The sequence below is a fragment of the Coprococcus sp. AF38-1 genome (assembly GCF_003603945.1).
GTDB classification, from domain to species: Bacteria; Bacillota; Clostridia; order Lachnospirales; family Lachnospiraceae; genus Coprococcus; species Coprococcus aceti.
This window is the reverse complement of the sequence record NZ_QVGO01000005.1, coordinates 1-57,671: the sequence shown is the minus strand read 5'-3', so window position 1 is coordinate 57,671 and position 57,671 is coordinate 1. Positions and strand designations below refer to the sequence as shown.

General features: G+C 43.0%; 52 protein-coding genes and 2 tRNA genes (1 of these 54 running past the window's edge). 11 read left to right on the top strand and 43 right to left on the bottom strand.

Features of this window, described 5'->3' with window-relative positions:
- Positions 1–795: the 5' portion of a thymidylate synthase gene (gene thyA, locus DW025_RS08365; RefSeq protein ID WP_118016565.1), read on the bottom strand. 36 nt of this gene lie to the left of the window's left edge; the window shows 795 of its 831 coding nt (coding positions 1–795); the start codon lies at positions 793–795; its stop codon lies beyond the left edge, outside the window.
- A 156-nt stretch (positions 796–951) separates the two neighbouring features.
- On the opposite strand from thyA, the gene DW025_RS08360 reads away from it, so the two are divergent.
- Together DW025_RS08360 and DW025_RS08355 are read left to right on the top strand one after the other, a co-directional pair.
- Positions 952–1,353, top strand: a complete 402-nt coding sequence (locus DW025_RS08360) for a helix-turn-helix domain-containing protein (RefSeq protein ID WP_117548897.1) — start codon at positions 952–954, stop codon at positions 1,351–1,353.
- Between the two features lie 60 nt (positions 1,354–1,413).
- Positions 1,414–1,857, top strand: coding sequence for a helix-turn-helix domain-containing protein (locus DW025_RS08355; protein ID WP_117548896.1), 444 nt, complete (start codon positions 1,414–1,416; stop codon positions 1,855–1,857).
- Between the two features lie 5 nt (positions 1,858–1,862).
- On the opposite strand, the gene DW025_RS08350 is transcribed toward DW025_RS08355, so the two are convergent.
- The 5 genes from DW025_RS08350 to DW025_RS08330 all read right to left on the bottom strand — a co-directional run bounded on the left by DW025_RS08350 (position 1,863) and on the right by DW025_RS08330 (position 9,717).
- Positions 1,863–2,741, bottom strand: coding sequence for a TIGR01212 family radical SAM protein (locus tag DW025_RS08350; protein ID WP_118016566.1), 879 nt, complete (start codon positions 2,739–2,741; stop codon positions 1,863–1,865).
- Positions 2,742–2,768: 27 nt separating this feature from the next.
- On the bottom strand, positions 2,769–4,415 hold the full coding sequence (locus DW025_RS08345; protein WP_118016567.1) for a putative manganese-dependent inorganic diphosphatase: 1,647 nt from the start codon (positions 4,413–4,415) through the stop codon (positions 2,769–2,771).
- 170 nt (positions 4,416–4,585) lie between these two features.
- Entirely contained in the window at positions 4,586–7,792 is a 3,207-nt protein-coding gene (gene carB, locus DW025_RS08340; RefSeq protein WP_117548893.1) for a carbamoyl-phosphate synthase large subunit, read from the bottom strand.
- Positions 7,792–8,865, bottom strand: a complete 1,074-nt coding sequence (locus DW025_RS08335) for a carbamoyl phosphate synthase small subunit (RefSeq protein ID WP_117548892.1) — start codon at positions 8,863–8,865, stop codon at positions 7,792–7,794. The genes carB (DW025_RS08340) and DW025_RS08335 overlap by 1 nt, the downstream gene beginning before the upstream one ends.
- A gap of 192 nt (positions 8,866–9,057) precedes the next feature.
- The gene (locus DW025_RS08330) at positions 9,058–9,717 is read right to left on the bottom strand and encodes an epoxyqueuosine reductase QueH (RefSeq protein WP_082418038.1); all 660 of its coding nucleotides are present in this window, start codon (positions 9,715–9,717) and stop codon (positions 9,058–9,060) included.
- Positions 9,718–9,880: 163 nt separating this feature from the next.
- Between DW025_RS08330 and DW025_RS08325 the strand changes: the two genes are divergently transcribed.
- A complete protein-coding gene (locus tag DW025_RS08325; protein WP_022216385.1) occupies positions 9,881–10,111 on the top strand; it encodes a hypothetical protein in 231 nt (76 codons plus the stop codon).
- Positions 10,112–10,209: 98 nt separating this feature from the next.
- On the opposite strand, the gene DW025_RS08320 is transcribed toward DW025_RS08325, so the two are convergent.
- The 7 genes from DW025_RS08320 to DW025_RS08290 form a co-directional block, all read right to left on the bottom strand.
- Positions 10,210–10,626, bottom strand: coding sequence for a putative ABC transporter permease (locus DW025_RS08320; RefSeq protein ID WP_022216384.1), 417 nt, complete (start codon positions 10,624–10,626; stop codon positions 10,210–10,212).
- 55 nt (positions 10,627–10,681) lie between these two features.
- Positions 10,682–11,203: a DUF6106 family protein gene (locus DW025_RS08315; RefSeq protein ID WP_022216383.1), complete on the bottom strand. Its 522-nt coding sequence runs from the start codon at positions 11,201–11,203 to the stop codon at positions 10,682–10,684.
- A 67-nt stretch (positions 11,204–11,270) separates the two neighbouring features.
- The gene (gene ispF / locus DW025_RS08310) at positions 11,271–11,825 is read right to left on the bottom strand and encodes a 2-C-methyl-D-erythritol 2,4-cyclodiphosphate synthase (protein WP_022216382.1); all 555 of its coding nucleotides are present in this window, start codon (positions 11,823–11,825) and stop codon (positions 11,271–11,273) included.
- A 59-nt stretch (positions 11,826–11,884) separates the two neighbouring features.
- Positions 11,885–11,958: transfer RNA gene (locus DW025_RS08305), tRNA-Met, on the bottom strand.
- 12 nt (positions 11,959–11,970) lie between these two features.
- Positions 11,971–12,043 (bottom strand) — tRNA-Val (locus DW025_RS08300).
- Positions 12,044–12,134: 91 nt separating this feature from the next.
- A complete protein-coding gene (locus DW025_RS08295; RefSeq protein ID WP_118016568.1) occupies positions 12,135–12,668 on the bottom strand; it encodes a DUF1700 domain-containing protein in 534 nt (177 codons plus the stop codon).
- Positions 12,669–12,705: 37 nt separating this feature from the next.
- Positions 12,706–13,773: a transglutaminase domain-containing protein gene (locus DW025_RS08290; protein WP_242859624.1), complete on the bottom strand. Its 1,068-nt coding sequence runs from the start codon at positions 13,771–13,773 to the stop codon at positions 12,706–12,708.
- Between the two features lie 233 nt (positions 13,774–14,006).
- Between DW025_RS08290 and argH the strand changes: the two genes are divergently transcribed.
- Positions 14,007–15,416 (top strand): argininosuccinate lyase, encoded by a 1,410-nt coding sequence (gene argH, locus DW025_RS08285; protein WP_118016569.1) that lies wholly within the window; start codon positions 14,007–14,009, stop codon positions 15,414–15,416.
- A 5-nt stretch (positions 15,417–15,421) separates the two neighbouring features.
- Positions 15,422–15,619: a hypothetical protein gene (locus tag DW025_RS08280; RefSeq protein WP_022216378.1), complete on the top strand. Its 198-nt coding sequence runs from the start codon at positions 15,422–15,424 to the stop codon at positions 15,617–15,619.
- Between the two features lie 91 nt (positions 15,620–15,710).
- Here DW025_RS08280 and sigG read toward each other — a convergent pair whose 3' ends face one another.
- The 18 genes from sigG to DW025_RS08190 form a co-directional block, all read right to left on the bottom strand.
- Complete coding sequence (sigG, locus tag DW025_RS08275; protein ID WP_022216377.1) at positions 15,711–16,493, bottom strand: RNA polymerase sporulation sigma factor SigG; 783 nt, start codon at positions 16,491–16,493, stop codon at positions 15,711–15,713.
- Positions 16,494–16,661: 168 nt separating this feature from the next.
- Complete coding sequence (locus DW025_RS08270) at positions 16,662–18,257, bottom strand: peptide chain release factor 3 (RefSeq protein ID WP_055222719.1); 1,596 nt, start codon at positions 18,255–18,257, stop codon at positions 16,662–16,664.
- A gap of 21 nt (positions 18,258–18,278) precedes the next feature.
- Positions 18,279–18,779: a helix-turn-helix transcriptional regulator gene (locus DW025_RS08265; protein WP_015535018.1), complete on the bottom strand. Its 501-nt coding sequence runs from the start codon at positions 18,777–18,779 to the stop codon at positions 18,279–18,281.
- A gap of 37 nt (positions 18,780–18,816) precedes the next feature.
- Positions 18,817–19,563 carry a 4'-phosphopantetheinyl transferase family protein gene (locus DW025_RS08260; protein WP_158564562.1) on the bottom strand — a complete coding sequence of 249 codons (747 nt, stop codon included), beginning with the start codon at positions 19,561–19,563 and terminating at the stop codon, positions 18,817–18,819.
- A gap of 93 nt (positions 19,564–19,656) precedes the next feature.
- Entirely contained in the window at positions 19,657–22,227 is a 2,571-nt protein-coding gene (locus DW025_RS08255; protein ID WP_118016571.1) for a tubulin-like doman-containing protein, read from the bottom strand.
- Positions 22,228–22,398: 171 nt separating this feature from the next.
- Positions 22,399–23,361, bottom strand: a complete 963-nt coding sequence (locus DW025_RS08250; protein WP_022216373.1) for an NYN domain-containing protein — start codon at positions 23,359–23,361, stop codon at positions 22,399–22,401.
- Between the two features lie 20 nt (positions 23,362–23,381).
- Positions 23,382–24,812 carry an alanine/glycine:cation symporter family protein gene (locus DW025_RS08245; RefSeq protein ID WP_117548885.1) on the bottom strand — a complete coding sequence of 477 codons (1,431 nt, stop codon included), beginning with the start codon at positions 24,810–24,812 and terminating at the stop codon, positions 23,382–23,384.
- Positions 24,813–25,047: 235 nt separating this feature from the next.
- A complete protein-coding gene (locus DW025_RS08240; RefSeq protein WP_119999549.1) occupies positions 25,048–27,771 on the bottom strand; it encodes an FtsX-like permease family protein in 2,724 nt (907 codons plus the stop codon).
- A gap of 1 nt (position 27,772) precedes the next feature.
- Positions 27,773–28,474, bottom strand: a complete 702-nt coding sequence (locus DW025_RS08235) for an ABC transporter ATP-binding protein (RefSeq protein WP_118016573.1) — start codon at positions 28,472–28,474, stop codon at positions 27,773–27,775.
- Positions 28,475–28,719: 245 nt separating this feature from the next.
- Positions 28,720–29,361 (bottom strand): TetR/AcrR family transcriptional regulator, encoded by a 642-nt coding sequence (locus DW025_RS08230; RefSeq protein WP_158564563.1) that lies wholly within the window; start codon positions 29,359–29,361, stop codon positions 28,720–28,722.
- A gap of 97 nt (positions 29,362–29,458) precedes the next feature.
- Positions 29,459–29,941 (bottom strand): 6-carboxytetrahydropterin synthase, encoded by a 483-nt coding sequence (locus tag DW025_RS08225; protein ID WP_118016575.1) that lies wholly within the window; start codon positions 29,939–29,941, stop codon positions 29,459–29,461.
- Positions 29,938–31,008, bottom strand: coding sequence for a hypothetical protein (locus DW025_RS08220; protein WP_118016576.1), 1,071 nt, complete (start codon positions 31,006–31,008; stop codon positions 29,938–29,940). The genes DW025_RS08225 and DW025_RS08220 overlap by 4 nt, the downstream gene beginning before the upstream one ends.
- On the bottom strand, positions 30,992–32,377 hold the full coding sequence (locus DW025_RS08215; protein WP_119999547.1) for a TIGR03111 family XrtG-associated glycosyltransferase: 1,386 nt from the start codon (positions 32,375–32,377) through the stop codon (positions 30,992–30,994). The genes DW025_RS08220 and DW025_RS08215 overlap by 17 nt, the downstream gene beginning before the upstream one ends.
- Positions 32,349–32,957, bottom strand: coding sequence for an exosortase family protein XrtG (xrtG, locus tag DW025_RS08210; protein ID WP_117548870.1), 609 nt, complete (start codon positions 32,955–32,957; stop codon positions 32,349–32,351). The genes DW025_RS08215 and xrtG overlap by 29 nt, the downstream gene beginning before the upstream one ends.
- Positions 32,958–33,010: 53 nt before the next feature.
- A complete protein-coding gene (locus tag DW025_RS08205; protein WP_118016577.1) occupies positions 33,011–34,342 on the bottom strand; it encodes a Firmicu-CTERM sorting domain-containing protein in 1,332 nt (443 codons plus the stop codon).
- Positions 34,343–34,370: 28 nt separating this feature from the next.
- The gene (locus DW025_RS08200) at positions 34,371–34,832 is read right to left on the bottom strand and encodes a 6-carboxytetrahydropterin synthase (RefSeq protein WP_117548868.1); all 462 of its coding nucleotides are present in this window, start codon (positions 34,830–34,832) and stop codon (positions 34,371–34,373) included.
- A gap of 371 nt (positions 34,833–35,203) precedes the next feature.
- Positions 35,204–36,487, bottom strand: a complete 1,284-nt coding sequence (locus DW025_RS08195; protein ID WP_117548867.1) for an aminotransferase class I/II-fold pyridoxal phosphate-dependent enzyme — start codon at positions 36,485–36,487, stop codon at positions 35,204–35,206.
- 312 nt (positions 36,488–36,799) lie between these two features.
- The gene (locus DW025_RS08190) at positions 36,800–37,477 is read right to left on the bottom strand and encodes a TIGR00266 family protein (RefSeq protein WP_117548866.1); all 678 of its coding nucleotides are present in this window, start codon (positions 37,475–37,477) and stop codon (positions 36,800–36,802) included.
- Between the two features lie 247 nt (positions 37,478–37,724).
- On the opposite strand from DW025_RS08190, the gene DW025_RS08185 reads away from it, so the two are divergent.
- From DW025_RS08185 to carB (DW025_RS08170), 4 genes are all read left to right on the top strand, one after another.
- Positions 37,725–38,615 carry a transporter substrate-binding domain-containing protein gene (locus tag DW025_RS08185; protein ID WP_117548865.1) on the top strand — a complete coding sequence of 297 codons (891 nt, stop codon included), beginning with the start codon at positions 37,725–37,727 and terminating at the stop codon, positions 38,613–38,615.
- A gap of 60 nt (positions 38,616–38,675) precedes the next feature.
- Entirely contained in the window at positions 38,676–39,386 is a 711-nt protein-coding gene (locus DW025_RS08180) for an amino acid ABC transporter permease (protein WP_004853031.1), read from the top strand.
- Positions 39,370–40,194, top strand: a complete 825-nt coding sequence (locus DW025_RS08175) for an amino acid ABC transporter ATP-binding protein (RefSeq protein ID WP_004853032.1) — start codon at positions 39,370–39,372, stop codon at positions 40,192–40,194. The genes DW025_RS08180 and DW025_RS08175 overlap by 17 nt, the downstream gene beginning before the upstream one ends.
- Before the next feature lie 375 nt (positions 40,195–40,569).
- The gene (gene carB / locus DW025_RS08170; protein ID WP_117548864.1) at positions 40,570–43,797 is read left to right on the top strand and encodes a carbamoyl-phosphate synthase large subunit; all 3,228 of its coding nucleotides are present in this window, start codon (positions 40,570–40,572) and stop codon (positions 43,795–43,797) included.
- 294 nt (positions 43,798–44,091) lie between these two features.
- On the opposite strand, the gene DW025_RS08160 is transcribed toward carB (DW025_RS08170), so the two are convergent.
- The 9 genes from DW025_RS08160 to DW025_RS08130 all read right to left on the bottom strand — a co-directional run bounded on the left by DW025_RS08160 (position 44,092) and on the right by DW025_RS08130 (position 52,164).
- The gene (locus tag DW025_RS08160; protein ID WP_118016581.1) at positions 44,092–44,964 is read right to left on the bottom strand and encodes an acyl-CoA thioester hydrolase/BAAT C-terminal domain-containing protein; all 873 of its coding nucleotides are present in this window, start codon (positions 44,962–44,964) and stop codon (positions 44,092–44,094) included.
- 120 nt (positions 44,965–45,084) lie between these two features.
- The gene (locus DW025_RS15360; protein WP_330522027.1) at positions 45,085–45,414 is read right to left on the bottom strand and encodes an acyl-CoA thioester hydrolase/BAAT C-terminal domain-containing protein; all 330 of its coding nucleotides are present in this window, start codon (positions 45,412–45,414) and stop codon (positions 45,085–45,087) included.
- Positions 45,415–46,014 (bottom strand): hypothetical protein, encoded by a 600-nt coding sequence (locus tag DW025_RS15355; protein WP_330522025.1) that lies wholly within the window; start codon positions 46,012–46,014, stop codon positions 45,415–45,417.
- Positions 46,011–46,160: a hypothetical protein gene (locus tag DW025_RS14845; RefSeq protein WP_165854769.1), complete on the bottom strand. Its 150-nt coding sequence runs from the start codon at positions 46,158–46,160 to the stop codon at positions 46,011–46,013. The genes DW025_RS15355 and DW025_RS14845 overlap by 4 nt, the downstream gene beginning before the upstream one ends.
- 448 nt (positions 46,161–46,608) lie before the next feature.
- Entirely contained in the window at positions 46,609–46,878 is a 270-nt protein-coding gene (locus DW025_RS08150) for a hypothetical protein (RefSeq protein ID WP_117548860.1), read from the bottom strand.
- A gap of 188 nt (positions 46,879–47,066) precedes the next feature.
- Positions 47,067–48,482 (bottom strand): alanine/glycine:cation symporter family protein, encoded by a 1,416-nt coding sequence (locus DW025_RS08145; RefSeq protein ID WP_117548859.1) that lies wholly within the window; start codon positions 48,480–48,482, stop codon positions 47,067–47,069.
- A gap of 166 nt (positions 48,483–48,648) precedes the next feature.
- Positions 48,649–49,977, bottom strand: coding sequence for a Na+/H+ antiporter NhaC family protein (locus DW025_RS08140; RefSeq protein WP_118016583.1), 1,329 nt, complete (start codon positions 49,975–49,977; stop codon positions 48,649–48,651).
- Positions 49,978–50,001: 24 nt separating this feature from the next.
- The gene (locus DW025_RS08135; RefSeq protein WP_119999543.1) at positions 50,002–51,591 is read right to left on the bottom strand and encodes a family 43 glycosylhydrolase; all 1,590 of its coding nucleotides are present in this window, start codon (positions 51,589–51,591) and stop codon (positions 50,002–50,004) included.
- A gap of 138 nt (positions 51,592–51,729) precedes the next feature.
- Entirely contained in the window at positions 51,730–52,164 is a 435-nt protein-coding gene (locus DW025_RS08130) for a hypothetical protein (protein ID WP_117548856.1), read from the bottom strand.
- Between the two features lie 221 nt (positions 52,165–52,385).
- Here DW025_RS08130 and DW025_RS08125 point away from each other — a divergent pair, with 221 nt between their 5' ends.
- Both DW025_RS08125 and DW025_RS08120 read left to right on the top strand, forming a co-directional pair.
- Complete coding sequence (locus tag DW025_RS08125) at positions 52,386–52,769, top strand: BlaI/MecI/CopY family transcriptional regulator (protein WP_119999541.1); 384 nt, start codon at positions 52,386–52,388, stop codon at positions 52,767–52,769.
- 3 nt (positions 52,770–52,772) lie between these two features.
- On the top strand, positions 52,773–54,611 hold the full coding sequence (locus tag DW025_RS08120; RefSeq protein WP_119999539.1) for a BlaR1 family beta-lactam sensor/signal transducer: 1,839 nt from the start codon (positions 52,773–52,775) through the stop codon (positions 54,609–54,611).
- Here DW025_RS08120 and DW025_RS08115 read toward each other — a convergent pair.
- The 3 genes from DW025_RS08115 to DW025_RS08105 all read right to left on the bottom strand — a co-directional run bounded on the left by DW025_RS08115 (position 54,599) and on the right by DW025_RS08105 (position 57,558).
- Positions 54,599–56,788: a DUF6070 family protein gene (locus DW025_RS08115; RefSeq protein ID WP_133302883.1), complete on the bottom strand. Its 2,190-nt coding sequence runs from the start codon at positions 56,786–56,788 to the stop codon at positions 54,599–54,601. The two genes, DW025_RS08120 and DW025_RS08115, sit on opposite strands and share 13 nt — an antisense overlap.
- 145 nt (positions 56,789–56,933) lie before the next feature.
- Positions 56,934–57,254 carry a C-GCAxxG-C-C family protein gene (locus DW025_RS08110; RefSeq protein ID WP_243104947.1) on the bottom strand — a complete coding sequence of 107 codons (321 nt, stop codon included), beginning with the start codon at positions 57,252–57,254 and terminating at the stop codon, positions 56,934–56,936.
- A 1-nt stretch (position 57,255) separates the two neighbouring features.
- Positions 57,256–57,558: a type II toxin-antitoxin system RelB/DinJ family antitoxin gene (locus DW025_RS08105; protein WP_004851281.1), complete on the bottom strand. Its 303-nt coding sequence runs from the start codon at positions 57,556–57,558 to the stop codon at positions 57,256–57,258.
- Positions 57,559–57,671 lie beyond the last annotated feature (113 nt).

Sequence of the window (57,671 nt, the reverse complement as noted above, 5' to 3'; positions counted from 1 at the left end):
CGTCTCATAGTCTTCTATTCTGAAATCATCCAGAGTAAAGTCATAGAAATCCTTAACATCAGGATTCATGTAGAACTTTGGAGCAGGATATGTAGGTCTTGTTATCAGCTCCTTGACTATCGGTATATGTCTGTCATATATGTGAGCATCCGCGATCACATGTACCAGTTCTCCCGGCTTAAATCCCGTGACCTGGGCAAGCATATGTACCAGAACCGCATACTGGACAACATTCCAGTTGTTGGCCGCAAGAACATCCTGGGATCTCTGATTCAATATAGCGTTGAGTCTGTCCCCAGTTACATTGAATGTCATGCTGTACGCACACGGATACAGGTTCATCTCACTCAAGTCCTGGTGAACATATATGTTAGTGAGCATTCTTCTGCTATATGGGTTATTCTTAAGGTCATATATCAGTCTGTCCACCTGATCCATCATACCCTCTTTGTATTTATGCTTTACACCAAGCTGATATCCATATGCTTTTCCTATGGAACCGTCGTCATCCGCCCAACTGTCCCATATATGGCTCTTGAGATCATGAACATTATTTGACTTTTTCTGCCAGATCCAGAGCAGCTCATCAATAGCCGACTTCACATACGTCTTTCTAAGTGTTATCGCAGGGAATTCCTTTGACAGATCATACCTGTTGACAACACCAAAGCGCTTTATGGTGTAGGCATATGTTCCATCTTCCCACTTTGGTCTGACCTTCTCCCCCTCCGTACTATATCCATTATCGATTATATCTTTACACATGTTTATAAAGAGATCATCTGCAAGACTCATTTGGGTAACCTCCGATTGTTTTTTCAGATAATTATATCATACTCTCCATCCCACATGTGATTAATTATTACATCAAATAACACTTTTTATTACATTTTGATTTACAACGGACTATTTTTGTGTACAATGCAAAAAAACATTCAAAGGAGGTGAAACATGAAACCACATTCATCCAATCCACTACCTGCCCTTCTCAGATACTTCAGACAGAAGGCAGGACTCACACAGCAGGATGTCGCAGCCGCGCTCTCTATTTCCAGATCCGGATATGCCAACTACGAGGAAGGGAGAAACATACCAAATATAGAACAGGCCATAAAACTGTCAGAGCTTCTCGACCACGATTTTCTATACGCATACACCCTGTCATCAAGATACATGCAGGGGCATCCAAAGCCATTGCAGATCGTCATGGAGGACAATTCATACATGACCGCCATAGAATCCAACCAGAGCACAGCAGACATGCTGGGCAATTACAGATCTCTAAACGACAGCGACCGCCAACTGATAGACACATTTGTGGCAAATCTAGCATCTAAAAATTCCAGACTGTAGATTCAGTATTATACCCACCAATTACAGTAAATATTATTTTCAAGGAGAAAACAGGAAAATATGAAAAAAAGAAAAGAACGCAACATTGATCCGTCGGTGTACGAAGACGATTCATCCGATCAGGATTTTAACTGTGCAGTGATAGGCGGCGCACTGAAGTCTCTAAGGCGCAGCCACGGAAAAAGGCAGCAGGAAATAGCCGCCATCTTGAAGGTGTCCGTCTCCGCCTACTCGCACTATGAATGCGGAGAGCGAATCCCGGATCTCATAAATCTTATCAGGATATCCAATTTATACAGTATTAATATGAGTCATCTGGTGCTGCTCACCTGCATCGATATAGCAAAGAAAAATAAAATGGACATCAGCGAAGTGTTCCTCGCCTACAGTCACGGCAGGACTCTTCCACCGGAAGCGACAGGAATACTGTCCGACTGTGATCAGCTTGACGACAATGGCAGGGAAAATCTCAGGCTGTTTTTAAAGTCTGCACTGAGCTGCTAGCAGACTCACAATTTCGAAATAATACGGTTCAAATCGTTTATAACTCTCTTCTTATCAGCACTCCACAGAGGCGCAACAAGAATATTCTTAGGCCCATCCCCGGTGAACCTGTGAACAACCATATCAGGAGGAAGCTCTTTAAGACAATCACACAAAATATCTGCGTATTCAGCAAATGTCAGTGCACGGAACACTCCTTCCTCATACATTTTTTCAAGAACAGTTCCCCTGAGGACATGAAGCAGTTGGAGCTTTATACCATTTGCGCCGCTTCGCACTATGTACCTTACCGTATCAATCATATCCTCCTTCGTCTCACCGGGCAGGCCTATTATCATATGAACTATAATGTGAACTCCCAGTTCTCTGAGTCTGTTCATCGTCTCATCATACACACTTATGTCATAACACCTGTTGATGAGCTGTGCTGTCCTGTCATTTGCTGTCTGGAGGCCAAGTTCTATCCACACAGGTTTAACAGCTATTATATCTTTTATCATATCTATGACCTCCGGGCCAAAGCAGTCCGGTCTGGAGGCTATCGATACAGCCGCAATGTCATCCCTTCTTGCAGCCGCCAGAAACTTTTCGCACAAAGCATCGACATCACCGTATGTATTTGTATATGACTGGAAATAAGCTATATATCTGTCGCATTTGCATTTGCCTGATATTCTCTTTTTTGCCAGTTCTATCTGTTCATCTATGCTCATGACTGCATCCTCAGAGAAATCTCCCGAGCCGCTGGCACTGCAAAAAATACAGCCACCTGTCCCGGCTTTACCATCACGGTTGGGACAGGTGGTTCCTGCATTCAATGATATCTTATATAATTTCTCTCCAAATGTATCTCTTATATACGCATTTGTTGTATATATATCCATACTGTTACCTTCTATATACGATCCTGTCTATATCTGATGTGTCGCCTTTACAAGAGCAGGAACTATCTGTTTCTTTCTTGATACAACACCGGAAAGATATGCATAGCTATCCTCAAGCTGCACATCAAATGCTTTGCTGCACAGTTCCTGTGCATTCTCTCCCACACATATGATACCTGAGCCCTCCTGAAGAATATTGGTCATTGCAAACAGGACCACATCACAGCCAGGCTCCATATATCCACCGAGGAATTCACGCATACCGTTTCTTATTCTGTCAATCTCTTTCTCATTGACGGAATTGATCTGTCCAACAGCAACAACCATATCTCCAATGTCGAATTTCTTGAAATCCTGATGAAGTATCTCATCCATGGTCTTGTCCTTGAGGTTGCTTCCCGCGTCGAACATCTCCATGGCAAATTCATATATGTCTATCTCTGCAAGCCTTGCAAGCTCCTTTGCAGCAGCCTCGTCTATGAATGTACACGTCGGAGACTTAAATGCCAGTGTATCGGAAAGTATCGCTGCGCAGAGCAGTCCGGCTATCGGCTTATCTATCTTGACATTCTGCTCTTTGTACATCTGATAGATGATCGTAGCAGTACATCCAAGTGGCTGATTTCTGAAATACACAGGATTCATGGTCTCTATATTCGCGATCCTGTGGTGGTCGATTATCTCGAGTATCTCGGCATTCTCCACGCCGTCAACAGACTGGGTTCTCTCATTGTGATCAACAAGTATGAGCTGTTTCTTTCTCGCATTGATGTAGTTACGCCTTGATACAAGTCCCTTGTAGTTGCCATAGCCGTCCGTAACCGGAAAGTATCTCACTCTGGTCTTTGCCATGGTCGTCTTAAGTGTATCTATATCGTCATCCTCATAGAATGTCATTATACGGTCTCTTATCATGAAGAATCCGATAGGCATGCTCTGTCCGATAAGTCTGGCAACAGCATAGGTGTCAGTCGGTGTTACGACAACCGCACATCCCTTGTTCTTAGCAAATTCCAGGACAACATCAGATATGCTGTTCACAAGACAGACTATGAGCATGCTCGCACCGCAGTTTATGGCCGCAAGCTGAGCCTCAACCCTGTCACTCACTATGACTATGTCATTTTCCTTGACATGTCTCTCAAGGATGTCAACCTGGGCAGCTCCCACGATCACTCTTCCATCCTTAACATATCCGTCGGCGTCACCGTATACAAGCTCGCCATTTATAGTATCTATTATGTGTGAGAACTTTGTACCAGCTATGAACAGGGAATTATCATCCTTCTCAAGCATATATGCCTCGGCTATATCTCCAACAGTTATGATTCCTTTTATCTTGCCGTTATTGACGACCGGAAGTGTCGTGGCGTCGTTATCCTGCATTATCTCAAATGCTCTCTTCATGGTGATGTCTCCCGACACACCATCAACTATTCTGTATGCTATATCCTTCACCTGTACATTTACATTGCTCACAAGTTCCGGCTCCTGCACACCAAAATAATCAAGGACAAACTGTGTCTCTTTATTTATATTTCCAGCTCTCTTTGGAATGTATTTGTTCTCATGCTGATTTTTCAGATGGGCGTACGCAATCGCTGAACATATAGAATCCGTATCCGGATTCTTATGTCCTATGACAAACACCTCATCTGTAGGAACATTATGCATATTTCACCTCTTATTTCTATCAATTATAATGTATTCATTTCTATGCCACGCAGGGAAGATGCCTTGTGACATCCCACATGCTAACAAGCATAAATTGAATGAGGCAAAATGACAACCCCTTTTAACGTTGTTTATCATTTTGCCCCATTTTTTATCTGTTTAATCAGAACTTATATCTCGCTTATATCCACGAGTGAAAGCTTTGTGGTATCAGCGGTCTCAAGGCTTGTGAGCAGCGCATCGGCTGTATCAAGGCTTGTAAGACATGTAACACCTGTCTCTACTGCGTGACGTCTGATGATAAATCCATCCTTGCTTCTCTCAACACCCTGTGATGGAGTGTCGATGATCAGATCGATCTCATGGCTCAGTATCAGGTCAAGCAGATTTGGTGATGGCTCCTCAACCTTGTTGATGAGCTTTGCAGGAACACCATTCTCATTGAGAACTCTGCATGTGCTTCTTGTTGAATATATCTCATATCCAAGAGCAGCAAATCTCTTACCAATATTTATAGCATCCATCTTATCTGAGTCCTTGACTGTGAGGATCATCTTCTTGGTCTTTGGAAGATTGATTCCGGCTCCAAGGAATGCCTTGTACAGAGCCTCATTGTAGTTCTTGGATATACCAAGGCACTCTCCTGTTGACTTCATCTCAGGTCCAAGGCTTATCTCAGCGCCTCTGATCTTCTCAAATGAGAATACAGGCTTCTTGATCGCGAAATACTCTGACTCCGGCTGAAGACCAGGTGTGTAACCCATATCCTTGATCTTCTCACCTGTGATAACACGTGTTGCAAGATCTACGATAGGTATTCCTGTTACCTTGCTTATATATGGAACTGTACGGCTTGAACGAGGATTTACCTCTATTACATATACCTCATCATTGTATGCAATAAACTGTATATTTATAAGTCCGATTACGTGCAGGCTGTTTGCAAGCTTCTTGGTGTAATCAGCGATGACTCTCTTTGTCTTTGGTGAGAGTGTCTGTGCAGGATATACTGAGATACTGTCTCCTGAATGTATTCCGGCCCTCTCAACATGCTCCATGATACCAGGGATAAGTATGTCATCTCCGTCACATACAGCATCGACTTCGACCTCTTTACCCATGATGTACTTATCTACAAGTATTGGGTGCTCCTGGGTATGTCTGTTGATGATATCCATGAACTCTATGATATCCTTATCAGAGATCGCGATCTGCATTCCCTGTCCACCGAGAACGTATGAAGGTCTTACAAGTACCGGATAACCCAACTCATTTGCAGCCTCAAGCGCCTGCTCTCTTGTAAATACCGTCTTACCAGCAGGTCTTGGTATACAGCACTTCTCAAGGATCTCATCGAAGAGCTCTCTGTCCTCTGCTGCATCTACATTCTCTGCACTTGTTCCAAGGATTGGTACCCCCATCTCCATGAGTGCCTCTGTGAGCTTGATAGCGGTCTGTCCACCGAACTGTACAACAGCTCCATCCGGATGCTCCAGATTTACTATAGCCTCAACATCCTCCGCTGTAAGAGGCTCAAAGTAAAGCTTGTTTGCTATATCAAAGTCTGTACTGACTGTCTCAGGGTTGTTGTTGACGATGATTGTCTCGTAACCCTTTCTCTCAAATGCCCATGTGCTGTGAACTGAACAGTAATCGAACTCGATACCCTGTCCGATTCTGATCGGGCCTGAACCAAGTACCATTACTTTCTTCTTTGAATTGTCCTCAGCGACCTCGTTCTCCAGAGAATCAAAGCATGAATAGTAATATGGAGTCATGGCATCAAACTCTGCTGCACATGTATCAACCATCTTGAAGTGTGCTGTTACACCGTAGTCGTAACGCATCTGTCTGATCTCTTTCTCTGTCTTGCCTGTGAGTCTCGCGATAACCTTGTCAGGGAACTCAACTCTCTTGATCTCCTTCATTAGCTCCTTGGAGATATCTCCCTTGGACTCGATTATCTTTCTCTCAGCCTTAACAAGGTTGTGGATCTTGTCTATGAACCATCTGTCAATCTTGGTGATGTCATAGATCTGATCGTATGATATTCCACGTCTGATAGCCTCAGCTATGACATAGATACGTCTGTCATCAACATGTCCGAGAAGCTTTATAACCTCTTCGTCTGTCATATCCTTGTATCTGCTTGACCAGAGACTGTCTACATGCTGCTCCAGTGAACGGAGAGCCTTCATAAGTGCACCCTCAAAGTTTGTACAGATACTCATAACCTCACCGGTTGCCTTCATCTGTGTTGTCAGATCATGGTCAGCGGCGATGAATTTATCAAATGGAAGTCTAGGGATCTTGACAACCACGTAATCAAGTGCCGGCTCAAAGCTGGCATATGTCTTCTTTGTAATAGCGTTCTTGATCTCATCCAGGTTGTATCCAAGGGCTATCTTGGCAGATACCTTTGCAATAGGATATCCGGTTGCCTTTGATGCAAGTGCCGATGATCTTGAAACTCTTGGGTTTACCTCGATAACACAATACTCAAATGAATTAGGATTCAGAGCAAACTGAACGTTACATCCACCCTTGATGTTGAGCTCTGAGATAATGTTCAGTGCTGAACTTCTGAGCATCTGGTATTCCTTGTCTCCAAGTGTCTGCGACGGAGCTACAACTATAGAATCTCCTGTGTGAACTCCGACAGGATCAAGGTTCTCCATGTTACATACAGTTATACATGTACCATTTGCATCACGCATAACCTCGTACTCGATCTCCTTCCACCCTGCTATACATCTCTCAACGAGGACCTGCCCAACACGTGAAAGTCTGAGACCGTTCATGAGGATCTCCTTGAACTCTTCCTCATTGTTGGCTATACCACCACCTGAACCTCCAAGTGTATATGCAGGACGAAGAACGACAGGGTATCCTATCTTCTTGACAAAGTTAAGACCGCCCTGAACAGTTGTAACGACCTCTGAAGGTGCTACAGGCTCATGGATCTTCTCCATAGTCTTCTTGAACTCAAGTCTGTCCTCGGCCTTCTTGATGGTCGTTGATGATGTTCCTATGAGAAGCACGTCATGCTCTCTGAGGAAACCTGACTCATCAAGCTCCATGGCGATGTTGAGGGCTGCCTGACCGCCGAGTGTCGGCAGAAGGCTGTCCGGCTTCTCCTTCTCAATGATAGCCTTTACAACATCAACCGTAAGAGGCTCAATATATACCTTATCTGCTATATCCTTGTCCGTCATGATGGTTGCAGGGTTTGAGTTGATGAGGACAACGCACAGTCCCTCTTCCTTAAGAGAACGGCACGCCTGTGTTCCGGCGTAATCAAACTCAGCAGCCTGACCGATGACTATAGGACCTGATCCGATAACTACAACCTTTTTTATATTAGGATTCTTTGGCATTACTTTGACACCTCCATCATATTCATAAATGTATCAAACAGCGAATCTGTATCCAGCGGACCTGCACATGCCTCCGGATGGAACTGAACTGTCTGTGCATTCTTTCCAAGATAGTGAACTCCCTCTACTGTTCCGTCATTTACATTGACGAAGCTGACCTCTGCGATCTTTCTGTCGAGGCTGTCTTCCTTGACCATATATCCGTGATTCTGTGTTGAAATATATACCTTGCCGGTCTTCATATCTCTTACAGGATGGTTTGCACCTCTGTGTCCGTACTTCATCTTCTCTGTATCACCGCCGTTGGCAAGCGCCATGAGCTGATGTCCAAGACATATAGCAAAAATTGGAATATCTGTATCGAAAAGCTTCTTTACCTGAGCTATTGTGACCTTACACTCCTTTGGATCTCCAGGACCATTTGTAAGCATGATTCCGTCCGGAGCGTCTGCGATGATCTCCTCAGCAGGTGTCTCTGCAGGATATACAGTAACCTGACAACCTCTTGCAAGGAGGGACTTGACGATGTTCTTTTTAACACCGAGATCGATGACTGCAACCTTATATCCATCGCCAGGATAGAACATTTTCTCCTTACATGTAACATCGAGAACAACATGTCCCATCTTCCATGCCTTAATACGCTTCATGCACTCATCAAAATCATAATTCTCATCAGTTGTGATCATACCTCTCATGGTACCATCTTTCCTGAGGATCTTGGTAAGTGTTCTGGTATCTATTCCTTCTATACCAGTTATATTATTCTCAACAAGAAATTCGTTTATGGTCATCTCGCTTCTGAAATTACTAGGAGTCTTGCAGAGCTCTCTAACAATGAATCCTGACTGCCAAGGTCTGCCAGCCTCCATATCCTCTCTGCATACACCGTAGTTGCCTATAAGCGGATATGTCATACATACTGACTGCCCTGCATATGATGGATCTGTAAGAATTTCCAGATAGCCGGTCATCGAAGTATTGAATACTATCTCACTGATTATCTCGTCAGTAGAGCCAATACTTTTACCTTCAAACACGTGTCCGTCTTCAAGTATCAAAAAAGCTTTCATAATCGTATTCCTTTCGTTTTTTCTATTTTTGCTCAAAAAAAAAGAGTGAAAACGGGGAAACGCTTGAGATAACCCACATTTATTGGCCTCTTTTTTTCTTAATTTAATAAATACTACCACATTTGACAAGGCGGTACAATATTTTTTTCGATATATTTTTTATTTTTGTGTTCACGACAAAAATATTGTTTTTTATTCAATATTTTTATTAATTTTTTCATCTCTGAGCTCAGCAGCCCGTCTGCTGAATTCACATCCACAGAAATTCTGTCTGTATAATCCATATTCCTTTGACAGCTCTATCGAGTGCTTATATCCATTTTTCTTCTTGAAATCACTGAACAGATAATCTATGTCGTATTTCCTGCTCATCTCTGCACCTATCTCGTTCAGCCAGTCCGCATTCTTGTGGGGGCTTATCGACAATGTGGTCGTAAATACGTCATATTCATTTTTCTTCGCATGGATCGCGCTCTTCTCAAGTCTCAGCTTATAGCAGTCATAGCACCTGAGTCCTCTCTCAGGAAGATCCTCCCTGCCCTTAGCCATATCCAGAAACACCTGCGGCTCATGCTCCGCCAGTTCGACATCCACTCCTTCCACATATACTTCATGTACAAATCTGTCAAGCTCACGGAATCTTTTTATGTACTCATCGTAATCCGTTATATTTGGATTGTAAAAATAAGCTGTTATGTCAAAATGCTCCGCAAGGACCGACAGACAATGGCTGGAACATGGCGCACAACAGCAGTGCAGCAACAGTTTTTTTCTGCCGCATTGTGTATTTTCACTATCAAATTCAGCTATCTGTCTCTCCATCATTTGATAATAATTTGCATTTTGCATCATTGTTTTCTCCTTTTTTGTTGATATTTCACACCACATTTTACAACATTCGATGACCTTTTGCACATTTGTGCATGTTTACTAGTTGACTTTGTTATATCTTTACAATATACTGTAGATAGTTACTAAAGCACGTTATGATCATTTATCAATGGAGGTGTAGATTATGACAGTTCAGCAGGCAATTAAAAAGTACAAGTTAGAGCCGCTCAGCGTCAGCGTTGCCAAGGTCAAAGCCAAGGAGCTCAACGTTGATGAAGTTCTTTACATGAATGTGCAGAAGAACAAATATGCGTATATCGTACGCGATTCACGTGGTATAATGTTGTACTCTGATGAGCGCAATCTTTATACTAAGCTTTATAAGGGTTTAAAGATTACTCCCCTTGAATCATAATATTTTCACACGGAATTTATTAAATATGCACACACATGGAATATGGGAAAAAGCTGTTACTCCACTCCCCTATGGAATCAAGAGCTTTTTCCCATATTTTATATTAATCTGTACTCAGGCCTTTCTTCATTATACATATGACACCGTATCTCATCATCCACATATATTATGATCAGCGACAGGAACATCCACAGGATAGAATAAGGCACACATATCTGCCCCGCAAGATTTAACGGCATATCAGAGTAATCCCACACGTTAAGTCCTAGTCTTATATTCACAACATACCCGGTCAGGAACTCCAGCTCAGATATTATCACAGAGGAAACCAGCATCTGCGCAAGTATCCCCATCTTCGGAAACATCTGGTTCAGTCCGCCGCACAAAAGCGTAGCAAGACCTCCACAAATTATCATGGAATAATGGGAATAATGCCTGGCTGATATCTCCAGGAAATAATATATCATCCCACCCGTCATAAATATAGTAAAGCACTTACACACAAAGACCCTCACAGCGACACCTCCTGTATATATACAGTTTAGTATCAACCGTGAGGGTCAATATTATTTATTCTTTATACTTTCCTCTGAAAAAGTTATTTACATGATCAATAGTTCTGTCTGAGAGCTCAAGCTTCACGAATTCAGCCTTGCCGTTTTTGTTGAGGACGAACACATACACACCATCCTGATTCTGCTTATTGCCGGATGTGAAATCCCTGGTCTTTATTGAGCTGTCCTGCTGAAGCTCATTGTCGAGGTAAATGCATCCCTCTTTCGCAATGAACTTTACATCGGCGTTGCTGAAGCTCATGATCTTTTTTCTGCTCTTCTTTGCAATGATCCTTGCGATGTCTATATCCTCATTCACCATTATATATTCATACTCCGTCTCTCTTCTGGAAACAAAAATACCAAATACAACAGCACCTGCAATCGCAACTAAGAATCCAATACTGCCAAAGCCCTGAACGAACATCGCTGCGCCAAGTCCGGCGATCATCAGCACGATTCCGGCAGCCATACCGCAGGTAACACTCGCAGGTGTCTTCGCCTTAACTATATGTTCTGCATAACCATCATTTAACATACCTTTTTTCTCCTTAAGTTCTTTAAAATTCTAAGCCCTTATATTCTAGCATACATGGGCTGTTTTGTCATCTTATTCCCGCTGGACATCCACCGCATCCGCCACAGCCTGCCGTTCTGACAGCTCCGGCATCATCTCCGGCGTAATTAAATGCCGACTCTATGAGGCACACCGCCTGGGAGCTTATTCCAAGTCCCCCTCCGGTAAACCCAAGCTTCTCCTCCGTTGTCGCCTTGATATTGACCTGATCCTTGTCTATACACAGGCAATTACAGATATTCTCCCTCATCTGATCAATGTACGGCGCCATCTTAGGGCTCTGGGCAATTACGGTCGCATCTATGTTCTCGATGATGTAGAGCTTCTCCTCGAGAAGTCTCTTCACTTCTGACAGGAGCTTCATGCTGTCCGCTCCCTTATACCTCTCATCAGTATCAGGGAAATGCTTTCCAATATCCCCCAACGCCGCAGCACCTAGAAGCGCATCCATTATCGCATGAAGAAGTACATCCGCATCGCTGTGTCCAAGGAGTCCTTTCTCATATGGAATCTCAACTCCTCCGATTATAAGTTTTCGTCCCTCAACTAGTCTGTGGACATCGTATCCCATTCCAACTCTCATGTGATATCCTCCTTATATGAATAAAAAAAAGACGGAATGTCTTCCGTCTCATTAAATAGTAGCGAGAGGGGGATTCGAACCCTCGACACTGCGGGTATGAACCGCATGCTCTAGCCAACTGAGCTATCTCGCCATGTCTTGTAAATGGGACCTATAGGGCTCGAACCTATGACCCTCTGCTTGTAAGGCAGATGCTCTCCCAGCTGAGCTAAGATCCCATATTACTTCGTGTCATCGCTGACACCTTTGTTAGTATACTCAAGTGACCATGTTTTGTCAACAACTTTTTTCACTTTTTTATTTTATTTTTTATCGGTCTCCACCAAACAAGTAAATAATGAGATTCACTATGAACAGAATGATGACAACAGGTATCACGATATACCACACTATCTTAAATCCCAGCCAGATAACTCCAAGCACTATACCTATAACAAGTGCAGCCACAAGAATGAGTATTATCGCTGTCAGCACCTTGCCTATCGGTGAACTGAAATCAAGCTTGCCATAAGCAAAGCTTGTATTGCCCTCGTCGTCCACATTTACATGCCAGCCCTTCTGACTGCCTCCGCTGGCTTTGCGGGTGTTGTAGCTGTCATCATACGAAGATGATTCTGTATCATAATATCTTCCGCTTGCGCCCTGTCCCTCTGTGTCAATGATCGTCTTGGCGATCAGTCTTGCAGATCCCAGAGATGAACATATCTCCTCCTCTGACTTGCCTGCTTCTTTCTGCTTCTTAAAATAATCCTCATAATAATTTATCGTGTCATAATATGTCTGCGTTGAGACATTTCCATCAAGAGCTTTCTTCAGCTCATCCATAAACTCTCTTTTTCGCATATCGCACCTCCGCGCCATTATGTCAATTCTATTTTTATCACTTCATATTCAGATATACGACGACAACTTTGTAGCCGCCCATATCTTCCACCACATAATTTATAGACCTTATATTGCCATAATTGTACAGAAATGACAAGTCAAATGTTTCGTCATCTGTATATATAGCAGCTTCCAGCACATTACTGCCGCCCATCTGTATCCTTATGCCTTTTTTATACTCATCGAACGAATCATAGGTATAAAACCTCTTTTTATAGAAATTATACGCTGTGTCGGCACACTCTCTATAGAATTGCTTTTCCCATGAGTGAGTCAGTTCCAGTGTGCTGTCATCGACATTCACATAGGTGTGCTTCAGATAGCTGCCCATATCCGGCAGCGAATCATCCCATGTCAGATCCACATTATACCATTCTCCGCCGAGCTCTATCTGATTCCATGCATGAAGTCCTTCCTCCGTGCTTCCGACTACTATGTCACATTTGACGCCCAGACAGGACATGATTATGAAGAACGCCTCAGCGTAGCCGTCGCACACGCTCTGGTGAAGCACCAGCGCTCCATATGCCGTATATGCATCATCATTATTGTCGGGATATCCATAGACACAGTTTTCCACTATATAATCGTGCACGGCGATCTCCTTGTCAAGGTCGCTCATGCCATCTGAAATGTTGTCATTTATAAAGCTGTCGATCACCTCATATATCTGCTTCGCCCTTATGTTGTCCTCCGGGATATCCGTTCCTTCTATATATTTTCTGACAGCATAATAATTATCCGACAGTTCATAGTTGAGCTGTATTGCCAGATATCTTCCCGTCTCGATTATTATCCTGTACGTATCCACTGAGCCGTATGCCGAATCTATATATTTGTTGATGTTGTGCACATCACTTTTCGCCACATTACTTACATAATACATGCCCGACTCGTCTCCGTCCTCCATATCCTGGACAACGGCCGCCCGGAACTCCACCAGGCCATCAAGCATCTGGCTGCTCTTGATCACATTGAAGAACAACCACCGCACTCCCACCATCATCAGCGAGAGAACAACTACAATACTTATAACTCCAAGAATCTTCTTTTTTGTACCCAAACTTCCTGTCAATCCTCCATCCCTGCTTTGCTGCGGTGATCCGCCTGTATATTTTATCATCTGTACTTTTGCGCCGCAAGCACCAACCACGCATTTCCTGTGGTTATAAATAAACCTTATTTGTGTTGATATGCGCACTTTTATGTTGTAAAATGTACTTTGTTTGAAAACTACCTTATAATTTACTCATTTTTCAACCTAAAACAAAAAAATAACAGAAAAGAGGATTTAATATGGCTCAGCTCTGGGGCGGACGCTTCACAAAAGAAACAGACAAATTAGTATATAACTTTAACGCATCTATTTCATTTGATCAGAAATTCTACAGACAGGATATCCGCGGAAGTATCGCGCATGTAACCATGCTCGCTTCATCCGGTATTCTCACTGACGAGGAAAGAGATCAGATCATAGCGGGACTTAAGGGCATACTGAACGATGTGGAGAACGGTTCTCTGCAGATCACTTCAGAATACGAAGATATACACAGCTTTGTCGAGGCAAATCTCATAGACAGGATCGGCGATGTGGGCAAAAAGCTCCACACCGGACGAAGCAGGAACGACCAGGTTGCATTGGACATGAAGCTCTATGTAAGAGACGAGATCATCGAGCTCAAGGAGCTTATTTACAAGTTTCTGACTACTCTTCACAGACTTATGAATGAGCACATCGACACATACATGCCTGGATTTACTCACCTCCAGAAGGCACAGCCAATAACTCTGGCACATCACTTTGGAGCATACATGGAGATGTTCAAGCGTGACTACGACAGAATGAACGATATATATGACAGAATGAACTACTGTCCTCTCGGATCAGGTGCCCTCGCAGGAACCACATATCCGCTCGACAGAGAGCTCACCGCTTCTCTGCTGGACTTCTACGGTCCGACTCTCAACAGCATGGATTCAGTTGCCGACAGGGATTACTGCATAGAGCTTTTATCCGCCATGTCTACCATCATGATGCATCTCTCACGTTTCTCCGAGGAGATCATCATCTGGAACTCAAATGAATATCAGTTTGTTGAGCTCGATGATTCATACAGCACAGGAAGCTCTATCATGCCACAGAAGAAGAACCCGGATATAGCCGAGCTCGTAAGAGGTAAGACAGGCAGGGTTTACGGTGCTCTCACCTCCCTTCTCACAACCATGAAGGGAATCCCTCTCGCATACAACAAGGACATGCAGGAGGATAAGGAGCTCACATTTGACGCGATAGACACTGTAAAGGGATGTCTCGCACTGTTCACAGGCATGATAGCCACCATGACAGTCAACAAGCCTAGAATGGAAGCATCAGCCAAGAACGGATTCACCAACGCAACAGATGCCGCAGATTACCTTGTAAATCACGGTGTACCTTTCCGTGATGCACACGGCATCGTCGGCCAGCTCGTTCTGAAGTGCATAGAGGAGAACATCTCCCTCGACCAGCTTAGTCTCGACGAGTACAAGGCCATCTGTCCTGTATTTGAAGATGACATATATACAGCCATCAGCATGGAAGAATGTGTTCAGAAGCGTAACACAATCGGTGCTCCGGGACACGCTGCAATGCAGAAGGTGATCGATGCAAACGACAAGTTCTTAGCATGGGCTGAGCAGGATTTAACCAAGCACACCAAGGAGTGATTTTTATGAACAATACAACAAAAGCCAAATACGATATGGCAGAAAAGATGCTCAAGGTCGATATCTCTCTTGAGGAGGTTGCTCTTATGACCGAACTTCCAATGGAAACACTGAAAAAGATACAGCACGACATAGAAAAAGATGGCCTTGTAACCAGACACGATGTAAAGGATGTTGATCTCGGTACAAGTTATCTCATCTGATCATCTTCTATCACTATATGCATGTATTGCACAATAAATATCCCCGCTGTTTTTACAATAACAGCGGGGATATTTATATTGTGTATCACTATTACTTGTCCTCAAGATACCTTCTAAGACTTTTTATCGCATTCTTCTCGAGGCGGCTGACCTGCGCCTGGGATATGCATATCTCCTCCGCCACCTCCGTCTGGGTCTTTCCCTCAAAAAATCTCAGCCTCACTATATTCTTCTCCCTATCGCACAGCCTGTCCATAGCCTCTCTGAGATCAAGGTTTTCAACCCACATCTCCTCCTTATTCTTTCTGTCTCTTATCTGATCCATAATGTACAAGGTGTCTCCACCCTCCTGATACACCGGCTCATACAGGGACAGCGGTGCCGATATGGCATCAAGCGACATGACTATATCTTCCTTCGGTATACTTATCTCCTCCGCTATCTCCTCTATCGTCGGCTCCTTATCCTTTGTCTTCTGGAGATTTTCCTTGGCATATATCGCCTTGTAGGCTATATCACGCAATGACCTTGATACTCTTATAGCATTGTTATCTCTGAGATACCTTCTGCACTCACCTATGATCATAGGCACAGCGTACGTACTGAATTTGACATTGAGACTTCTGTCAAAATTATCCAACGCCTTGATAAGCCCTATACAGCCAACCTGGAACAGATCATCCGGATTCTCATTTGAACTGCCAAATCTCTGGATCACGCTGAGCACAAGGCGGAGATTCCCCTCTATAAACTCCTCCCGGGCAGAGCTGTCTCCCTGCTCCATCCTGTCAAACAGCATGTTCTTCTCATCCTCTGTAAGATATGGTAATTTCGATGTATTTACACCACATATAACCACTCTGTTCAGCGCCATATCATGTCCCTCCACGTGTTATCTGTCTAACACTAGGATTGTCAGATACATGCCAATTTATTCATATTTGCACCACTTTTACTGATATATATGCACGCAAAAAGACCATGAAAACCAATTTGTGCCCTAAGTCACTCATCATCTTCATGGTCTCTTATCTTCGTATATCTAGTTCTTTCTGAACTCCTCAAGTTCAAGTCCCTCATTGTGCTGGAGAACCTGATCGATGACCCACTCATTTGCAAACAGGAGAAGCGGATTACCCTTCATGTCCTTAACCTTCTTGACATCGCTCACACGCTTGAGCTTTGTCACGTCTATGGTAGGATCCTTCACCCATCTGATATAGTTATATGGTATCGGCTCAAGTCTTATCTCACAGCCGTACTCGTTCTCAAGTCTGTACTTAAGTACATCAAACTGAAGCACACCTACAACTCCGACTATGATCTCCGAAAGTCCCGCAGTGTACTCCTGGAATATCTGTATAGCACCCTCCTGGGCAATCTGAGTTACACCCTTGACAAACTGCTTACGCTTCATGCTGTTGAGCTGAACGACCCTGCAGAAGTGCTCCGGTGCAAATGTAGGGATACCCTCATACTCAAACTTCTTTCCGCCTGTTGTGAGTGTATCTCCAATTGAGAACAGATCAGGATCAAATACACCTATAACGTCACCGGCATACGCCTCGTCGACGATCTTCCTGTCCTGAGCCATAAGCTGCTGTGGCTGGGAAAGCTTGATCTTTCTCTTGCTGGCAGCATGATATACCTCCATGCCTGCCTCAAACTTACCAGAGCAGATTCTCATAAATGCGATTCTGTCTCTGTGAGCCTTGTTCATATTTGCCTGGATCTTGAACACAAAAGCTGAGAACGGCTCTGTTACAGGATCTATGATTCCCTCTGATGAATTACGTCCGATAGGAGGTGTCGTCATCTTAAGGAAATAGTTCAGGAACTGCTCGATACCAAATGTATTCAGCGCAGAACCGAAAAATACAGGGGAGAGCTCTCCGGCTCTGACCTTCTCTATATCCATCTCCTCTGTGGCACCATCTATAAGCTCTATCTCCTCATTGAACTGGTCAAAGAGGTATGGGCCGACAAGCTCCTTGAGAGCCTCATCGTCTATATGATAATCTGTTTCCTCCGCCTTCTTGGCTCCACCTGTCGATATAGCCTGGAACGTGGACACTATCTTGGTCTTTCTGTCATATACACCCTTGAACTCTTTTCCTGAACCTATAGGCCAGTTGACAGGGCATGTCTTGATACCGAGAACAGTCTCTATATCATCGAGAAGCTCAAATGTATCCCTTGCATCTCTGTCCATCTTATTTATAAATGTGAATATAGGTATATGTCTCATGACACATACCTTGAAGAGCTTTATAGTCTGAGCCTCAACACCCTTGGATGCATCGATCACCATGACCGCAGAATCCGCAGCCATAAGTGTACGGTAGGTATCCTCCGAGAAATCCTGATGTCCAGGTGTGTCAAGTATGTTTATGCAATATCCGTCATAATTGAACTGCAGAACAGACGAGGTTACCGAGATACCTCTCTCCTTCTCTATATCCATCCAGTCCGACACTGCATATTTGGAATTTGCCTTTCCCTTTACAGATCCCGCTGTGTTTATTGCGCCGCCAAAGAGCAGAAACTTCTCTGTGAGTGTAGTCTTACCTGCATCAGGATGTGAAATTATGGCAAATGTCCTTCTTCTGTTGATCTCTTCTCTTAACTTGTCATCCATTATCTTTTCCTCATATACAATTTATTGATTCTTATTCTTCAAAATGTCCCTGTTCTTCTGAGCCCAGAGCATAAGCGACTGTATATTCACAGACATCTTCTCCAGCTCCTCAAGGACAGCGTCAAAAGCTGCAACCTCGGTCTCGTCGACTATTCCATCAGCGGTGATCTCTATAAGCTGCTCAGATATATCCTCCATCTTCTTGGAGGATCCGAGGAACTGAAGTATGAGCCTGTCAAGGCTGTCCGCATTTATCGGCTTCACCGTCTCTTTTCCTATAGGGCAGTCGCCTGAACAATAGCTGTTACAGAGCTCGGGTATGTCATACGCCTTTGACATGGAAAGTACCTCCTCAGGGTACGGAACTACTGTGCCAAGCTCTATTCTTGAAAGCCTTGTCCTGTCTATATTGAGCACCTCTGCACTCTTCTCCCTGCTTGTAAGGTTATCGTTCACCTTAGACGCATTATATCTTGCGACATAATATTTATTGTTAAGCGCCTTTGTAGCTTTTTTACTCATTTTTTTCTCCTTATGTAGTTCTTCCTAATACACCTAATTAAACATAATAACACACAATATCAGCCGAATCAATCATCTTAATATCCGGTGAAAAAGTTCCATCAGAAGCTGCGCAAAATGCAGCTATAAAGTCTATATTCATATCTCCCTCTGCATGCGCAGGATCCGCTATTTCATCCATATGCATACGGCCGTCACACTCAGCCCTGCATACGGCATAATTGCCCAGCCAGATATTCTTCTTCTCCATATGTGCATTGTCCATGACCATTTGCTGTTCCTCATCCTTCATAAGTATGCCTGTTCCGGTCATCTTGCTGTACGCCTCGCGCCTTGTCCACACACATGTGCTGTATATTTCCGGGTGTGCACACGACATCACACATTTTTTATCCTCATCCGAATACAGGCGGTTAACTATGCTGTCCGGTATCCTTCTGACTCTCTCAACGTCTATACCACAAGGCTCACTGCCTATCGCAGCCGCCACACAACCCTCGGTATGGCTTATCGAAAACTGAATGTCCTTTATAAACGGCTTTCCCGCCTTATTCTTCTCATACGTGACCAGCCGTTCATCAATTCCGGCACATTCCCTGAGAGCATGTGCAAGCAGGATTCCCGCTGCAAGACTGGCATTCCTGTCATCCCGCCTCCTGAGACGTTTCACCTTACACCTTCTGTATTCCGATACTGCATCCAGACATCTGCCATATATCCCATCGTCAGCAAATGCCCCCGTATCCATTATATATGCTCTGTATCCGTTAAAAGATTTATTCAAATCCAATTCCATCTCTTTCTACAAAATACGCCATGGTCATAACAACAATACAGCCCCTTAATACTCGCATATTAAAGGGCTGTATAAACTAACCTATATTGTGACAAAATCAGGGAAGCTCTTCATATCCTTGTTCACCTCATCAATATGAAGTCCCTTGTAATCATATACTGCATTGTAAGCCATCTGCATCTCCATCGCACACTGCATCATGGATACCGGAACACCGACAAATATATCATCGATCGAGATCTCTATCTCACCCGGATTGAGCGTTATTGAATCCTCCTTCTCATTGTAAGGTGGAGCCATCAGTATAGCTTTGACTGCCTTGCTGAAATACGGCATCACATTTGGAACCGATATATATTTCTTTGCAAGAAGCTTCTCCTTATATCCGTCAGCAAGAACACACAGAGGCTGTTCCTCTGATATATCATCCACAAACGCCCTGGCAGCCTCCTCCATGATGGATGTTCTCCTGTCGTTGATCGGAGATCCATACATAACGTTGAGATCCTGCTCCGTTAGCTTCTTATCAGCAAATGCCACTGTGAACATCTTCTCAGGACCATATGCTCCCACACCGGAAAACAGCTCTCTGTATATCTTCTCCATCTCATCCTTGACAGGAACAACTCTTCCACTGTCTATATTGGACTCGTTGTCCAGCATGAGCTTGATGATCCCTGTCTCCATCTCTTTTATCCTTCTGGATGTGACATAATCAGTCGGAAGGAATTCATGTCTCTTGGCTTTCTTGAGTATATTGCCAACAGCCTTATCACCGTTATTCGCAAGATCCTCGATGGAATTCTTCAGATCCTCTCCAAACTGTGAATATATCTCGTCAAGTCTCTCTGCCCTCTGCTGAAGCCATCTAAGTGTATCTCCAAACAGATCCTGTGCATCGAGTTCATCTATAAGCTTTGTTCTCTCCGCAGCAAGTGCTTCCTTGATGCATGCATCGAAATAACCATTCTCAGTCTCCCTCTTCGCTGAAGGGAAAGTGAAGAATCTCTTCGCAACAATTGTCTTGATGGAATCAATGATTCTGGTATATTCACCCGACGGTGTATAATCCTTCATCATCTTCTCAAGCTTTCTGACTTCAGCCATCATACCCTTTGTGGAATCTGTTACACCGGCACTCGGTGCACCTATGACATCTATTGCGCCATATGGGCCAAACTCATTCATATATTTGGATATCACATCATCAAGTGAACTCCAAAGCTTGTTCTTCATCGACTTTATGATAACCGGAAGTTCCTTCTCAAAGTTCTCCATCTTCCTGGCAAAGCCCTCTCGAAGACCGTCCGTATTCTTCTTTATCATCTTATATGTAGGCTTGGTGATCTGGCCGTACTGTATGAGACCGTTCACGGCAAGTTTGATATCCTCACCCTGCTCCTCCTGCAAGAATACAGTGAGCTCTGCGAGTACATTCTTGATATCCTCCTCGGCATTGCCCTCCTTGAACGGAGATCTGAACAATCCCTTATATGCCTGGGAAAACAGATCATTCTCACACATATTCTCTATCTCTTTGATAGGAATATGGTAGTCAGCCTCGCTTACTACCTTGTAATAGCAGTTTGACTTCTTGATATTCTCATCACTGTGCTCCATCTTCCAGTTCGTGATGGAATATCCCTCATTCTCAAAAAATACATCCCTGAGAAGCTTCCTGTCGTTCTCCACGTCATTGTTGCCAATGAACTTGTTGCTGGCTAGCCTGTAGAGGAAGCTTGCTGTATCCCTTGTGATGTATCCCTCAGGTATGTAGCCCTGTTCGTCCTTTCTACCTGATACAAGCATGCAGGCATCAAAGAGATTCTCCCTGATGACCATCTTGTTTTTCTTACTGATAAATGTATAGTTGTCATCCTTCTCGGAGAGCTTCATATAATAATCAACTTCCTTGAGGGTCGCACATCCATTTGCATTGAGTCTCGCCACAAGCTCTGTATCTTCATATACAGCCTTATGGCCGAACAGTACATCCGGTGTGAGCAGGCAACCGCCAATCCTCAGATTGTTCCACTTCTTCGCCTTGCCATACGCACGTATGTTATATGCGACATCTGAAAGGATTCCACTTCCGGTTCCTCCGGCGATTCCGGATACGATCAGAACATCGACTGTTCCCTCCGTCGTCTTGTCGTATACATCCTGAAGCTTGTCAAAAAGGAGCATTCTGACATCCGTATATGCATTCGAGAACATCAGACGTCCAATCTGTCTGTTCCCCTTTGCTCCGTCTCTTCCTATCGTGATAGCCGGGAATTCAGGATCCATCCAGTTTGCAAGATTCTCATGGATCGGATTCTTCTGGATTCCATTCTCCAGAACATTCTCAATATCCGGTCTGTATATACTGATAACCTCAAGGGCATTGAAACCGACACCCTCCTTGCTATCATCTATGGTAGCCTCCATCTCTGCTATATCTGAATCTATCATGAGGAAATTAATGTTATCCTCGGGTGTGATGTTATCCATCAGCATACCCTTAAGCGCGCAAACGGTCCTGCCTCCAAGTCCCCCAAGACCTATTACGAGCAGATTCTTGTTGAATCTGTTCTCATGACTTATACGTCCAAAAACACGTATGTCTTTTAATTTGCTAAACTCCTCTTTTTGAGTATCAATAAGTATCATAGATTATGCCTCTCCTTAATATGCACGTACACTTCTTCCCCCATAGTGAATTTTCTGTACCTGAAAACTCACATTTTCAATTTATCACTATTCTTATTGATTTTCAACAAAAAGCGTTAATTTATTTGGCATTTTTTCTAAATTTTGACATATTTAAGCATTAAACACTTTCTACTTATCTGTCAATTTTACCCTGTCTCCCACGATCTCAAAACAACCGAAGCTTTTGAGAAAGCTTGAAAACTTACTGTATCCATATTTCTTTATGCTGAAGCCGGGTATAATATTCTTAAGTTCTGTATTCAGCAGTCCCATATTGTACATAGTGTCAGAATTCTCCGTGAGAAGTCTCACTATGCGCAGCTTGACAGCACTCTTAGGATCGATATGGTTCTTGATGGACACAAATTTCTGCCTGCCGCTGTCTATATCCAGATCGTCAAACTCCTCACTGAGGAATGTTGACAGCTTGGAATATCCATAATTTCTCACGTCAAAGTCAGGATATTTGTTCACAAGGCGGCTTCCGATCTCACCCATATGAGTCTTCTTATCCTTGTCATCGTTCTCATCTATTATATTGTAAACCGTCTTCTTTATGTCCCTTATGCTTGTGATATATGACTCGTCCACAGCCGCAGCCTCAAGCATGGCATTCTTCGATGCCGGCTTGTTGAGATCCTCTGTCACCAGTGAATCAAGGATCTTGAAGCTTGTACACGCACTCACGAACGCTTTCGGAGTCTTGCGTTCTCCCATTCCGATGACCTGCTTGCCAGCCTCCCTGAGTCTTGATGCAAGCCTAGTGAAATCGCTGTCGCTTGTCACCAGACAGAATCCATCTATATTGCTCGTATAGAGAAGATCCATCGCATCTATTATCATGGCCGAATCCGTTGAATTCTTTCCCGCCGTGTATGAAAACTGCTGTACAGGCTGTATAGAATATGACAGCAGACAATCCTTGTCCCAGCCATTGTTATTCTTTGACCAATCCCCATATATCTTCCGCACCGTTATTGAGCCGAGCCTTGACAGCTCATCAAATATACTCTCAATATATTTTGCCGATACATTCTCTGAATCGATAAGTATCGCATACTTGTTAGAAATCTCACTTGATATTTCTTCCATATAAAAGTCCCTTTCATTTATCAGTTCTCTTTGCCGGTCTCAACCCCAAACTTGCCCGGTCCATCCTGAAAATACTCACGGGTAAGCTTCACAACTGTACCTGACAGCATGAATACTGCGATCAGGTTAGGTATGATCATAAGTCCGTTGAAGGTGTCCGCTATATCCCAGAGAAGTCCGAGATCCATGGTCGCACCGATGATTGCGACAAATGCATACACAACCATGAACGGCTTGATAAGCTTACTTCCAAACAGGAATCCGACACATCTTGAACCGTAAAGTCCCCATCCGAGTATGGTTGAGAACGCGAAACAGCACAAAGCCACCGCTGTGAATATCGATATCCAGTTGCCGTAGGTTGCAACAAAGCCATTGATCGTGAGATCGGCTCCTGCAGCCTGTCCGTAGGCTACCTCAGTTCCACTGCACAGTATTACAAGTGCCGTAAGCGTACATATAACTATAGTATCGATAAATACCTCGAATATTCCCCAGAGTCCCTGCTGCACCGGATGCTTTACATCAGAACATGCATGGGCTATGGATCCTGTACCAAGACCTGCCTCATTGGAGAAAATACCTCTCGATACACCCTTTCTCATGCTGAGGAACAGACTTCCAACTATTCCACCGGTCACGGACTTCGGATTGAATGCACCTTCAAATATAGAAGCGAACACTCCCGGCACACTCTTGATATTGATTATTACAAGAATTATGGCCATGATGATATACATAGCAGCCATGAATGGCACCAGCTTCTCTGTCACGCTTCCTATTCTCTTGATTCCTCCTATAAGTATGAGACCAACAAGAATAGCTATTATGATTCCTATCACAAGATTGATTGTAAATGTATTGCTCTTGTCAGCCAGATTATAATTAAAAAGTGCTGAATCTATAGCTGTTGTGATGGTATTGACCTGTGTTGCATTTCCTGTTCCGAACACTGTGAGTATACCGAGGACTGAATATGCTATAGCCAGGAAGTAAGCATTCTTGCCAAGGCCATTCTTGATGTAATACATTGGTCCGCCGACCCAGTCACCATTCGCATCCTTCTCACGGTAGAACACTGCAAGTACGACCTCTGCAAACTTTGTTCCCATTCCGAGAAGTGCTGAGATCCACATCCAGAATACCGCACCAGGACCGCCTATGGCGATGGCTCCAGCAACACCGGCTATATTTCCCGTTCCAACCGTTCCCGCCAGCGCCGTACACATGGCCTGAAAAGGACTGATGGCACCATCTGAAGTCTCCTTCTTGTTGAATATCCTTCCAAACGTATGCTTGAACGCGTATCCAAACTTTGTAAACTGAACCCCCCTGTTTCTTATGAGGAGCCACAGTCCCACGCCCACGATACATATCATGGATGGCACTCCCCATATAAAATTGTTCACCGATGAATTCACATCGGCAATGATCTTAAGTAATTTCTCCATATCTGTACTTCTCTTTTCCTATTACTTTTTTGCATATCATATATGATTTTACAATATAAACTGCACATTGTGCAAGAAAAAACGCGTATATATCCCGTATAGTCCCGCCAACAATCACAATACCTATCCGCTTTTCAGACAAATTTTGCACACAAAATAACGGAGACGATTATTTATACCGCCTCCGCAATCATATATTATTTTAAGGTACTTTTATTTCATACTGCCACTATCTTTACTCTCTGTTCTTCAGCACCTCAGCCGGCACTATCTTGTTCAGCCTGCCAACAAGAACTCTGTTGATTATGAAATACAGGACAAGTATTCCGCCGTAAAGCACAGCCCAGAGCCATGGGGCAAATGTCAGCTTGACGCCGCAGTTTACATTTGACACCAGAGAAGGATACACTGCACTCATTATAAGCTTTGCAAGTGGCAGGCATATGGCTGCTCCGATTGCGATTATGAAGAAATTGCCATCCAGATATAGCTTTCTGATCTCCTTCGTCCTGAAACCAAACACCTTTATCAATGAAATCGAGAATGCTGATCTGTCAATCATAACCTTCATCATCAAATACATTACCACTACGAATATAAGTGTCGAGATAATAACTATCATAATAACCATACTTCTCATCTGATCTGCAAATATTCCAGCAGCCGACTCTATATCGGCCTTTGTTGTGGTTGCGTAAAGTCTTGCAGGATCAACCTCCAGATCCTTGTCTGAAAATACTACATTGTACTCATCACTTCCAGCTCCGAACAGCTCCCTTGCATCATCTATAGTCATGAAAACATAAAATGCCGGAGTATATTGTGTCACGCTGTCCACTGTAAAACCATAATCTATATCATTCTCCTCGTCGTGGAGCACGATTTCGTCACCCACACCATAACCATATTTCTCAGCAAATGATGATGATATGGCAACCCTGTTCTTGCCATTCTTAAGGTCAACATCAAAATACTTAGTATTCTTTGAAAGTCCAAGAACTGTCACATCCCAGTTGTAACCATATACCTCTTTCTTCAAAGTCTTAGCATACGCTGCCTCACCGCCCTCAGGGGGATTCTCTGTAGGATACTTATATGTATACATATATTCATAGTGGGTATCCTCCACATTCTGCTTCTTGACCTTTGAACAGAAAGTTGCAGTGTTAAGACTTAACATCAGGCATATGAGGGCTATAAACATTCCAATCACAACGGTCACCCCTGTTCTCATCTCTCTGAGCATCTGTCTGACTCTGAATCTTCCGACAAATCCCATGTCTCCGAGATCGACATTGCTGCCCTTCGGCTGCTTGATCTCATTCTTTATAAGTGAAAGAGCTGTCTGTGAGAGCTTATTTCTGATAACGAAGTAGTTAACAACTATCGCTGCCAGTGGCGGCATCACGATACCGTACACTATAAGAATCGGCGGGATCTTCACATCCATAGCAGGAATTGAATAATACGCATATGCATCTGCCATCTGAACAGGGATTCCAACATTGCTTATTCCGATCAGGAAACCGATTATGCCTGCAACTGTTGTGACTATGACCGGAAGTGTCAGATAATGCATCATGAGATCTCTTCTCTTGACCCCCAGGGCATAGAGTGCACCTATGACGCTGCTCTCCTTCTCTATTCCATGTACAACGAATACCGATATGACATATGTGAACAGAAGCATGAGCAGCACACCGAAGAAATATCCCGCCTGTACATTGATCTGCTGGTCATCAGCGGCTCCGCCTGTTCTCGGATTATCATCACTTGTCACAAATGATGTAATATTTGCAAGATCTGTGTCGTAATCCTTGAGGAATGAATCCGTCTCCTTCTTGAGTTCTGCCACTCCATCCGCAAGCTCATCCGAGCCATCCTTTGCCTCTGCAGCTCCGTCGGTATACTCCTTAATACCGTCCTTGAATGCCTTGATGCTGTCAATGTCACTCAGGGCACTTTCAATACTCATCGCCAAAACTCCACCCTGACTGTCGGCAATCTTAGTCATCTCGTCATTGTAATTATCCTCTGTGAGCTCTGTATCCAAACCATACGCTGAGAGAGATGATGACGCCTGTTCAAGGTATGCCTCAAACAGCTCCTGTGCCGCATTGTTGAGCTTCCTGTTGTTATCAGTGAGTTCTCCAAGTCCATCTGCAAGTTCATTTGCGCCTGACTTAAGATCCTTTATGCCATCCTTGAAATCGTTTATGGCTGCGCCAGTTCTATCCCAATACTCTTGGAAATACTCATCATCTATGCTGTCTGTGTCGACCTTGATGTCTTCAAGTGCATCCTTCACGTCATCACAGGTGGTCTTGCTCTCGAGTCTGAACGCATACAGATATGTCTCAGTCTTGACACTCTCGCCTGTTGCATGGAGCTTATCATACGCCCCCTCTGTAACGAATACCGTTCCAAACACCTTACTGTCAACTACAGTATCTGACATCTCCTTGAAAAGAGCATTATAATCAGGTGATGTCCCTATTCCTGTCACCTTGAATTCATTTCCTGCTATCTGTATTATATCTCCGACAGAAATATCATTTACCTGACTGAATCTCTTCTCAACAACTATCTCATCATCAGCCTCCGCAAGATTTCCCTCATCACATTCCACGAGATCTATGTTCTCCCTGTTGGCAAATACCCTCAATGTCTTGCCATCCATGACCTCGTAGTCCTCGTAGAACATCCCCTCAACCTCTGCGCCAGCATCCTCAAGCCGGGATATCTCTTCATCGCTCAGTGGAACGAATACGGAAAACTGACCATCCTCTATCTTATTTGCCTCGTCATGTGTCTCGCCATTGTCAATGATCGTATATCCGGCTCCTATCAGCGAGACAATGACATACATACCCATGATGATAAGAAATGCAAGTTCTATGTATCTGAACAGATTCTCCTTCAGATCCCTCAGAACTCTTTTTCTCAAAACCTTCTGCATATTACAAATCCTCCAATTCTGACGCTGGAACTCTCACTTCGTTCTCATACTCCTTGCTTATAAGGCCATCCTTTATGAAGATAACCTTGTGCACCATATTCTTGATGGAATTGTTATGTGTTACTATCAGCATAGTCGTTCCATACTTCGCATTTATCTCCTCGAGAAGAACAAGAATATCTCTGGATGTCTTGGAGTCAAGAGCTCCTGTCGGTTCATCACAGAGGAGGAGTTTTGGATTTTTAACCAGAGCTCTCGCTATAGCACATCTCTGCTGCTGTCCACCTGAGAGCTGTGAGGGAAACTTGTTCTGATGCTCAGTAAGTCCTAGAGTCTCTATCAAGTCATCCATAGGGAGCGGATCATCTGTCAGATACTCACACACCTGTATGTTCTCCCTCACGGTGAGGTTTGGAACAAGGTTATAGAACTGGAATATAAATCCCAAATTATCACGTCTGTAGTCCGCAAGCTGGTCGCTGGTCATACCAAATATCTCTGTTCCATCAACCTTTATCGAACCTGAATCCATGGTGTCAAGACCACCTATACAGTTCAGAAGTGTTGACTTACCTGAACCTGACGTTCCCTGTATAACACACATCTGTCCTTTTTCAATACCTGTGTTTATACCTTTAAGCACCTGCACATAGCTTCCACCCTCTCCATAGCTCTTCTTTACTCCTGACACTTCCAAATACATAATTTTTCCTCCTTTATGATATCCTCGTTGTTCTAATTTTCATTTACTTTATTTTTTATAGCAATCCATTACACTTTAGTAGCTATTCAAATGTTCATTTGCATACATAACGCTGTTATGGTTTAAGCCTTTTTTTAGGTCTTCCCAGTAATTCGGAAGACCTGTAATAAGACATAATGGGAATTTGATTCCCCTGTACCACATTTTTCATTTTACTGTTTTCAATTTTCTATTCCGGTCAAATCTTATTCTGAATCCTGCCACGGCTTAACCAGGCCATACCAGCCTGAGATCAGATATTTCATACCTGTCTCAACGAACTTCAAGGCATCCTTCTCATTGTCAATATGTGTCACCATAAATACGAACATGTCGATCTGGGAATGTGACATCCAGTGAACAACATTTCTCTCAACCATCGGTGTTCCGTAAGCCTTACACATTGCCTCACATATAAATGTATTATGTGCATCCATCTGATCAACCACGTTGTCTGGCATGCTCTCCATGCTGGAACCCTGTGACTTCGTAAGCACGAGAAGTACTTCATCTCTATGTTTATACAGCTCATGCACAATATTTCTGGCCGACTCAAAATCACTGCCCTCATTGTGGTCTGATGCCATGCCGTTGTTCATCTCATCAACTTCAAATGAAAAATGTTCAGTCAATGCAGCATTGAGGCTGTCCAGCATGTGTCCAACAACATTACAGAACAGATCATCCTTGTCCTTGAAAAAGAAATACAGTGCTCCGGTTGTTACTCCTGCCTTTTGACATATGTTTCTGAGTGAAGCACCCATAAAGCCTTTGTCCATGAATTCTTTCTTGGCACACTTTAGAAGCTCTTTCCTCGTCTCGCTGTCATGTTGTATTTTCTTTGCCATAATCCTCACCCATTTAATTATAATATAAAATAACATAACAGTGTTACGTTTAATAACACCGTTATGTTAAAACATACCGATCATTTTGTCAACTATTTTATTTATTATACATATCGCTATAAATCCTGTCTATAGTCTCATCACGGCTCTGCTTTATTTCTTTCAATATCCTGTCCGCCAGAGAATTGATGGTCTGCATCTCTTCGGTGTAGCTGTCATCAATGAGACTAACCACATATGACATGGACGGTGACTCACTCATCTCCATCATCAGGAATATCCAGCCGTTTCTGTTGAGTATTTCGGTCAGCTCATCTTTGAAATACTCACACATATTCTCAAGTGTGGGATTTATCATGTCAAATGGTGCAATCTCATTCAAAGTCTTGTCCTGATATCTGCTCAGAAATTCTTCAACTCTGTGCTCCAGATGATGGAACTTTACAGTCTCATCTCTTCCCTTGACAACATTTATGACGATCTCCCAGGTGTGAGGATGTACCTCCCCAAGTACTCCATTTTTATATATTCCATGTCTGGCATTGAGGTAGAATTTGAATTTGTATTGTCTGAATCTCATCTGTTCATCTCCTCCCCGTAGAATACTTTTCTCGGATCATCGCCGTCTGTGACAGCTCTGAGTTCTGTTCTAATCTCGGCCCCCGCTTCATTTGCTGAGGTTCTTTTCCAGCTTTCAAGCATCTTATCACGTATCTGTTCAGCCGTTGACATATCTGTCATATACATAAGCACAACAAAATTGCCCTTTGACATTTCTGCGGTCACATGATTAGATCCCATGCAGCCCTTTATGAAATCCATTATCCCGAATATCTCATCTCTTGAAAAATAACGATCTCCCATCTGAACACTTATGAACAAGAAAGTGATCGGATAAAGCTCCGGATCTGTCGATTTTGAGAGCAGAGAGTCCACAACCTCCATATCGTAATATCTACCTGATTTTTTATCTGCAGGCTCAATATCCTTCTGCCTTAACTCTTCCCCATAGCTTTCTGTAAGTCTCTCATATTCATCGAATTTCTCATTTCTCGCTGTAAGTTCATCTTCTAATCTTTGAACCTTTCTGCCCATATGTCCTATCCTGCCGGCATATTCTATAACCATGCCGCCAAGGACAAGGAAGGCTGCTATCACAGCTATTACGATATAGAATTCAAAATCTTTCACTCCGTATGACGAAAGAACATATGACCTGTCAGCATATATCCCGACAACGTAACCAGATCCGGCAACAGAAGCCGTACTGACTATTCCCCTTTGTTCGCTCATATATTCGTCCAGACCTGATGCAGTCATGTTAGACAGTTCCGCCGTAGTTGCCGCATCCTTGATAAACATGATATCATCCTCTTCTATAAGGAACGCCCATTCCGAACCGGATACATCAACTACTTCATTGATGACTGACTCCATATCTTTCTCACTCAAACCTTCCAGTCTCTCAGCCAGAATAGATACCGTCTGCAGCTGGTCGTCCTTATACGCTGAAAAGATGTTGTCTCTATTGGTTTTCATGTGATAACCATAGTATATGGTTTCCAGAGCTATCATGAACAGAACAACAGCAAAAGCTGCCACAACTCGTCCTCTATATGTCTTATTCTTTTCAGCTTTCCTGCTCATGACATTTTCTCCTTCCTGTCACCTTGTACACCAATCTTCCAAGCCAGCGGAAGTCATGCTTTATGATGCTCCATGCCGTCTGTCTCTCCTCGCTGAAATTCTGCATCTTCCAGCTTCCCTTAGACTTCATGGAGTTGATTATTCCTGCAAATCTGAACCAGAACACGACAAAGTTGTACAGAGGAAGCAGGAATACAAGATACCATTTTCTCATGTAATATCTTCTGAGCTGTTTAAACGGACTCAGAAAAAGACTTATACATATATATAGCAGTGTTGTGGTAAACACATACAAAAGATACATGATTATGACTGAATCTATGATGAGCGCAAACGGATAATCCTGGAATATTCCAAGGCATATCAGCGCAAAGTACCATATCATACGCGGGAATGCAAATGTGTGATCAAACATAACCAGTCTCACAATGAAGTCAGAGAAAAATCCTCGCACAGCGTTCATCCTGTTCTTCATGAACATGTGGACAACCTCTATCTCGCCCCTCTGCCATCTCTGTCTCTGTATATATAGTCTGTTCATATCTTCTATTGGATCAACATAAAATATAGCTTCACTGCACAGAGCTACCTTATCTCCGAGCACATCCCTTATCTGAAACGTTACATGGGTGTCCTCGCACACAGTATCCGTATTGTACATATTGGTTTTCATGATGGTTGATCGTCTGAATGCTGAGAAAGCACCTGATAAAGTAAATATATTATTGAACTCCGACTGGAAATTCCTGCCAGCAAGGAACGCCTGACAGTATTCAAAGAACTCCAGCTTTCTAAGCAGTCTGAGTCCAAATCTGTCGGTATCATCGACCATTTCGGGGTTGGTCATGATCGTTCCGGTCATGCAGTCGATGTCAGGATTCCTCTCGAATTTGGTCACCATGTTCCTGATGGCATCCCTCTGGAGCACACCGTCACTGTCTATGTGTATGATGTATTTGCCGTAGCTGTTGAAAAGCCCCAGGTTGAGAGCCTTAGGCTTGCCCTGTTTTGAATTTACCCAGTTCATTGTCAGATCTGGGAATTCCTCCTGACATTTGCAGAATACATCAAAGCTCCGGTCCGTACTCATATTATTTACAACAAGTATATATATCTTGCTGTTAGGATAACTTGACGCATCTATGGAGCTTATACATCTGTGAAGGCTATGTTCCTGATTATACACAGGTATGATAAGTGTTATCTCCGGAGAAAAGTTGATCGCCTTCTCCTTCCTCGACACCAGTTTCTTCTTTATCAGTATGAAAAAATTGCCAATAGTAGGTATAATCTCCATGACGATCGGTATGATGACCCATGCCGCCCAGAAAAGTATGGAGCTATGAAAGATCTGTGTTATCAGTGTCATATCTGAAACCTCCTACCTTCTGTCTGATGATCTGAGCCTTTGTAAATACAAAGAAATACAAAAGCACAGTACATGCATAGAACACCAGACGTCCTATTATGCTGTGGGCAACGAAGTACGAACCTCCGCCGAACACATGGACAATGAGACATATGGTGAATATCCTGAGTACATTTGCCGCAAATATCAGAGCCGGTCCAACTATACTGAGCACCACCTTCTCGTATGTATGGTACATGGGGAAGAACCACAGAAGTGAAAGGAATGCCAGCATCTCCACTATTCCTGAACACTCGTAGTCTATATACATGGACAGGTTGGCGTCACCGGTCGCTATGAACACTATATTCTTGTTGAAGTATCCCTCATATATACCGGTCATGTCTCCGAACATGCCAGCAACAGCGGACACGCTCTTCTGAAGAGGTGCAAGAACGACAGGCTCCACCTTGATGAGCATGAACACAAAAAGTCCTATGCTTCCGGTTATAAAATACCAGAAATCCAGTTTTCCACGTTTCAGCACGGTCAATATATATATCCAAAGTGCCAATACTATAACAAAAACTATATTCATCATCGGTGTGCACCTCCTCTCATTTATATTCACATCCTGCTATAACATTCAGCCGGTTAGATTCTCTTTCTTCTATATACTATTACTCCGCCTACGGCCATGAGCAGGGCTATGGCAGCACCGGCCCAAGGGCCTGTAGGTGTTCCGGTTATGGTAACTCCCTCTGCACCTATATTCGGGTTGGACACAGTGATGGTTGCACCCTGATCCAGCTTTATGCCAAGGTAATCGGCTAACTTGTCAAGTGAGATGGAGAACTCTATCTCATCACCCTTGCCTGTCTCAGTATGTACAGGATCATATACCGTAAATGCCACATCGCCATCCACATCATTGTAATAGCCTGCAAATACTCCGAAATTCCTGTATATTCCGGCTCCAAAGCCGTTGGTCTGTCCACCCCAGTTTATGGATCCGTTGGAATTTACAGGGAGTATATTAAGTACACATGATTTTCCATCCACTGTGATATTCCACAACTGGAACTGCATCTGGGATGTATACAGATCGTTCATGGAGAAGTGTACATACAGTCTTCCATTCTCCACTGCAAGTTGTCCCTTGTGGGTCGAGTAACCATTGTTACTGTTGTATGTTATATCCGCTGACGGATACTGACTCCACTCACCATAATATCCATCGATCACAAGTCCTGATGTGACAGGCCCTGTTATCTCTTCTGTAGTTCCAGTTTCTGTTGTGGCATTCTCCGTTGCCTTCTCTGATGTGCTGACCTCAGTGGTTGTCTGTTCTGTAGTGCTCTCTGTTACCTGTTCTGTAGCCTCCGTGGTATCCTCTGTAACTTCCTCGGTAGTAGTCTCCTCTGTACTGTTATCCGCAGACTCCGTGGTTGCCTCACTTCCAGCCTCTGTAGTCGTCTCAGATGATGAACTGTCACCTGCTATATCAAGCTCAGCCGTATTGTCATTCCAGCCTATTGTTATATTCCGTACATCCGTTCCATATGTGCTAACTGGCACCTTTGCACTCCAGGACATATCCGCATATCCCCAGCCAGATGACGATGCGCCGGTATTTGTCGTATAACCAGTAGCGCCGTCGATTGCCTGATACCATGCATTTAACACGTTAAACGATGAACCATCGCCATTGTTGCCTGTGTTAATAACCAACTTGGATAATGCCCCCGGAGCTGTCTGTCCATTCACAGATATATCAAATATTTGCTGAATGTAATTAGTCCACGAACCACTGTATTCCAGATAGATGTACTCGCCATCCGTTGTCACTTCCATGCTGCCGCCATTTCCATCGGAGAGTGTCTGTGCCTGACTCCCGAATATGGAAACACCCGAAAAGATGATCACCATGCATATCGCAGTTATAATTCCTGTAAGTCTCTTCATTTTAGTTCTTCTGTTCTTCATATAATCACGCCTTCTCTTGTAGTAAAATCTATTGTAAGTTGTTTGCTCCTGTCATACTCTCAAGTCTCAGTATGTCGTCAAATATCTTCTGATAATTCCTGTTACTCGTATCCATATTCATAGTAGGCAGCAACAGTCTGTCTGACACCTGATACACGCAGAGCGGATTCTCGGATATATCAAGCTGATAAAGCTCCATTCCATTCTTCTCAAGTCTTTGTCTGAGTTCTTCATAGAAATAATCGCCAATCGTCTCGAGCGTATTCTCGCACCCCTGAAACTCAGGAAGCTCATTCAGATACTTGCCTCTGTACTGATCTATGAACGCCGAAACTATCGCCTCCAGCTTGAAGAAAGGTATATCCTCACTCTGGTCCTTCATTCCTATATATGTGACGATCGTAAATGAATGCCCGTGCATCTTCTCCCTGTCACCGTTGAAGCTGTGCCTGGCATTGAAGTAGGATCTGTATATATAATAATTAAACAACCAGCCACCTCCCTGCTCTCTATGTCAGATTACGACACAATAAACCTATTCTTATCACCTCTAGATTATAGATACCTAATTGTGATATATCAATGATGAAAAATCGCCAAAATTATGGCTAATTTATGAATATTTTGTAACTTTGTGTATAATCAGAAGTTTTCAACCGTTTGCGCTGTTCATATTTCTTTGTTCGTTTGATCGTTATTGACTGAATAATCACAAAATCGGTCAAACAGTCATAATGTGAATGGCCGCACAAAAAAAGATCCCATCCATATGAATGAGATCTTTTTTGACCATTATTACTTTTTTTAATTGTATTTCTTTAATTGATATAGCCCGCGGAGTCGTTGCACAGAAGTCGCCTTTTACACCTCAAGCAGTTTCTGAACACTTACAAGCTTTACACAGAGAACAAATATCTCTGTTGCCTGCTGCATCTCCTCCGGTGTAGGGAATGAAGGTGCGATCCTGATGTTGCTGTCCTTTGGATCGTTGTGGTATGGGAATGTTGCTCCTGCACCTGTGAGAATAACTCCAGCCTCCTTGCACTTTGCAACTATCTCCTTTGCACAGCCCTCCATGGCGTCAAATGATATGAAATATCCGCCGAGAGGCTTGATCCATGAACCAATTCCAAGTCCATCAAGCTCCTCCTCAAGGACTTTGAGAGTTGCCTCAAACTTTGGTCTCATGAAATCTGCATGCTTCTTCATATGTTCCTTGAGTCCGTCAAGGTTCTTGAAGTATCTTGCATGTCTGAGCTGATTTACCTTATCGTTTCCTATGGTCTGTATTGTGTAATGCTTCTTGGCATCCTCAAGATTTGCATGTGATGTAGCCATAGCTGAAACTCCTGAACCAGGGAAGCTTACCTTTGATGTTGAAGCAAACTCAAATACCATATCAGGATTGCCTGCCTTCTCACACTCCCCGATGATATCAAGTATCTCTACCTGATTGTCCTCGTACAGATGATGGATGACATAGGCATTGTCCCAGAAGATCCTGAAGTCCTTAGCCGCAGGCTTGAGATTTGCAAATCTTCTTACTGTCTCATCGCTGTAGCAGATTCCCTGTGGGTTTGAGTACTTTGGCACGCACCATATACCCTTTACTGTTGGATCTGAATTTACAAGTTCTTCAACCATATCCATATCTGGACCTGTCTCTGACATAGGTATGTTGATCATCTCTATTCCAAAATGCTCTGTGATAGCAAAATGTCTATCATATCCTGGAACAGGGCAGAGGAACTTCACCTTGTCAAGCTTGCACCAAGGTGTCTCTCCCATTATTCCATGTGTATATGCTCTTGATACAGTGTCAAACATAAGAGTAAGACTTGCGTTACCACCGATGAAGATATGATCCTCAGTGGTTCCCATCATCTCAGCCATAAGTCTCTTGACCTCTGGGATTCCATCAAGGCACCCATAGTTTCTGCAGTCTATGCCACACTCTGACTTCATATCAGAATCACTGTTGATAACATCCATAAGACCAACAGATACTCCAAGCTGGGTTGGTGATGGCTTTCCTCTTGACATATCAAGGTTCAGGCCAAGAGCCTTCTTCTCCTCATATGCCGCAAGCAGCTGCTCTCTAAGTTCCATTAACTCTTCTTTTGATAATTCACTGTACGCTTTCATAAAAGTCTCCCTTGCTACCTAACAATGTTATAGTTATATGTCCGGGTTGCACGTCAAAACGTTCTATATTAAATAGACGATTCTAACGTTCAACCCTTGTATCATATAATTTATTTCTCCGGTTGTCTAGACCTTAATCGCATAAGTTTGTAGTATTTTGCAAATTTTGGTTGAAAAATCTAAGTTCAAATACTAAATCCGACTATATTTTCGTCAAAATTATATATTTAACTTTTTATTTTCAAGTTGACCGACATTGAAAGATGCTGCAGTGTTCTTTTGGTAGTGGACTTAACTATATGACTCTGGCGGTTATTTGGATGGTATCATGGATGCTATCTCAGCGGCAAGCTGCGATTTTGGCATGGTCTGAAGTGTTATTCTGCCAGGGCCTGTTACCACTGTATTGAAGAATCCCTCTCCTCCAAATAACATATTCATGGCACCACCCTTTACTGTCTCTGCGTTCAAGGAACATGTTGCATCCATCATTGCAAGATAACCTGTGTCAATAACCATCTGCTGTCCCGGTGCAAGCATGTAATCCACAACAGAACCATCGATTTCAAGGAACACTATTCCCTGACCTGTAATCCTCTGCATAATAAATCCCTCACCTCCAAAAAAACCGCCTGCAACTTTTTTTTGGAAAGCTATCTCCAGATTCACCCCCGGTGTCGATGCAAGGTATGCTGACTTCTGACAAATGATCTCCTTGCCAGGTCCTATCTCAACCGCCATGATATTTCCCACAAAGCTTGAACCGAATGCTATCAGTCCAGGTCCCCCCTGAGCCGTATATGTATTTCGGAACATCGATTCACCGGATATGGCCCTAGTGAACATCTTGCCTACTCCGCCACCTGATGTCTGCATCTGCATATTCGGAGACATCCATACCATTGCACCTTTTTCGCAGTTTATAGATTCCCCTGCCTCCAGAATGATTTCTACCACAGGCATCATGCCGCCTTTGATCTCGTATCTCATATAATCTTACCTCCCTGTATTCTTCATATTTAAATATGAGTTTCATTTTTTTAATTGGTACAAATGTATTATATAGTAAATACTATTCATATAACAATGTTTATTTATAAATCATGAATAAAAGCCTGTTTTTATTAGGCATATCACTTTTTCCCGCTTTTGGAACGAGTTTTTTCATATATTAATTGCTTTTTTTGAAACACAATGGTATATTTATTCAGATAAAATATGAAAGGAAGATGTAAAAATGAAACTCAAAAACTTATTAGCAATTTCAATGTCAGCAGTTCTGGCTATGACAGCTCTTACTGCTTGTGGAAGCAAGGATGATTCTTCGGAGGCAGCTTCAGAGAGTGCTTCATCATCAAAGAAGACTGCAAAGGTCATAGAGATTGACCTTACAGACGAGCAGTATGCTTTCGGTGTTGATAAGGATCAGCCTGAGCTCTTAACACAGGTCAATGATTTCATCAAGTCAATGAACGAGGATGGATCATTTGAGGAGATCTGCAATCACTATTTCGGTGACGGCGAGCCAGTTGCCGTTGAGTCGGCAACACTCGATGCAAACAAGGATCAGCTTGTAGTTGCAACAAATGCTGCATTCGAGCCATTTGAGTATACAAAGGGTGAGAACTACTATGGTGTCGATATGGAGATAGCTAAGGCTCTCGCAGACAAGCTTGGCAAGGAGCTCGTTATCCAGAACATGGATTTCGATGCTGTATGTCTCTCAGTTGGTCAGCACAAGTGTGATATCGCTATGGCAGGTCTTACTATAAAGCCAGACCGTGAGGAGTATGTAAGCTTCTCAGATTCATACTACAAGGCTTCTCAGAAGCTTATCGTTACATCAGACAATACAGAGTTTGATGAGTGCAAGACAGCTGATGATGTCAACAAGATCCTTCAGGCTAAGGGTTCAGACATGAAGATTGGTTTCCAGACAGGTACTACCGGACAGTTCTACTGCGAGGGTGACGCAGACTGGGGATTCACAAAGCTTGCTATGACTTCAACAGGCTACAAGAACGGTTCTCTTGCAGTTCAGGATCTTTTAAATGGTAACCTCAACTATGTTATCATCGATGCTGCTCCTGCAGCCAGCATCACTGCTGCTCTTAACGCAATGCAGTAAATTTTAATTCGGATTTAGTAATTTTAGTATTAACGCCAATTATGTTTGAAAGGATATTTCATGGGAGACATTTCTACAAAAATACAAAAGTTCATAGAAATATTCATCGACAACAACGGGTATGTTAAGGTAGTCGAGGGTCTGAAGAATACTGTGATAATAGCCATTGCCGGTCTTATCATCGGTATAATAATCGGTACCCTCATAGCTACCGTCAGGGTAATTCCAAAGTACAAGCGTCTGCCTAGAGTTCTGGATGCAATCTGCAGTGTATATGTAGGTTTCTTCCGTGGAACACCTATGGTTGTACAGCTTCTTCTCTTCTACTATGTTCTTCTTCCTATAGTGGGAGGACACATGACAGGAGTTCAGGTGGCTATGCTTGTATTCGGACTCAACAGCGGTGCCTACATCTCAGAGATCATGCGTGGTGGTATACTCTCCGTTGATCCAGGTCAGATGGAAGGTGGACGTGCCATGGGGCTCAGTTTTTCAACTACCATGCTCAAAATCGTTATACCTCAGGCAGTCAAGAATATTCTGCCAACCCTTGGAAATGAATTTATTTCTTTAATAAAGGAGACTTCAGTTGTAAGTTTTGTCGGAGCAACTGATCTCTACGTTGCATTCAACTACATCGGAAGTAACAGCTACGAATTCATGGTCCCTTATCTGGTCATGGCACTTATCTACATCGTGATGGTGCTTCTCATCAGCCTGGGAATCAAATTAATGGAAAGGAGCCTGAGAAAGAGTGATAGACGTCATTAATCTTGAAAAAAGCTTCGGTGATAACAAGGTCTTAAACGGCATCAATATCACCATAGACAAAGGCGATATAATGGTTGTTATCGGCCCTTCAGGTTCTGGTAAAAGTACATTTCTTCGCTGTTTGAACTGTATGGAAGATCCTACCGGCGGCCAGATTATATTCAACGGTGTTGATATAGCAGACCCTAAGGTTGATATCAACATACACCGCCGTCATATGGGTATGGTTTTCCAGCATTTCAACCTGTATAACAACAAGACTGTTATACAGAATATCATGCTTGCACCTGTCTATGTCAGATGTCAGGATCTGAAAAAGGCAAAGCGGCATAATCTTCTGCTTCCTGTCACCAATCTCTTCCGCAAGGAAAAGCAGACAAAGCAGGAAATCACAACAACAAAATCAGAGATAATTGCCGAGGCACATGCAAAGGCTGAGGAACTCCTGAAAAGGATCGGTCTGGAGGACAAGGCGGATGTATATCCATCTACTCTCTCAGGCGGTCAGAAGCAGCGTGTTGCCATCGTCCGTGCTCTTGCCATGAATCCTGATGTCATTCTGTTTGATGAGCCAACCTCCGCTCTTGACCCTGAGATGGTCGGTGAGGTTCTTGATCTCATGAAGGCTCTTGCAGATGAAGGCATGACAATGATTATTGTTACCCATGAGATGGGATTTGCCAGGGAGGTTGCCAATAAGGTCGTATTTATTGACGACGGACAGATTCTTGAATCCGGTACACCGGAGGAATTCTTCGGCAACCCTAAGAATCCTAGACTTAAGGATTTTCTTTCAAAGGTGTTATAAGACATTTTATCTGTGTTTTTTAAGACAGATTGTAATATCGCAGTTTATCCGGCATGTATGGCATTTCATACTTGCCGGTTTTTTTAGACCGTTATCTGCTGTTCCCTGTTTCTTTTTAATATAATTCTCTTTAATTTAATTCTTGATCCATTTCATATTTAAGTTCATTTTTTCAATTTATTTCCTTATTAGCTATGTACTTTTGGGCTCTTATACTTTATAATAACAATAATTTGGGCATTTTTATAAAAGAAAATAAACGATGTCCGGCAATGTTTAAAATCACATTAAAATACTTCTTTATTTTGTGTGATTTCATGTAGTTTTCAGTGCTCTCGCTCTGAACAAGAATCATTTTACAATAAGGAGAAAGATATGCCAAAAAGAGAAGACATTAACAAAGTTCTGATAATAGGATCTGGTCCAATCATCATCGGTCAGGCATGTGAGTTCGACTACTCAGGTACTCAGGCGTGCAAGGCCCTTAAGAAGCTTGGTTACGAGATCGTATTGGTCAATTCCAACCCTGCTACCATCATGACAGATCCTGAGACAGCTGATGTCACATACATTGAGCCGCTCAATGTCAAGAGACTTGAGCAGATAATTGCAAAAGAGAGACCTGACGCTCTTCTTCCAAATCTCGGAGGACAGTCAGGACTTAACCTTTGTGCTGAACTTGCAAAAGAAGGCATCTTAGACAAATACAATGTCAAGGTCATCGGTGTTCAGGTAGATGCCATTGAGCGCGGTGAGGACAGAATCGAATTCAAGAAATCCATGAACGCAATCGGAATAGAAATGGCAAGAAGCGAGGTTGCCTACTCTGTAGATGAGGCTCTCGCCATCGCAGATCAGCTCGGATACCCTGTTGTTCTTCGTCCTGCATACACCATGGGCGGTGCCGGCGGCGGACTCGTATACAACAAGGAGGAGCTCAAGACTGTCTGTGCAAGAGGTCTCCAGGCCAGCCTTGTAGGTCAGGTTCTCGTTGAGGAGTCAATCCTCGGATGGGAGGAGCTTGAGCTTGAAGTTGTACGTGACTGCGAAGGCAATATGATCACTGTATGTTTCATCGAGAACATCGATCCTCTCGGCGTACACACAGGTGATTCATTCTGCTCCGCTCCTATGCTTACAATCTCTGAGGACGTTCAGAAGAGACTTCAGGAGCAGGCATACAAGATCGTTGACTCTGTTGAGGTCATCGGTGGAACAAATGTACAGTTCGCACATGACCCTGTATCTGACAGAATCATCGTAATCGAGATCAACCCTAGAACATCCCGTTCTTCTGCTCTGGCATCAAAGGCTACAGGATTCCCTATTGCCCTTGTGTCAGCCATGCTGGCAACAGGACTTACCCTCAAGGATATCGAGTGCGGTAAGTACGGCACACTGGATAAATACGTTCCGGACGGTGACTATGTGGTTATCAAGTTCGCACGTTGGGCATTCGAGAAGTTCAAGGGTGTTGAGGACAAGCTCGGAACCCAGATGCGTGCCGTAGGTGAGGTTATGAGTATCGGTAAGACCTACAAGGAGGCATTCCAGAAGGCTATCCGAAGCCTTGAGACAGGAAGATACGGTCTCGGCTACGCCAAGGACTACAATACAAAGAGCAAGGATGAACTATTGCGCATGCTTGCACATCCATCAAGCGACAGACATTTCATCATGTACGAGGCGCTCAGAAAGGGTGCTACAGTAGATGAGATTTTCGATATAACAAAGGTTAAGCACTACTTCGCCCAGCAGATGAAGGAACTCGTTGAGGAAGAGGAAGCACTCGCAGCACACAAGGGCACTCTCCCATCTGACGAGGCACTCACCACTGCAAAGAAAGACGGTTTCTCAGACAGATACCTCAGCCAGATTCTTGAGATTCCTGAGGAGGACATCAGAAATAAGAGAATCGAGCTCGGAGTTACTGAGGCATGGGAAGGCGTACACGTAAGTGGAACAAAGGACAGCGCTTACTACTACTCCACATACAATGCACCTGACAGCAATCCGATAAATGAGGACAAGCCAAAGGTTATGATCCTCGGCGGAGGTCCTAACAGAATCGGTCAGGGTATCGAGTTTGACTACTGCTGCGTACATGCATCACTGGCACTTAAGAAGCTCGGATTTGAGACTATCATAGTAAACTGTAATCCAGAAACTGTTTCAACTGACTATGATACATCAGATAAGCTCTACTTTGAGCCACTTACACTTGAGGATGTTCTCAGCATTTACAACAAGGAAAAGCCAGTGGGCGTCATCGCACAGTTCGGCGGTCAGACACCTCTTAACCTTGCTTCTGACCTTGAGAAGAACGGCGTAAAGATCCTCGGTACATCTCCTGCTGTCATCGATCTTGCAGAGGACAGAGATCTCTTCCGTGAGATGATGGATAAGCTTGATATCCCTATGCCAGAATCTGGTATGGCTACTACTGTTGACGAGGCACTTGAGATTGCTCACAAGATTGGCTATCCAGTCATGGTCCGTCCATCATACGTTCTCGGTGGACGTGGTATGGAGGTCGTATACGATGACGAGAGCCTTGACGGATATATGAGAGCTGCCGTTGGTGTCACACCTGACAGACCTATACTTATAGACAGATTCCTGAATCACGCCCTTGAGTGTGAGGCTGATGCCATAAGCGACGGAACTCACGCATTTGTTCCTGCCGTTATGGAGCACATCGAGCTTGCCGGAATTCACTCAGGTGATTCAGCCTGCATCATTCCTTCAGTACACATCACTGCTGAGAATGTTGCTACTATCAAGGAATATACAAAGAAGATCGCTGAGGAAATGCATGTCGTAGGTCTTATGAACATGCAGTACGCTATTGAGAAAGGCAAGGTATATGTTCTCGAGGCAAATCCTAGAGCATCCCGTACAGTACCTCTCGTATCAAAGGTATGTAACGTGCGCATGGTTCCTATCGCTACTGATATCATCACATCAGAGCTCACAGGAAGACCATCTCCTGTTCCAGCTCTCAAGGAGCAGCACATACCATATTACGGAGTTAAGGAGGCTGTATTCCCATTCAACATGTTCCCAGAGGTTGACCCGATCTTAGGACCTGAGATGAGATCTACAGGTGAGGTTCTCGGACTTTCAACCTACTACGGAGAGGCATTCTACAAGGCTCAGGAGGCTACACAGACTCTCCTTCCTACAAGCGGAACTGTCCTGATCTCTGTAAACAGAAAGGACAAGGATGAGGTTATCGAGATCGCTCAGCTCTTCGAGAAAGCTGGTTTCAAGATCCTTGCTACAAGCGGAACATATGCCATAATTACGGCTGCCGGAGTTAAAGCTGAGAAAGTCAAAAAGCTCCAGGAGGGCAGGCCAAACATCAATGACCTTATAACAAATGGCTCTATAGACCTGATAATCAATTCTCCGAGCGGTAAGGAAAGTGCCCACGACGATAGTTACCTCAGAAAGGCTGCCATCAAGGCAAAGATTCCTTATGTGACTACAATTGCAGGCGCAAGAGCAACCGCAAAGGGTATCCTGTACGTTCAGGCACATGGCGACAGCGATGTGAAGTCACTGCAGGAGCTTCACAGTGAGATAAAGGACGCTGAGTAATATCGGGCGCGGGCGGTTTTGCCGCTCAGGTGGCCCTGCTGATTGATGGCAGAAGCTGCTTCTTGGCGGCATGGCTGTTTATTTAGCTTGCTGTTTGCCGGTTCGTGGATTAGCAAGCTTGCTCAGCATTCAAAATTGCATAAATTTTTCGCTAGAATGATAAAAACCGGGAAAAAGATACAATTTCTAATAATTTTGTATCTTTTTCCTGGTTTTCTTTTGATTTGCGAAAATATTATGCGCTTTTTATTGATTGTCTTTCTCGTCAAACTGCACTTCTCGATTAGTTTCAAACTATAAATCTGCTACACTCCACGAACTGAGTGTCTTCAATATAATCGCAAGTGTATCTTCCCTCGCCTTCTGACATTCCTGCGGGAATTTCTTCTCTCTAGGCAGTGCGCCATTGTTCACCGGGAAATATCCCAGATTGTGACTGCCTGTCTCCGAATTTATATGCCTGTAACCGTGCGTAAAGTTCTCACGCTTAAGTCTCTCCATAAGCAGCTCCGAGTCATGCTTTGACGGCACAGATTCATCGTGGGTCGATGTGAGGAAAAGAATGTCACCGCATATCTTTTCAACCGGGATCTCATTCTCTATCGTTCCATTTTTCTCCCACTCTTCAAAGAAGTACAGCACGCGCATATGATGTTCCTTTATGCATCTTTTCAGGAAATTGGAAAACATATGTGCATTTGACACATACGGAAAGTCTTTTCCACGATAGGAAACCATCGCCTTGCAAGGATCAAGATCAGCCTTGCCGCTGCCCTGCATGATATGTCCAAATGTTGATGCTGCTATAACCAGACTTATATCCGGCACGACCGAAGCAGCAAGCAGCGCCATTCCCGCGCCCTTAGAATTGCCATATATCCCGAACCTTCTGTATTTCCCGGATCCATACTCCTTCATGTGGTCGACAGCAGTCTGGAACATCTCCAATGGAATCGCCCTCATGGTATCTGGAAGTCCCGGTGCACCATAATATGTCATGGCAAGAACAGAGTATCCCTTCTTTGCAAATAGCCCGGCATACTTCTCAGGAAGTTCCAGTCCTTTTAGTCCCTGGATGACGATAAGCAGTCTGTCATCCTCACTTTCTGTGTCATACAAGATCCCCTCAAATCCATCCTTCAGATATGTATATTTTGATTTCTTCATAAAGTCCCTTCTCCTATTGGACTATAGTCTATTTTTAACGTCATTGTATCCGTGTGACATGGAAATTACAGCACTCATCCCCCCTGTCCAAGAGTCTTGGTACGATGAAGCTGGCCTCCTTCATTCCTGTATCCATTCCTTAAGTGCGGCTGAGAGTCTTCTGTCTATATCCTTTCTCGTCGCCTCGCACTCATTTGGATAATCCTTTGCAGCCTTGAATATAAACTTCATGACGAATTTCAGTCCAATCGGAAGTGCCATACGAAGCATCGATTCCGGCAGCACAAAATGGGTTCCGTGCTCATACACAAGCGGCACATACTCACATGTATGCGGACGTTCCTTCAGTCGCTGATCCATTCTGCGGATGTATTTGCCCGCCTCCCAGAATGAGTCGTCATCTGCGCCAATAAGAAACAGCTTTCCCTTTATATTCTCAACCTTGATCATTTACTCTTCTGTGTGTTCCCTGACTTTTTCCGAATCAATAAACAGGCAGGTACTGCGCTCAATGTCGCCGGAGCCCTTTGTCTCCTCCTCGATTTTCTGCCAGTACACAGGATGCTCATACACAAATGGCATGTAAGCAAGAGGCTCGCCTCTCCACGAAAGAGTCGATGCACCCGGTATCGGCCATTCCTTACATCCGTCTTTGTTGCCCTGTTCAAATCCCTGCCATACAAAGTCACTTGCCGTAAGTCCAAATGTCAATGTGATATCAGGAAAATACGACGCCGCAACCAGGGAATCCATGCCAGCTGTACTCATTCCCATGATTCCTATTTTCCGGTTTTCATAACTTTTCAGCCATGCAATAGCCGTCTCTATTCTCTCAAGCGGGTTATTTACATGGCTGTAATTCTTCTTTCCGGGAGATATGCAGAGTGCGTTCACACCATTTTTGTGCAGCCACTTTGCTCCGCACTTCGCCATAAAATCATTCGGATCGTCTCCAAACAGTCCTATGAATGCACAGTCAGCCCCATTTGGATTCTCGTAATATGTTCCATAGAATCCGTCCTTCTCGATCTCAAAAAACTGTTTTTTCACAACTTTTCCCTCCATTTTCCTGTATGCTCCAGACCGCCCTCGCTGCCTGATAACACAATGACAACTTTATCTCTTCTGTCAGCAACCAGATATAAGACACAATCCGCCTTGTGCAGTGTTTCTTTTATAGTCTCAGAACCTTTCATTTGTTACATCCCCCTGATCCAATTCTCTTAACAACCATAATGTTAGTCGCTACTAACTTTATTGTCAACTGTTATTGCTTTATAAATCAAAAAAACTCCCGCAAATAAAAAAGCACCCGCAAACACATCTTCTAAGACCTGATGATGTGTTTGCGGATGCCATTTGCATCGTATTATTCTTCTATATAAAAGACAGCCTTGCCACTTCCTGCGTTTTCTCTTGCTGATGCAAAAATCGAAGAATATGTATCATGCTTTCTGAAAAATTCACTACCAGCAGCACAACATAGCCATCATCATATACGGGATAGCCAAGATATTGACCGTCTATCGGTAGCACCTTTTGATATTATATTAGCATCAAGCCTCACTCATGCCAAACATATATCGATGGGAAGACACCTTATAGCAAACAATAATATTCAATACTTAATTGATATATCCAATTTCATTCATTTGTTTTGAAATTTTTTACCGCCATTGCAATCATTGCCACACTATATATCAATACAATTATCAACATAAATCGTGAAATCATAAAACCAACAGTGAACTGTATCGGAATACAAATCAGCGGTATTAGTATAATCGAAAATATGATTGAAAATATGGGATGTTTCCTCTTGATATTGAAATATAGAGCAAGTATTGCCATAGCAATGCCACTCAAGAACATAATTCCCAATACTATAAGTAAAAATGTTATTGTATTTCCCATAATAAACTCCTCCATTAAATATTATAATACAGAGTTTCCCTATCATCTATCGCAAAACTTACTTTCTAGGACCAGCTCCATATTGGTCATTTCTACTGTAAGCAAAAGAGCAGCCAGACAAAATTTTGCCTGACTGCTGATAGGTGCTTCCCCAATTATTACATATAAATATTTACTTCTATTGAACCCTACAGTTCCTTGTGGCGTGCAAAGTAATCCTTTGTCTCTGCCACAACCACACTGCTGAGTGCAAGCAGTGCTATGATATTCGGAATCGCCATAAGTCCGTTAAATATATCAGCGATAGTCCATACAGCCTTAACTGTCATGTATGGTCCGATAAATACGCAAAGTATGTATAACCAACGATAGATCTGAACTGAAACCTTGCTGCCATTTGTGAGGTACTCAAGACACCTCTCACCATAGTAATCCCAGCCAAGGATAGTTGTAAATGCAAAGAATACAAGGCAGATCATAAGGATGAATGCTGCAACCTGACCTGGCATAAAGAAAAGTCCCTTCTGGAATGCATCAGTTGTGACTGCGATTCCCTCAAGGCTGCCATCCTGCCAGCTTCCCATCATAACGATTGAAAGACCTGTCATTGTACATACGATGATAGTATCAATAAATGTACCTGTCATTGTTACAAGTCCCTGACGAACAGGCTCCTTTGTCTGAGCGGCTGCTGCTGCGATAGGTGCAGAACCAAGACCAGCCTCATTCGAGAAGATACCACGTGCAACACCCTTCTGCATGGCAATTGCAAGACTTGCTGTAACACCACCTGCAAATGACATAGGCTTAAATGCGCACTTGACTATTGTTGCAAATGCAGCTGGAACTTTATTTATATTAACTATGATAAGAACCAGACACACCACAATGTAGAGAACTGCCATGAATGGCACTATAACCTGAGAAACCTTTGATATTCTCTGGATTCCACCGATTACGACAAGTCCTACAAGGATTGCAAGTATAAATGCTGTGATGACGATGGCTATTGAGTAGTCATTTCCAAGGATTGATACTGTATTGGCCTTGTCAGGATCAAAGAAAGCCTGAACTGCAGAAGCAATACCATTTACCTGTGTAAATGTACCGATACCCATAAGACCTACGCATGCTCCGAAGAATGCAAATATCTTTGCAAGCCACCTCCACTTGTGACCCATACCGCTCTCAATGTAATAGAAAGGTCCTCCGAGAACGTGTCCATCCTCGTCAATCTTTCTGTACTTTACAGCAAGCAGTCCCTCTGAATACTTTGTTGCCATTCCAAAAAGCGCTGCGATCCACATCCAAAAAAGTGCTCCGGGACCACCGGCAAGGATACCTATAGCTGTTGCTACTCCTACGATATTACCTGTACCGATAGTTGCTGAAAGTGCTGTACATAACGCGCCAAAGCTCGTCACCTCTCCTGTACCGTCTTCCTCATTCTTAATCATGAATCTCAGTGCCTTTGGCAGATGAACTATCTGAAGGAACTTAAGTCTGATCGTCAGATAGATTCCGCAGACGATGATGAGTATTATGAGTGGCAAGCCCCAGACAATATCATCAACTTTGCCTAAAAAGTTTGTGAATGCGTCCATGTTTCTCCTCCTGTTTTTTTATTTATAATTCACAAGTGTAAATTATAGCATAAAAATTCTTAAATAAAAACGAAAAAACACGCATTTTCAAGATTTTTCTTGCTTTTTTGCGTGTTTTTTCGAATATTTATTTATTATATTGCGAAATCTCGTCAATTTATATTCTTTACCGTCTCTTTGCCAGATGTGTTTTGTCATTACTTCTTATAAGCATCCACACAAGTGAACTGACAAGAAGAAGTATTGGATAAAACAGATTTGGAATTATCTGGAATGCTGATATCTCATGTCCCAGCTCCGACACCGCTGATATTGCAACAAGCATCTGAGCACCGTAAGGAATGATTCCCTGGAATATGCATGAAAATGTATCAAGCAGTGACGCAGATCTCTTCGGTGATATACCATAATCCTCTGCCATCTCCTTTGCTATCGGATTTGCCATGACTATCGCGACCGTATTGTTGGCTGTGGCTATGTCCATGGCTCCAACCAGAAGTCCGATTCCGAGCTGACCTCCCTTGTCACCCTTGAACACCTTCTTTATAGCCGAAAGCAGTGCCTCAAATCCGCCATACTCCCTGATGAGCGAACACATGGCAGCCACAAGTACAGCAACCATACTCGTCTCGAACATTCCAGCTGCACCGCTTCCCATATTCGTCAGGAGATCCACTGCTGCCGTCTGCCCTGTGGCAAGCATAATGATGGAACCTGACACGATTCCAACTATCAGGACTACAAACACATTAAATCCCACTATTCCTCCTATGAGTACCAGAACATAAGGTATAATCTGTATCATATTGTAATCATGGTTCACTACTCCGCCTATCTCAGTATTGAATGACTTAACCAAGATTACTATGAGCGTCACAATCGCCGCAGGAAATGCTATCCAGAAGTTTGCCCTGAACTTATCTTTCATGGCACACCCCTGACCATTACATGCTGCTATGGTCGTATCCGATATGAACGACAGGTTATCTCCGAACATCGCACCGCCCATGATGGACGCCACACAGAGCGGCAGATTAAATCCTGACGCATCGGCAACTGCAACTCCTATAGGCGTCAGAAGTGTTATTGTTCCAACAGACGTTCCCATAGCTGTTGAGACAAAGCATGCTACAACGAACAGAACTGCCACGGAAAATCTCGCCGGAATGATACTCAGCATAAAGTATGCCACACTCTCGGCACTGCTCCGCCCCACGACTCCCACAAATATTCCCGCCGTCAGGAATATGAGCAACATGGTTATTATATTTTTGTCTGTAAGTCCATTTGCCATGATCTGAAGCTTCTCATCAAAGCTTACCTTTCTGTTCTGCAGACATGCCACAAATATCGCCACCATGAAGGCGACCACTATCGGAATATTGTAAAATCCCATCGGAATCTTCAGCACGTACTCAAACAAAATTCCAAGTCCCAGATACAGGACAAGAAAGACGTATATAGGTATCAGTGCCGCACCATTTGACTTCTTCATAATTTTCCCTCTTCTTTCATTATTTTACCTAAATCTGATATCTTTTAATTGAAGCTTTCTGCTGCCATGGTATACAAGATACACCGCATGGACTCTCTCCGGGAAATCCACTCTGTTCTCGCACCATCTCCACTCTGTCTCTGAGATATCTTCAGATACAGGTATATCTATTCTTCCAATACTCTCACCGTCTTCTGTCACGCATATGTCAAAGTATCCTTCTACATTTTCTGCCAGGTCGTTTGCATCCTTGATCTGCTCCTGATTCTCACATCTCTCGTCTACCCTGACAGGTCCCTCGTACACCACCTTATTCGCATCCGTCTCATATCTGACATTCACGCCAAATGTACTGCTGCCCTCAAGCGCAAAATACTTATACCCTATGAGTGTTCCATCCTCTATCTCCGCAATAAATCTATCCTCACCCTTGTTCGTCACATTAGGGAATTCTGTCGTGTATATACTGTTGGAGCCGTGTGGCATATGTCCATTTGTCAGGTTGCATGCTATCACCGCCGGATACGTGCCATTTGCCACAAGCGGGCCATCGTTCAGACCGCAGCTCGTAACCTCCACCTGGTCTATGTGTCCATCCGCAGCTATATATATCTTCTCGGCACAGGCCTGTCTGCTGTAGTCCGACTTATGTGTGAGCCTGTGATAGAACACGTACCACTGACCATCTATGCACTCTATGCTTCCGTGCGTGGTCCCGGTCATATTCAGCTTGTTCTCGAAACTTCTTCCCTTATATCCCACATCGCCATTTGACACTATTGTTCCGCCAAATGTAAATCCGTGATCCGGATAATCGCTCACAGCATAGCACAGCTCATGGTTCTGCCATGACGAATAAACAAAGTAGTATTTGTCTCCCACCTTTCTCATGGATGAACCCTCGAAAAATGGATGCTTCTCAAATGATGTTCCCTTCACGGCATAAGGTATGATGTGCCTCGGTTCTTCCTTAACCGTCAGCATATCGTCCTCAAGCACCACCATGATCGGTCCCATGATGCTGTCCTTGTAGCCAAGTATCTCCTCCTTTGTTCTTCCAAACATAGATACCTCATCATCCAGCCTGCCATTTGTCAGGAAATCAGGCTCCTCCTCGTATCCGTACTGGGTTCCGTAGAATATCCTAATGGTTCCGTCATCATTCATGGCTGCCGGATCAAAGCAAATGTACTTCTTCATAACAGTACCGTCCTTGTACTGCACATGACCAAGATATTCGTATTTGCCCGCCGGTGTATCACACACAGCTACACTGATCGGACCTGTATATCCGCCGTAACCGTAGTCACCGCCCATACAGTAATACAGATAATATCTGCCGTCATTTCCCCTCACGACATCTGGCGCGTACATATACTTCAGCTCCGGGTATGCCGGATCCTGGCTCGCCCTGTATGTAATACCCTCGCATCGCCAGCTTGTCAGATCTTTTACCGGCGCGGAGTACACCACATAATCCTGCATACAGAACGTGTAACCGCCCTCCTTATCGTGAGATCCATAATGATAAACCCTGTCGCCCCATACATGCGGCTCGCCGTCAGGTATGTACTCATTCAACGGCAAAAAAGGGTTGTAAACCTGCCTGTTCATATATCTTCTCCTTCTTGTATCAATTTTTTCTGTTTCACTAAAACAATAAATACCCAACATGATCCGCGTCATCTACAGACATGTTGGGTTTTCATATTTACAAGTATATTTAATAAAACTTTTTTAGTCAACAAGCACTTATAAAAAAGGCTGCATCTGCTCGCAGAGTTTCTTCTCAAGCTCTATGAGTCTCTTCGTCTTATCCTTCGCCCTGTCATCTGCTGCATTGTATTCGTTCAGATATTTGTTCAGCGACTTCACACCCATATTGCAGCCATCCGTCATAAGCTCCGCTATGGTATTGTCCGACTCATCCACTATGAGTTTCACATTTGTCTTGATCCAGGACATGCCCTTTGCTATTGGATTTGGATCCTTGCCATCGTCATGGTACTCATCCAGCAGCTTCCGTATCTCCTGTTTTATTGCGTTGTGCTCCTCCTTACATTCTATAAGTGTCTTCTTCATCTTCGCCGCGTGCACATATCCGAGCACCTCATCAATAGACGAAACACCCATCTTGATCCCGGCATCACATTCCCTGAGCAGCTTTATTGTGTCTGGTGATATCATCTCATATACCTCCTTAGCCTGTATATGAGTATGTTACCCGGTGTTTGAAAATTATATACTCTGCTAAACAATCCTTTTTGGAGAGTTTCTTCATATCTTGCAGATCAAAAAAATTATTCCTATCCAGACTAACATTGAACAAACCTCCACAACACAATTGACACCCCACCCCATAATCTTTATACTGTTATTACAAATGTAGTATTAAAGGAGTATAATCTATGAAACACATTCCCCAGATTTCCGAAGCTGAATATGAAGTTATGAAGGTTATATGGAAATATGCCCCTATAAGCACAAATGACATTACTGACAAACTATTGCAGACCACTTCATGGAATCCCAGGACTATCCAGACTCTCATCAAAAGACTTTCTGATAAGTCCGCCATCTCCTATGATAAAAAGGGGCGCATGTTTGTCTACTCCCCTGTCATCAGTCAGGAGGAATATCGAAAACATGAAAGCTCATCTTTTCTAAAGAAGTTTTTCAATGGACACATATCAGACATGGTTTCTGCGTTTGTGGCTAGTGATGAACTTAGTGCTGATGATATAAAGGAACTTCAAGACATATTAAATGGAAAAGGCACCGGGAGGAAATAAGGCTTGACTGAATTTTTCACACATTTTTTTATAAGCAATATATCCATAAGTTTATCTCTGCTGCTACTGATATTTGTTCGATTTATGTTCAGAAAACAGCTAACATGTAACGGCAGATACAACACCATATATATTGTGCTGTTTCTTCTCGTAATTCCATTTATCCCTGTAAATAATTCATTTATATTCCAAGCCATAGGTTTCATACGATCATTATTTCACAGAGGTACTTCTGCCGCAAATACAGTTACTCCTGTGCCTATCAATACCAGCCCTTCATCGAATGTGAACTGGATGAACGACTTTGCTGTATCTGTAAACAGTACATCTACAATATATCCAAAGCTCCTTTTTATTATCTGGCTTGCCGGAGTTTACATATTTTCTATCCGTTTAATAGTGTCAGGCATATCACTATACAAGCTGAAAAAATCTGCTGTTCCAGTCACCGACGATACTGTCATATTGAATATATATTCGGAATGCCTTGAGCTCTGCAATGTGCGCAGATACAAACCGAAATTATATTCCTCCTCTGCTTTATCTGGAGCGGTCATTGTAGGTGTATTCCGCCCTGTTATATATATTCCACGGCAAATCAACGACTGCATATCCGATTACACAATAACCGACCTGAGACATATTTTGTTACATGAACTACAACATTTTAAACGCAAAGACAATGCCGTGAATATGTTTATCTGTATATTCTGCATACTGTATTGGTTCAATCCTGTTGTTATATACACATTACATACAGCAAGACATGACAGAGAAAAAGCATGTGACAATGATGTATTGCAGTACCTTGGTCAAAGCTATGCTGTGAAGTATGGACAGACCATCCTCCGTGCGGCTGCAAGTAGATTCAGTAGTTCATCATCGCTATCATTCAAGAGCAAAAGCAGGAAAAAATTACTTAAAACAAGACTTCAGCTTATTGTTAATTTCAAACCTGTCACCAAGAGAGAAAAACGAAAATGTATATATGCATTTTTCATTATCATATTGCTGATGACTGTATGTGCGCCATTATCTGTATATGCTCTGGATGATACACAATACAAGGATTTTGCCCCAGTGAATCTGGAATCCTTGGATCTATCCAGCTACTTTTTGGGCTACAACGGCTGTTTTGTGCTGTACGACAAAGGAAATGATAAATGGTTTATCTATAACCAGGACAGAGCTCTATGCCGCACTTCACCGGATTCTACATATAAAATATATGACGCAGTGATGGCTCTTGAACATGGCATCATAACTTCCGACAACTCATTTATGCGCTGGGATGGGAGCTCTTACCCTTTTGATGCCTGGAACACAGACCAGACACTTCGATCTGCCATGACCGAATCTGTAAACTGGTATTTTGACAATCTGGATGCAGCTATGGGCCACACAGATGTGAAAAATTTTCTCAGTCTTATCGAATATGGAAATCAGAATATCAATTCAGTTCAAAACTGTTACTGGCTGGAATCCTCTCTGACTATATCCCCGGTAGAGCAGGTAGAACTGCTATGCCACCTGAAAAATAATGATTGGAAACTGTCTAAGACAAATGTGGATACAGTCATGGAGTCCATGTTTATAGCAAACTCAGATGGAAAAAGTCTGTATGGCAAGACAGGTACCGGCAGAGTTAATGATGTAAATATAAACGGCTGGTTCGTTGGATTTATTACATCTAATGATAATGATTACTTTTTCGCCACGAATATATCACTTTCAGAAAATGACAATCAGTTTTTATCAGCGGACGGACTTTCCGCATCGAAGATCTCTCTGTCAATACTGCGTGATCTCGGAATATATGCATATGGATATCAGTCAGAATAAACTGGTATGTCACATTCCATCTTCTCTATATGATTTGACATATATTTGAAAGTACCATCTTCTTCCGGTTTTACTGTAAGTGTATTTCTAAATGCAATGTCCGATCCCTTGTCAGCCCACACCGCATCAACAATAAGTGTAACAGTTCCATCATCGTTGTAGGCATAGTCCACAACCTCTCCGAATGGTGGATACTGTTTTCCAAGGATGACATGATATCTGTACGAATCTTTTTCTGAATTGTAATCACAATTATCCCTCAACTCCGTCACAGTGACAGGGAACATTGACAACATAACAGACTCATATTTGTCTGCATCTATCCATCCACCATCAGGTTTTAGATTTTCACCAGTGTACAGTCTGTATATATCATCAAACATACACGGCACAAGTATATCTGATGCATTTGACTCATCCCAATCGATAACAAGCATATTGTAATTCACATAACTAAGCCCATACACATATTTTCTTGTCAGTTCCCTGCATTCATCCGTCAACGGACTGACTCTGAAATACTCCTTCAGCCCACCATGAGCTATTATATTTGAATATGTATATATAAAGTAGCCTTTTTGTGTGAGTTTCATATCTTTTAAATCCCGTATGCCAGTCGCTATAAACTTCCAGTCATGATTCTCGAATTTTGCTGTGTTGAAAATCATCTGTATCCGGCTGTCATCATACACAAATGTCATCTCCGTCACGCTTGCATCCCTGTTTACCCTATATACGCAAATGTAATCACGCCCTCCACCATCTGTATATTTTCTATAAAATGACTGAAATAGCTGATAATTATACATATTGGTATCATCAGCAAAACATATCAGTCCACTGATTCCTAAGATATCTACTGCACCATATATTAAATCACTATTATCCGAAATATTTTCATCCTCATACAACTTTCTTATGGCATCTGACTGCAATATTCCTATTATATTTACTTTAACATTCTCCATTTCGTCATCGGATAACAGACTATCATCAATAACATTTCCATTCTGATTTATTGTGATGGTCTTATCTCCGTAGTGCTCCTGCCACTCTTTATCAGAAAGCCTGTCTCTGTACCAATATATCCCCTCCTTGCCCATCGTCAGAACATCATTTGACACATACTCAAATCCATCATTTTCTTTCTCCTTTATTGTAACTTTATGTGTAAATAATCTGCCACTCTCATCCTTCTCCGAAACAGCATTTACTATGAGGGTTATTGTTCCGTCAGCATTATGCTCAGCATCCACTACCTCTGGAAATGGAACCAATGGTGTTACACTGTGATCAAACATCCCCCTCGTTCTGTACTGATACATTTGTCTAGACACATCATACACATTGACATGCTGAAGTACGTCTGTAGACACAGGCAAATACTCCTGAAACACCTTCTCATATAACTCTTCTTCTATCATATATGTGACCCCCTCCTCCGAATAGGGACTGGACACACCATATTTCATTTTGTAAAGTGCCTCATAGATATCATAATAATTTATTCTGTTCATATCTGATTCATCCCAGTTTGTGGTAAATAAATTATTCGAATCATATCCAATCGTCTTGATATACTTTCTGTTAAGTACCCTTAATTTCTCATCCAGGGGCTCAACTCGTAATGCCGTATACGCAGAATCTCCGTCATATCCTCCCATCCTGTACCTCTCAAAAAATAGATATCCATCTGTGTATTTCCATGTATAGGCCTTATATTTTTCCTCATTTTTTTCGACAAAACTGTTATTATCCCACACATAGAATCGTCTGGCTATCATCACATTGTTACCGCCTGATTTAAAATCAAACCTTACAAAGGACTTATCATACATGACCTGCAGTATTGTACATCCCGCATCTCTGTCTTCAGCCACCTCTGATAAAAACATCTCGGCATTCTTTGCATTTGCCATATTGATCTGATTCTCCACATCCACAGCTATGTACCCCTTACTTCCCATTGATTCTATTACGGTCCTAGTCTGATTCAGTTTTTCTTCCTCGGTCTTGCGTTTCATATCCTGACAGGATGAATATATATCATCCAAATCTGCAATAAACTGATTTTCATCAGATATACTAAAATCAATAACTGTCCGCTCTGCGTCCGTCACTGCTTTTTTATTGGAACAACTGCATAACAATATGGCTATGCCAACCAAAAGCAGCATACAATATAACTTCTTGCATATATTACATATGTAGTATTTCGAGATAAAAAAATATAAGCTCATCATATTAAAACTCCTTTATAATAAATATTACGTTTGTAATATTTATTATAAAGGAGTTTATTGCTGTGTCAATACTAATTACTTATAACTTTGCCCTGCGATTAAGTAACTCCCGGCAACACAGAGGAATGCCATTGTGGTTATCTGCTATCCTGCGCCTGAACTGATTTATGACATAAGGATTCTCAACGACAAGATCGCCAAGCACCATAAGTCCTCCTGTGATCGCACCGCATGTCAAGCCGCACTTCATGCCACCGCCGAAATTGGAACTGAGCTTCGCCGCCATGTCACCGGTAATTCCAAGTTCTTCTGCATAAGCTCTCAGAATTGTCTGCGCACAGTTGCTCACCATTGGATTTTCATTTCTTATGCTCATTGCTTTTTCTATATGTTTGTTCATCTCATATTTCTCCGTTCCTGTTTATTGCCCTCATATCACGGGAAACTTCAGCTGCATCCCTATACTTTCCCTGTGCAGCATGCTCACGAGACTTCTCTAACTTTTCAAGAATTTCATTCTCTGTCATTTTTTCATATGGATTTTTACTTATCCTCTTTATTTCAAACGGAAAGCCATTTGCAGCCAGTGCCTGCGTTAAAAAAATACGAATTGCTGTTGTTGTATCCGTACCTAAATCTCTAAACAATTCATCTGATTTTACTTTTAATTCATCATCCACTCTAACTTGAATCGTACTTGCCATTTGCTCAACCTCCTAATCACTCAATTCTCTTTATAATATAACAAAAAAGCGCCGTATTGCTGATATGTACCCTCTTTACTGGACAACCAGTAAGGAGGGTATTTTTATGCGTT

Coding starts and splice junctions, on each gene's coding strand:
- DW025_RS08315 (WP_022216383.1), bottom strand. CDS start 11,203: ATGTTAAATGATGGTTATGCAGAACATATAGTTAAGGCGAAGACACCT.
- argH (WP_118016569.1), top strand. CDS start 14,007: ATGGCTCAGCTCTGGGGCGGACGCTTCACAAAAGAAACAGACAAATTA.
- sigG (WP_022216377.1), bottom strand. CDS start 16,493: ATGGCGCTGAACAGAGTGGTTATATGTGGTGTAAATACATCGAAATTA.
- DW025_RS08355 (WP_117548896.1), top strand. CDS start 1,414: ATGAAAAAAAGAAAAGAACGCAACATTGATCCGTCGGTGTACGAAGAC.
- DW025_RS08225 (WP_118016575.1), bottom strand. CDS start 29,941: ATGAGATTCAGACAATACAAATTCAAATTCTACCTCAATGCCAGACAT.
- DW025_RS08150 (WP_117548860.1), bottom strand. CDS start 46,878: ATGGGAAATACAATAACATTTTTACTTATAGTATTGGGAATTATGTTC.
- DW025_RS08270 (WP_055222719.1), bottom strand. CDS start 18,257: ATGGATGACAAGTTAAGAGAAGAGATCAACAGAAGAAGGACATTTGCC.
- DW025_RS08215 (WP_119999547.1), bottom strand. CDS start 32,377: ATGACACTGATAACACAGATCTTTCATAGCTCCATACTTTTCTGGGCG.
- DW025_RS08230 (WP_158564563.1), bottom strand. CDS start 29,361: ATGGCAAAGAAAATACAACATGACAGCGAGACGAGGAAAGAGCTTCTA.
- DW025_RS08345 (WP_118016567.1), bottom strand. CDS start 4,415: ATGCATAATGTTCCTACAGATGAGGTGTTTGTCATAGGACATAAGAAT.
- DW025_RS08135 (WP_119999543.1), bottom strand. CDS start 51,591: ATGAACAGGCAGGTTTACAACCCTTTTTTGCCGTTGAATGAGTACATA.
- xrtG (WP_117548870.1), bottom strand. CDS start 32,957: ATGATGAATATAGTTTTTGTTATAGTATTGGCACTTTGGATATATATA.
- DW025_RS08205 (WP_118016577.1), bottom strand. CDS start 34,342: ATGAAGAACAGAAGAACTAAAATGAAGAGACTTACAGGAATTATAACT.
- DW025_RS08250 (WP_022216373.1), bottom strand. CDS start 23,361: ATGGAAGAAATATCAAGTGAGATTTCTAACAAGTATGCGATACTTATC.
- DW025_RS08220 (WP_118016576.1), bottom strand. CDS start 31,008: ATGAGCAGGAAAGCTGAAAAGAATAAGACATATAGAGGACGAGTTGTG.
- DW025_RS08140 (WP_118016583.1), bottom strand. CDS start 49,977: ATGAAGAAGTCAAATGGTGCGGCACTGATACCTATATACGTCTTTCTT.
- DW025_RS08335 (WP_117548892.1), bottom strand. CDS start 8,865: ATGAAAGCTTTTTTGATACTTGAAGACGGACACGTGTTTGAAGGTAAA.
- DW025_RS08280 (WP_022216378.1), top strand. CDS start 15,422: ATGAACAATACAACAAAAGCCAAATACGATATGGCAGAAAAGATGCTC.
- DW025_RS08195 (WP_117548867.1), bottom strand. CDS start 36,487: ATGAAAGCGTACAGTGAATTATCAAAAGAAGAGTTAATGGAACTTAGA.
- DW025_RS15360 (WP_330522027.1), bottom strand. CDS start 45,414: ATGATCAAGGTTGAGAATATAAAGGGAAAGCTGTTTCTTATTGGCGCA.
- DW025_RS08360 (WP_117548897.1), top strand. CDS start 952: ATGAAACCACATTCATCCAATCCACTACCTGCCCTTCTCAGATACTTC.
- DW025_RS08110 (WP_243104947.1), bottom strand. CDS start 57,254: ATGAACAAACATATAGAAAAAGCAATGAGCATAAGAAATGAAAATCCA.
- DW025_RS08295 (WP_118016568.1), bottom strand. CDS start 12,668: ATGCGAAAAAGAGAGTTTATGGATGAGCTGAAGAAAGCTCTTGATGGA.
- DW025_RS08245 (WP_117548885.1), bottom strand. CDS start 24,812: ATGGAGAAATTACTTAAGATCATTGCCGATGTGAATTCATCGGTGAAC.
- DW025_RS08325 (WP_022216385.1), top strand. CDS start 9,881: ATGACAGTTCAGCAGGCAATTAAAAAGTACAAGTTAGAGCCGCTCAGC.
- ispF (WP_022216382.1), bottom strand. CDS start 11,825: ATGAGAGTTGGAATGGGATACGATGTCCACAGACTAGTTGAGGGACGA.
- DW025_RS08160 (WP_118016581.1), bottom strand. CDS start 44,964: ATGAAGAAATCAAAATATACATATCTGAAGGATGGATTTGAGGGGATC.
- DW025_RS08130 (WP_117548856.1), bottom strand. CDS start 52,164: ATGATATCACCAGACACAATAAAGCTGCTCAGGGAATGTGATGCCGGG.
- DW025_RS08255 (WP_118016571.1), bottom strand. CDS start 22,227: ATGATACTTATTGATACTCAAAAAGAGGAGTTTAGCAAATTAAAAGAC.
- DW025_RS08145 (WP_117548859.1), bottom strand. CDS start 48,482: ATGGACGCATTCACAAACTTTTTAGGCAAAGTTGATGATATTGTCTGG.
- carB (WP_117548893.1), bottom strand. CDS start 7,792: ATGCCAAAGAATCCTAATATAAAAAAGGTTGTAGTTATCGGATCAGGT.
- DW025_RS08330 (WP_082418038.1), bottom strand. CDS start 9,717: ATGATGCAAAATGCAAATTATTATCAAATGATGGAGAGACAGATAGCT.
- DW025_RS08125 (WP_119999541.1), top strand. CDS start 52,386: ATGAAACACATTCCCCAGATTTCCGAAGCTGAATATGAAGTTATGAAG.
- DW025_RS08185 (WP_117548865.1), top strand. CDS start 37,725: ATGAAACTCAAAAACTTATTAGCAATTTCAATGTCAGCAGTTCTGGCT.
- carB (WP_117548864.1), top strand. CDS start 40,570: ATGCCAAAAAGAGAAGACATTAACAAAGTTCTGATAATAGGATCTGGT.
- DW025_RS08105 (WP_004851281.1), bottom strand. CDS start 57,558: ATGGCAAGTACGATTCAAGTTAGAGTGGATGATGAATTAAAAGTAAAA.
- DW025_RS08265 (WP_015535018.1), bottom strand. CDS start 18,779: ATGAGTAAAAAAGCTACAAAGGCGCTTAACAATAAATATTATGTCGCA.
- DW025_RS08180 (WP_004853031.1), top strand. CDS start 38,676: ATGGGAGACATTTCTACAAAAATACAAAAGTTCATAGAAATATTCATC.
- DW025_RS14845 (WP_165854769.1), bottom strand. CDS start 46,160: ATGAAAGGTTCTGAGACTATAAAAGAAACACTGCACAAGGCGGATTGT.
- DW025_RS08240 (WP_119999549.1), bottom strand. CDS start 27,771: ATGCAGAAGGTTTTGAGAAAAAGAGTTCTGAGGGATCTGAAGGAGAAT.
- DW025_RS08115 (WP_133302883.1), bottom strand. CDS start 56,788: ATGCTGCTTTTGGTTGGCATAGCCATATTGTTATGCAGTTGTTCCAAT.
- DW025_RS08190 (WP_117548866.1), bottom strand. CDS start 37,477: ATGAGATACGAGATCAAAGGCGGCATGATGCCTGTGGTAGAAATCATT.
- DW025_RS08350 (WP_118016566.1), bottom strand. CDS start 2,741: ATGGATATATATACAACAAATGCGTATATAAGAGATACATTTGGAGAG.
- DW025_RS08235 (WP_118016573.1), bottom strand. CDS start 28,474: ATGTATTTGGAAGTGTCAGGAGTAAAGAAGAGCTATGGAGAGGGTGGA.